Origin of the sequence: Bradyrhizobium sp. 604_D8_N2_3 (genome assembly GCF_051810765.1) — a bacterium.
Classification (GTDB): Bacteria; Pseudomonadota; Alphaproteobacteria; order Rhizobiales; family Xanthobacteraceae; genus Bradyrhizobium; species Bradyrhizobium barranii.
The window spans coordinates 5,587,478-5,642,502 of the sequence record NZ_JBPWPM010000001.1 but is presented as its reverse complement, the minus strand read 5'-3'; the positions used below and the strand labels follow the sequence as shown (position 1 = coordinate 5,642,502).

The following is a 55,025-nucleotide window of genomic DNA, read 5'->3' as shown; positions in this document are numbered from 1 at the left end:
GCTCTACGCCTACGGGATCGGCCTCGGCGCCGATCCGATGGACGAGAAGGAGCTCGCCTTCGTCAATGAGGGCACGCTGACGCCGCGGCCGCTCAAGGTGGTGCCGACGTTTGCGTCCGTCGCGGCGTGGGGCTCTGGGCCGGGCGAAATGAATCTCAACCGTGTCATGGTGGTCGATGGCGAGCGCGACATCACCTTCCACCAGCCGCTGCCGGTCGCCGCGAACATCACCGCCGATTCCTCCGTGGTCGAGGTCTACGACAAGGGCAAGGACAAGGGCGTCGTCATCAGCCACCAGACCGTGCTCAAGAACGAGAAGGGCGAGAAGCTTGCTACTCTCGTTGCCTCGCGCTTCGCCCGCGGTGACGGCGGCTTTGGCGGGCCGAACCTGACCCAGCCCGATCCGCACAAGATACCCACGCGGAGCCCCGACAGGACCATCGACATCGTCACGCGCCCCGACCAGGCGCTGGTCTATCGCCTCTGCGGCGACCGCAACCCGCTGCACAGCGATCCCGAGTTCGCCAAGAAGGCCGGCTTCCCGCGCCCGATCCTGCACGGCATGTGCACCTACGGCATCACCTGCCGCGGCGTGCTCCAAACCTATGCCGATTACGACGCCTCTGCTTTCCGCCAGCACGTCGCGCGGTTCTCATCGCCGGTCTATCCCGGCGAGACCGTGACGATGGATCTCTGGAAGGACGGCAACGTGATCTCGTTCGAGGCCAAGGTGAAGTCGCGCGGCGTCACGGTGATCAAGAACGGCAAGACGGTGCTGGGTTAGGGCGGTCTCGTGCCCCGGACGCAGCGCAGCGCTCCTTAGCGGTGCGCTGCAGAGCCGGGGCCCAGAGAATGTCGAACGAAGAATGGGTCCCGGCTCTGCGACGCAGCGTTTCACGCTGCATCGCGTCCGGGGCACGAAAAACAAAAACAGGGAGAGGCCACCATGGGACTACTCGACGGCAAGGTTGCGCTGATCACCGGCGCGGGCGGAGGGCTCGGTGAGGCCTACGCAAAACTGTTCGCGCGGGAAGGGGCGTCCGTCGTCGTCAACGATCTCGGCGGCCCCCGTGACGGCTCCGGCGCCGACAAGTCGATGGCGCAGCTCGTGGTGGACGCGATCATGGCCGAGGGCGGCAAGGCGGTCGCCAACGGCGCCGACATCTCCACCATGGAAGGCGGCCAGTCGGTGTTCGACGACGCCATCAAGCACTTTGGCCGCGCCGATATCCTGGTGAACAACGCCGGCATCCTGCGTGACCAGACCTTTTCCAAGGCGTCCGAATCCGACTGGGACAAGGTGATCAAGGTGCATCTGAAGGGCACCTTTTGTTGCACCATGCCGGTGTTTCGCTGGATGCGGGAAAACGGCGGCGGCGTCATCGTCAACACCTCCTCGACATCAGGGCTGATCGGCAATTTCGGTCAGACCAATTACGGCGCGGCCAAGGGCGGCATCTGGGGCCTGTCCAACGTGCTGGCGATCGAGGGCCGGAAGTACAACATCCGGATCTGGACGCTGGCGCCGGGCGCTTTGACCCGCATGACCGCAGACCTGCCCCGCTATAAGGAGAACCCCGGTGCGGCGCTGGGGCCGGACGGCATCGCGCCGGCCGTGCTATACATGGTCAGCGACTTGTCGGGCGACCAGACCGGCAAGGTGCTGGGCGTGTCCGGGCCCCGCGGTGTGCGCGAAATGCGGATGATGGAAATGGACGGCTGGAAGCCGCCGCACACGGGCTGGAAGGCCCAGGACATCGCCGATCACGCCAAGGAGATCTTCTTCTCCGAGGAGCAGATCAAGATGGGGGCGCGGCGGTTTTAGCTACACTGTCATTCCGGGGCACGACGAAGTCGCGAGCCCGGAATCCATACCCCCGGCTTGTGGTTATGGATTCCGGGCCTGTCCCTTCGGGCCATCCCGGAATGACGAATAGAGAGAGACAAGGAAAGACGATGAAACTGACCGCCGACGCCAAGGGCACCTTCGCAATCGCGCCGACACCGTTCCACGATGACGGCCGGATCGACGAGCGCTCGATCGACCGCCTGACCGATTTCTACGAGGAGGTCGGCTGCGACGGCGTCACGGTGCTGGGCATCCTCGGTGAGGCGCCGAAGCTCGATGCCGCCGAGGCCGAGCAGGTGGCGGTGCGCTTCGTCAAGCGCGCCAAGAAGATGCAGGTGATCGTCGGCGTCTCCGCGCCGGGCTTTGCCACGATGCGCTCGCTGGCGAAGGCCTCGATGGATGCCGGCGCGGCCGGCGTGATGATCGCGCCGCCGCCGTCGCTCCGGACCGACGACCAGATCGTCGGCTACTATAAGCAGGCGGCGGAGGCGATCGGGCCCGATGTGCCCTGGGTATTGCAGGACTATCCGCTGACGCTCTCGGTGATCTTCACGCCTGCGGTGATCCGCAAGATCGTCACTGACAATCCGAATTGCGTGATGCTCAAGCACGAGGACTGGCCGGGTCTGGAAAAGATCTCGACGCTGCGCAACTTCCAGAAGGACGGCTCGCTCCGTCCGCTCTCGATCCTCTGCGGCAATGGCGGACTCTTTTTGGACTTCGAGATGGAGCGCGGCGCCGACGGCGCCATGACCGGCTACGCATTCCCTGAGCTCCTGATCGATGTCGTGCGCCTCTCGAAGGAGGGCAAGCGCGACGCTGCGCATGATCTGTTCGACGCGCATCTGCCGCTGATCCGCTACGAGCAGCAGCCGGGCGCAGGTCTGGCGGTGCGCAAGCACGTACTGCAGAAGCGCGGCATCATCGCCTCCAGCGCCCAGCGCAAGCCGGGCGCGACCATCACGCCGGCGGCGAAGGCGGAGGTCGATTACCTCCTGTCGCGCGTCGCCCGCGTCGACAAGCGCGCCAATCTTGGCCCGCAATCCAGCGCCGCAGGTTAGTTGAATGCCAGAGACATCAGCATCACGCCCGGCTTCGACCATCCTTCTGCTCCGTGACGGCGCAAAGGTCGACGGCAAGAGCCGCGACGAAATCGAAGTCTTCATGATGGTCCGCCATCATCAGATCGAGTTCAACTCGGGCGCGCTGGTGTTTCCCGGCGGCAGTGTCGATGCCGGCGACAACGAGATCGTCGCCCGTGCCGACCTCTATTCGGGCGGCGAGGGCCTGAGTGAATCGGATCGCGGTTTTCGGATCGCCGCGATCCGCGAGACCTTTGAGGAGAGCGGCATCCTGCTGGCACGGGCGAAGGACTCGGGTACGCCGATCGATGCCAAGCGCGCCGGCGAGATCGCCGACAAGCATCGCGTCGCCCTCAACGAGCACAAAATCAGCTTCCTGAGCATCTTGGCCGACAACGGCCTCCAGCTCGCGCTCGACACGCTCGTGCCCTATGCGCACTGGATCACGCCGGAGGGCATGCCGAAGCGGTTCGACACCTGGTTCTTCCTCGCGGCCGCACCGCCCGATCAGCTCGGCGCCCATGACGGCCGGGAGTCGACCGACTCGATCTGGGTGTCGCCGCGCGAAGCGGTGGAGGGCGGCGAGAGCGGCCGCTTCAAGCTGCCGTTCCCGACCACGCGCAACCTGATCCGGCTCGCCAAGCAGGGCAGCGTGGGCGCCGCGCTGGAGCACGCCCGCGGCATGTCGATCGTCACGGTGATGCCTGTCATGACCAAGACCGAACGCGGCCGCCAGCTCCGCATTCCCCGTGAAGCCGGCTATGACGGCGAGGTGTTCGAGGTCGGGGCGGTCGGCTAGGATACTTCGATACTAAACGAAGTATTGACGGCCGCGGACGCGCTAGGTTCCGTCCATCGCGAATGGACGGGACGAGCAAAATGGATCAGGGACGGGACCCCAACATCGCCGTCGAGCTGGCGCTGCTGGTCGCGCTCGCAACGCTCTGGGGCGGCTCCTACACCTTCATCAAGCTCGGCGTCGCCACCATTCCGCCGATCACGCTGATCGCGGCGCGCACCACGATCGCCGGTCTGCTGCTGCTCGTCGTCATGTGGGCGCGCGGCATCAGGATGCCCACGGATGCCGCGACCTGGCAGCGCTTCGCGTTCCAGGCCGTGCTCAACAGCGTCATCCCCTGGACGCTGATCGCCTGGGGCGAGCGTCATGTCGACGCGTCGCTCGCGACCATCCTCAACTCGGCCGGGCCGATCTTCACCTTCCTGCTCACGGCCGTCGTAACGCGCCACGAGGTGACGACGCCGCGAAAACTGTTCGGCGTAGTCGCCGGCATGGCGGGCATCCTGCTGATCGTCGGCGTCGACGCTTTCCACGACGTCGGCAGTGGCCTCGTCGCGGAGGCCGCCATCGTCGCCGCCACCATCTGCTACGCCTGCGCCGCGATCTTCGGCCGCAGTTTCAAAGGCCTCGATCCGATGGCACCGGCCGCGGGCTCGCTGCTGGCGGGCGCGGCGGCGCTGATCCCGGCCTCGCTGATCGTCGAACAGCCCTGGACGCTGTCGCCCTCGCTGAGTTCCGTGCTGGCGCTGCTCGCGCTGGCGACCTTCTCGACCGCGGCGGCGTTCGCGATCTACTTCCGCCTGATCCAGACGCTGGGCTCGGTCGGCACCACCGCGCAGGCCTATCTGCGCGTGCCCATCGGGGTCGCCATCAGCGTCGCCTTCCTCGGCGAAATCCTGAGCCGGACCGCCTGGATCGGGCTTGCCTGCGTCGTCCTCGGCGTCGCCGCCATGACGATCCCGGCCCGGCGGCCGGTCAGCGTCAAAACGTCATAATCAGGTGGGGAGAAGGGCGGCGGACTCGCGATATTAAGGATATTCGGCAGCGCGAGGCATGTTCCCCCGGGGCCGCAAACCATCGTATATTGGGCCTCCAATAGCCCGGTCCTCAAAAGCCCCAATGTCCGCCGAATTGACGCCGACCCCTGAGAAAAAGCGAACATTCTCGCTCTCCATCGGCCAGCTCACCTTCGGCAGCTTCCTCCTGGTGCTGGCCGTGATCATCGTCACCTCGACCGCGAGCGTGATCGCGATCCGGCACATCGATACGACCTTCGCTGAGTTGCAGCGGCTCCAGAGCGTCGGCGACCTCGCCGAGGACATCGACCGCCGCATGAACGAGCTGCGGCTTGCGGCGCGCGATTTCGTCACCGACCCTGGCGCCGGCACCCAGTTCAAGCAGGTCGGCGAGGCGGCCTCGACGCTGAATGACATCCTGAGGAAGACCCGCATCGAGCTCGCGCCCGAGCAGCAGGACATGATCGACGGGGTCACCGAGCGCCTCGCGACCTATCGCAATGGCCTCGAGCGGATCTCGACCCTGATCGACCGCCGCGCCCAGCTGCTCGCCGGGCTGCCGCCGCTGCGCGACCGGTTCGACGTGGCCGTCGGAGCCGCGGCGGACCGCGAGCTCGCCTCCCGCCTGTCGGAGTCACAGAGCCGGATCGCACTCGGGCTGCTCGCGCGCAACCCGTCCGCCGCCGAGCAGGCCGCACAGGGGATGCGGGCGATGGACATCGCGGACGCCAGGCTGAAGACGGCCGTGAACGACTATGCCGAGGCCATCATCGCGGTGGCGGTCCGGGAGCGGCAGATCGCCGATATCGACCGCGAGGTGCTGGGCACCGAGGGCCGCCTGATCGGCCGCGTCACGGAACTCCTGCGCGAGGTCAGCGCCCGGCGCGGCCACGTGCTGTCGCGCGATTTCGCCCGCACGCTGACGGAGGCGCGGTGGCAGAGCATCGTGTTCGGCACCATCGGCGTCTTGATCGGCATTCTCGCGGCCGGCTTCGTGGTGCGGCGGACCGTCCGGCCGCTTGCGAAGATCGCGAGATCCATCCGCGCGCTCGCAGCGGGCGAGAAGGACACTTCGATCCCGTCGGCCGACCTCGACAACGAGATCGGCGACATCGCGCGCGCGGCCGAAGTGTTCCGCCGCGCGCTGGAGGAGGCCGACACGGCGCGCGAGGCGGCGGTGCGGGCGCTCACCGAGCAGCGCCTTGCCGAAGAGAGCTACCGCAAACTGTTCGAGGGCTCGGTCGACGGCATCTACGTCACGACGCCGGCCGGCGATCTCCTCAACGCCAATCCGGCGCTGGCGCGGATGATGGGCTATGACAGCCCGCAGCAGCTCATCGACAGCATCAACGACATCGCCCACACCATCTACGTCCACCCCGAGGCGCGCGCCGAATACCAGCGGCTGATGGCGCGCGACGGCATCGTCCGCGAGTTCGAGTACCAGGTGCGCCAGCGCAGCGGCAACATCCTGTGGCTTTCCGACAGCGCCACGGGCGTGCGGGACGAGGCGGGCAACATCGTCCGCTACGAGGGCACGCTGCGCGACATCACCGACCAGAAGCGGGCGGAAGACGCCATCGCCGAAGGACGGCGCCTGCTCCAGCAGGTCATCGACACCGTGCCCGCGGTCATCAACGTCAAGGACCGCGAGCTGCGCTACGTGCTGATGAACCGCTATATGGCCGGCATCTTCGGCATCGAGCCCGCCGATGCGCTCGGCCGCACCACCGCGGATCTGATGTCGCGCTACGGCGCAGCCAAGACCGACGAGAACGACAAGCGGGTGCTCAGGCTTCGAAAAGGTCTCGGCTTCTACGAGGAGGAGTACAAGGATGCCTCCGGCAATATGCGGCAATGGCTGGTCAACAAGCTGCCGCTGCTCGATGCCGACGGCGAGATCGAGCGGATCGTCACCGTGGCGCTCGACATCGGCGAGCGCAAGCGCGGCGAGCAGGAGATGCGCAAAGCCAAGGAATCGGCTGAGACCGCGTTGCGAAACCTGCGCGAGACCCAGGCCTCGCTGATCGAGGCGGAGAAGCTCGCCGCGCTCGGACGGCTCGTCGCCGGCGTCGCCCACGAGGTCAACAATCCCGTCGGTATCAGCCTCACGGTCGCATCCGCGCTGGAGCGCAAGACCGCGATGTTCACCTCCGAAGTCGAGCGCGGCGAGCTCCGTCGCTCCACGCTCAACGACTTCCTCAACACCAGCCGCGATGCGTCCTCGCAGCTCGTCTCCAACCTGAACCGCGCGGCCGAGCTGATCCAGTCGTTCAAGCAGGTTGCGGCCGACCGCAACTACTCGGACCAGCGCAGCTTCGATCTCGGCGACCTCACCGAGCAGGTGGTGATGAGCCTGCGGCCGGGCTTGCGCAAACACAATCTGACGCTCAACGTCGAGTGCCAGCCGAGCCTGACCATGAACAGCTATCCCGGCCCGTATGGCCAGGTGCTGACCAATCTGTTTCTCAATTCGGTGGCGCACGCCTTCCCGGACGGCCGGCCGGGGATCATCGACATCCAGGTGCGCGAGTCCGGCAAGGACAATGTCGAGATCATCTTCTCGGACAATGGCTGCGGCATGTCGCTCGACGTCCGCCGCCGCGCCTTCGATCCGTTCTTCACGACGCGGCGCGACCAGGGCGGCACCGGCCTCGGACTGCACATCGTCTACAGCATCGTGACGAACCGCCTCGGCGGGCGGCTCGATCTCGATTCCGAGCCGGGCGAGGGCACGCGCATCCAGATCATCCTGCCGCGTACCGCGCCGCTCGAGCAGGCTGCGGAATAGTTCCGCGCCTAATCAGCTTCCGCGAGCTTGTGCAGCGTGGCGCCGAAAATCAGGCTGGCCTTGCCGACGAGCGCTGTGCCCGTCATCTCCGCGCGGGTGTCCGTGTAGGTCCCGCTGACGCCGATGCCGACCGGGGCAGGGCCGCCGAACAGCGGATTGTCATCGCCCCGCGGCGAGGTGTGCCGTTGCACCAGCACCTCGCCCTTGAAGGTGTGGTCGTCCTTCACGACGTAGCTGCCGGTGTAATAGAGGTACGCATCGCCGCCAAGGATCTTGCCGTCGCGAAAAAGAATCACGCCGCTGCCCTTGCCGACTCGACCATCGAGCAGGTTCACGTGAATCGAATAGAGGCCGTTCTTCATCACGTCCCACAGGCCGGCCGCCATCGCCCAACGGCGTAACCGGTAGAGCTTTTATGCCAAAGCGCGTTCCCGCGCGCAACGCGGCAGTTTGCCGGGCGGCGGTGTGATCTTGCCGCCGCCAGCCGTAGTTGTCCCGGCTTGTCTATGACACCGCCATGACGGTCTGATCATGACGCGAGGCCAGTCGTTGCGAATCAAGTTGGCCCGCGAAATGCATAACCATTGTTGCACTGGCCGCGGGGTGCTGGAGCAAGACAAACGTGAGCAACTGGATCGATTCCGGCGGCGATGAGCCGCGTCTGTACAGTGTGCGTCCCACGATTTGCGAAACACAACGGCCGACTGGCGGCGCGCCACGCTGGCGAAGCATGGTGAGCCTCACTTGCGCCTTGGCTCTGATCGCGCTCGCAGCCCCCTCGGGGCATGCGCGCGACCGCGGCCAGTTCGTCAACACCAATGCCGAATTGAAGGCGTGGTTCGACGGCCTGCGCAGCGGCAAGGGGCCTTGCTGTTCCGATGCCGACGGCTCGGCGCTCTCGGACACTGACTGGGAGAGCAAGGACGGACATTATCGTGTCCGCATCCCGCGCCTGGGCCACGTGCTCGACGGCCAGCAGCAGGAGCTCGTCTGGGTTGATGTGCCCGAAGAGGCCGTCATCTCGGAGCCGAACCGGGTCGGGCGCACCATGGTGTGGCCGATCTACGGCTACATGGGCGTCGCCATCCGCTGCTTTATGCCCGGCAGCATGAGCTAGCCGGGCGACAGCACGCCCGGCCTCTCGTCGACCTCAGATGCGGCGCCGCGTTAGGTGTATTTCTTGTCGCGCTCGAGCAGCTCGATGGAGATGCCTTCCGGGCCGCGGATGAAGCAGATGCGCACGCCGGGCCGGATCGTGGTCGGCTCGCGCGTGAAGGTGACCCCCTTGGCCTTGATCTCGGCCGCGACGGCGTCGATGTCCTTCACGGTGAGACCGAGATGGTCGAGGCCCTGATGCGGGTGCGGCGGCGGCGGGTTGACGGCGTTGTCGCCCTCGAGCGATGCGATGAAGATTTTTGCGCCGCCGAGATTCACGTCGATCCGTCCCGGTGCGCGCACGATCTCGCCGCCGAGGATGTCCCGCAGCCAGGCCGCTGTGGCCTCCGGATCGGGACTGCGCAGATGGACGTGATCCCAAGTGACGACGACTGGCATTTCATGTTCTCCCAACGGGGTCTTCGATGTTGCAGCGCATGTTAGCGGCCCCGGCTGGTGATCGCCACCGTCCTTGCCGACTCGCCACGAGCGCGGGAACCTTAGTTCGTCTCCCGGATTAAGGTAAACAGTGGCCGAGTCCGTCATCGAACGAACTCCGGCCGCGGTTGGTGATACAGCCATGAACGCCAGGTTTGACCGGATCGGGTGGGGACGTTTCGCCGGGAGCGGCGAGCGCCTGGCGCGAGCCGTGACGATCGCGAGCGTCTCGTTCGGGCGAAGCCTGCTCTGGCTACTGGCGGCGATCATCGTCGGCTGCGGGGTGTGGATGCTGCTGCCGCTCTCCAGGGGCAACAGCACCGAGCCGGTGAAGTCTGACGTGGCAACGGTCGAACCGGCACCTCCGGGCAGTACGGCGGCGGCGGTCTCGCCGATTGTCGAAGCTCAGGCGCCAGCTGCGGCAGAACTCGATCGCCTCAAAATCTCATCGCAAACCTGGCGCCGTGGCGGGCTCGGCTCGAAGGCGCTGGTGACGTTCACGCTGCGAAACGACAATGACTATGCCGTTAAGGATCTGGAGATCGTCTGCGCGTTCACGCGGCGCGATGGCAGTCATCTCACCGACCGCAGCCGCGTGCTTGCCGACACGGTAACGATGAAGAGCCGCAAGACCTTTGCGCGTATCCCTGTCGGCTTCATCAACGTTAACGCCGATCAGGCGAAGTGTTCGCTGGTTGCAGCACGGCGCGCGTAACGCCCGGCAGTTCCCGGTAGCGGAAAAGTTACTGTCCGCAGGCCTTGGCCGAAAAACTTGGCGTTGCCATTTGAACCAAGGGCCGGGTGCAGGAACCAATTAGAGTATCGCCGGTTTAAGGCGAAGAGCCCACGCGGGGATGCGGGGGGCGGAGCGTGGCCGATGCCCATTTTCAGGTACTTCGTTTTCGTCGGTGGAGCCTTGCTCGCACTGTTGTTCGTGGCGGATTACGTTCTGCCGTCGCAACCGGTCGCACGGGCTATCGTCACCGCAAGCAACGATCAGCCGCTGATCCGGATCCGGTCGGATCGCCATTTGCCTGAGCGCGTCGTGCTCGACACCAGCCAGCCGACCATTGCCGCACCCGCAGTGAAGACCGCCGCGGTCGTTGCGCCTCAGCCGCCGGCGCAGGAGGCTGCTTCGCCGGAGCTGGCCGAGATGTCGGCCAAGGCGCGGGTGCGCGAGACCTTCGCCCAGTTTACGCCGGCCCCGAAGGCCAACGCCACTGCGGCCAGGAAGGCGGAGGCCAAGCCGCAAGTTCAGGCGCAGGCTCAGCTTCCTCAGGGGCAGACGCCTCAGATCCAGGCTCAGCCCAAGCGCAAGGTCGCCAGGGCGCACCCGGCGCCGCAACAGGGCCGGCCGATGCTGTTCGCGCAGCAGCCCCATTTCGGTCTCTTCAACACGACCTGGTAAGGGTGCCTCCGACCCGTCTCGAATCGAGACGGGGAGGGCTTTTTATTGGTCAATCTCTCTGCTAATTCGAACCGATCCGAACGCCGTCCGGTGCGCTGGCTTGCCAGCAGCGGTCCGGCGCTTCTCGGTTGCGGCCCCATACCCGGGCCGGGGCGCTCGTAGCTCAGCTGGATAGAGCATCGGATTTCGATTCCGAGGGTCGGAGGTTCGAATCCTTCCGAGCGCGCCAACACAATCAACAACTTAGACCTCATTTGCGCCAGACCGGTTTTTGCGGTTTGCAATTGGTTTGCAGACTTAATGCAAAGTCATATATTTGCAATCTATAGTTGTTGGTTTGCAGGCTGCCGAATAGTTGAGCAAAATCAATACCCCGAAAGGGGTTCAGTTTGCAATTAAGTTATTGATATTGCTATATAAATTTAGGATTTCGATTCCGAGGGTCGGAGGTTCGAATCCTTCCGAGCGCGCCACTTGTCAGGCCGGAGCCTCGAGGCTCGGCCGGCTCAATCCGCGGGTCCCCTTACTTGCCCTGGATCTTCAGCCCATTGGGGCCGACATTGATCTGCAGGCCGTCGGGCTGTTTCTTCGCCTGGTAGAGGTTGTAGCCGAGCACGGCTGCCGTGACGACCAGAGCGCCGATGATCAGAAACAGGACGTTGCGGTTGATAGACATTCTCTTCCCTGAACCACTTGATTGACGGCGAGAAAAACCCCGCGCGTAGGCGCGCGGGGTTTCTCAGCGCGCCCCCGGGGCTGGCTGGCGGCGCACTGCTCGGACCTGACAACCTCGTTCGAGGGAACCTGTTCCATAGCACCCCGACGCGTGGTCAAGGCAAGCCATCGGCGTCGCGCCTGTGATGTCAGCTTGCGGAACGGCAGGTGTGGCGGGCCCGTGCCAGCGTGTCGGAGGGCGCCTCGTGGAAGGTCGCGCGGTAGGCCGCGGCAAACTCGCCGAGGTGATGAAATCCCTGGGCGCGTGCGCATGTGGCGACCGTCGCGCCGCCGCCCTTGAGCAGCCGCGAGCGTGTGGCCCACAGCCGCTTCAGGCGGATGTATTGATGCAGGCTCATGCCGCGCACCTTGCTCACCGCGCCGCCGAGCGTTCGGACCGAAACGCCCAACTCACCGGCGAGATTGGCCGTATAGATCGGAGCGGTCGGATAGGCCGAGACGTAATCGTCGATCTGCTGCACGAGCCTGGCCGATCGCGCGCCGGCATTCGGGGCGGTGCGATCAGACGACGGGTCGATTTGAAACAAATCGTCGAAGGCGAGCAGGAGGCCCTCCTGGAGATGCGCGGCGACCTCGGTGGTTTCGAACATGTGCGGCTCTACGGACGCGGTCCGCAGGATGTCGAGAACAAGCTGACGCGCGTAGAGATGCGCCACGGGGTCCGCGATGCGAACCCACAATGCATCGGCGCGATCGAACCAGCCGCGATCTCTGAGCCCGGGGGAGAACATGATCAGCGCGTGGTAATTGGTCTGATGCTCGACGAAATGACAATGATGATTGCCGCGCAAGGCGATGAAAACGCGCGAGTCGAGCTCGATCCCGCTCGAGCTGGCCCGCAGATCGTCGGTCATCGGCAGGATCACCATGCCGCCCGGTGCGCGATAGGCGGTATCGAGAATCCGCGCAAACGACCTCGCCACGATGATCCGGCACCCCGGCAGGTTCACGATCGCACGCGCCGCAGCGAAGTTGGCGACGTCGAGCGGAATGCTGCGGGCGTCTTCCATCGACTCGGCCGGTCGAAACGCGTCGACATCGGCAAACCGGATCAACTGGAGGGCGGAGGAGGGGGCGAGAGCGTCGAAGAACATGCTTCTGGCCGGATGCTGCAATGTGACAATTAAATGAAAATCAATACATCGCAATCAATGGCGAAACAGGATGATTCAGTAAACCGGATTCCAGGCCGTAGTATTGCGGACATCATGCCACGCGGCGCGGCGGGTCGATGTCACCGTCAACGGTCCCGGTTCATCGGTTGGCCTGAGGCGAGGTCGATGAAATGGAGACGCGTGCAGGCGGGACAGGCGAAGGACTCGAAGCTCCGCCCCTCGAGCCGCCGCCCCTCGAGCCTCCGCCCCTCAAGCCTCCGCTCGTCAAGGCTCCGCTCGTCAGGCCTTGGCTGCCTCTCGAGATGCGTCTGCACATTCATGCCCGTCTGGGGGCATCGGAAAACAATGAAATCCGCCATCGACGCAGAATGACGGCACATCGAATTTCATCTTTGATCTAGATCAGTTTTGGAATCGCTCCACGCAAGCCGCGCGCACGCGAATGGACGCAAGGCGCGATCTCGCAAAAGCGAAGGGGCCCGAGAGGGCCCCTTTGGAGATCACCAGCGGCGATAGCGTGGTCCGTAATAGCGAGGCCCATAGGCGCGTGGCCCATACCCATAATATCGGGGCCCGTAATACGGCCGCGGGCCGTAATACCCATCATAGTTCGGGCGCCAGAAACAGCGTCCCCAGGCGTCGCAGACCATGCGGACCTGCTCGACGTCGGAGACCTGCGGCGTCGCAGGTGCGGGCGCGATGGGCATGGCGGACGCCGCCGGCGATGCCATGATGGCACCGAACAGGGATGCGGCGACGAGGCCAGTCTTGAGATTCATGATGTCTTCCTCTGCTTACGCAAAACAGGATATCGAAGTTGTTCTGATCAAATTGTGGCGGAACCGAAATGTAATGCTGATGAACAAATCTTCAGCAAAGCTCGCCGCAGACCTGACCTTTCGCTCCGCAAGATTATCCCAGGTTCGCGCGCGTGACCAATGCTGCGCTTGCACTGGCGCTGCCTGGCAGGACATTGCGTTCATCTTTGATCCTGCGCAATTCGCCGGCACGACTTCATCCCTAGTCTTGCCGTAGCCAGCGCTTCGAGGAATTCGAAGAGCAGGCTCGCGAGATTGCCTGGAGCTGTGCAATGGACAAGATGAGAATAGACAAGGGTGACTGGCTGATCGTGTGCGACGGGCGCAAGGCGCTCATTCTGGAAAACCTCGGCGACGAGATGTTTCCGAACCTCCACACCCGGGAGGTGCACGAGCAGCCCAATCCTTCGACGAGTGCGCAAGGGACCGATGCGCCGGGCCGGCTGAATGCCGCCGTCGGCGGCGCGCGCAGCTCGGTCGAGCAGACCGATTGGCACGATGAGGCCGAGCGTGCCTTCCTGCGGAACCTGGCCGGCCGGCTCGATGCCGCCGTCAGCGCGGGCGAGACCTCGGCCCTGACCATGGTGGCCTCACCACGCGCGCTCGGGATGATCCGCGCCGATTATTCGGTCGTGGTGCGCAAGGCGCTTCAGGGCGAGGTCGGCAAGGACCTCGTCAAGCTGCCGGTCTACGAGATCGAGAAGCAATTGCTGCTGTCGGGCGCCGCCAAATAGCGGCACCCGCAGAGGACGCGCCAGCGCGCCTCAGAAGCAGGGGTGCCGGCGGCCGTCCTGGCCGATATAGGTGGCCGAGCTCTGGTAGCAGCGGTTGTTCGACGGGCCGTCGTAGAAGGCGAAGGTGCCGGGGGTAACGCCGGGCCCGTAATTGTGCAGATAGCTGATCGGGTAGGGCAGCGGGTTGGTGTAGTGGCGGTGGTACCGGTGGTGTCCCCGCGCCTCCGCAAGGCTGGGGGCGAGGATTGCGGCCGACAGGGCAGCAACCGCGGCTACAAGCTTCAACGTGCTCATCTCGATTCTCCGGAACCCGCGCGAATAGGTCAGGTGTTTATAGCCATTTCGGGCCGCCGGGACACCCGTCCGGGGCCCGGAAATCGGGGCCAATCCCGCCGATTCCCGGGTGGGTGTGACAGAATTGCCCGGAGCAGGGTCGAAGGCTGCCCATTTTTGGCCTTTTCGGGATGCTTAACGAATTCCCCACACAAGTATGGCCAAAGAGAATTCGCTTAAGAATCCTGTCGCCGGCCCTTTGGGGGTCCTTCGAGGCCGGTTCATTCCTGAAGGCTTTCGCCGTCACGCACCATGCGCATCACGCTTTTGAGCCTGCTGTTGCTCTCCGCCGCCGCCACGCCGGCGCGCGCCGAGCTGCACATCACACGTGACCACGGCGGCTACGTCGAGGAGTACAAGGCCAAGTACAAGCGCGTCCGCGAGAAGGGCGAGCGCGTCATCATCGACGGCATCTGCAACTCGGCCTGCACCCTGGTGCTCGGCATGGTGCCGATGAACAAGATCTGCGTGACGCCGCGCGCCAGCCTCGGCTTCCATCAGGCCTATTACGACAAGGCCTTCACCTTCGGCATCAAGGTCACCAGCGCGGAGGGGACGTCCGACCTGATGTCCTATTACCCCAACACCGTGAAGGACTGGATCCGCCGCAATGGCGGGCTCACCACCGACATGAAGAAGATCAAGAACGGTGTCGAGCTCTGGAAGATCATCGACCCCTGTCCGGAAGAATGGTGAGCGGCTGAGCTGCGCTCCCGCTGTCCGTCGCAGCGCAGCATCGCTCGTTTTGGAAATTCGCATTGCCGCATAGGCCCCGGTCGGGCAATGAGGGCGGCAATGAACCATAATCAAGAAGCCCTGACCGCCCGCGCCGCACCGATCCTGTTCGTCGTGCTCTGGAGCACCGGATTCATCGGCACCAAATACATCATCAACAACGCCGATCCCTTGACCTATCTCGCCATTCGCATGGCGATCGTGGTCGGCCTGATGGCGATCATCGTGGCGATCGCGCGACCGAAATGGCCGGACCGTGTCGACGTCGCGCATAGCGCTGTTGCCGGCATTCTCGTCCACGGCTTCTATCTCGGCGGCACGGCCATTGCGATCGCGCATTCGATCCCGGCCGGGCTCTCGGCGCTGATTCCGGGCCTTCAGCCGATCCTGACCTCGACCATCGCCAACCGCTGGCTCGGCGAACGCGTGACGCCGGTGCAATGGGCGGGGCTGGTGCTTGGCCTCGGCGGTGTAGCGCTGATCCTGCACGGCCGTCCGATGACCGGCGAGGCGGGGCTCGGCTGGCTCGCCTCGGTGGTGTCGTTGATCAGCATCACGCTCGGCACGCTCTATCAGCGCCGCTACTGCAACCACATCGACTGGCGCGCCGGCAATCTCGTGCAATATATCGCCGTCACCGTCTTCTTCACGGTCGGCGCCTTCCTGTTCGAGGACCGCGTGGTGCACTGGACGCGGGAGTTCGTGCTCGCACTTGCCTGGCTTGCCGTGGCGCTCTCGATCGGATCGATCGGGCTGTTGTACTGGCTGATCCGCCACGCTGCCGCGACCTCGGTTGCGAGCCTGTTCTACCTGGTGCCCGCCGTCACGGCGCTGATGGCCTATCTGCTGTTCGGGGAGAAGCTCGATGCGCTGGCGATTGCCGGCATGGCGATGTGCGCGGCGGCGGTGTTCGTCGTCAATCGGCGTTTCTAGGCAGGCAGGCCAGTACGTCGGAATACATCCCTGACGTGCGGCGCGCGCTCGTGCTAGGCTGGACTGATTTCAGCTTCCCTTTGGCAAGGTGATTTCCATGAAAAAAGCACGGCGTGCACTGCTCGGCAGGTCCTTGAGGCCGGTCCGGATTGCCTGCATCAACTACGCCGAGGAGATGATGAGCGAGCGGATGATGGGGAGGCTCACGGCGGCGCTCCAGAAATGCTACGACGAGCATTTCCTGCCTGTCTGGGGCTATCCCATCGATCTCGACGTCACCCGCAACCCGAAGCCGACGGACTGGCAGCTGCTCTATTTTGACGACGCCACCCACAAGAACTTCCTCGGGCGGCACGAGCTGACGCACCGCGGCCAGCCGATCTCAAAGATCTTTCTGAAGGCACTCAGCGAGGACGATCCGGTCAGCCTGGCGGCCTCGCACGAACTGTTCGAGATGGTGCTCGATCCCATGGCCAATCTGTGGGCCGACAAGACCCGGCACACCCAATATGCCTACGAGGTCTGCGACGCCGTGGAAGAGGAGTCTTTTCTCGTCAACGGCTTTCCGATGTCGAACTTCGTCTATCCGTCCTGGTTCGAACCGTTCGAGCATCCCCGCGGCACCAAGTTCGACCATATGGGGTCGCTCAAGGCGCCGTTCTCGATGACGGAAGGCGGCTATGTCATCAAGAAGGTCAATGGCCGGAAGGTGATCAAGCAGTTCGGCTCATCCGAGAAGCGGAGGCGCTTCGCCAAGGAGGACCGGCGCGGCCATCGCAGCGAATTCCGCGATCCGCAAGGCGAGCATCACCCGGGCCGGCGCGCAGCCAAACGGCGAGGCTAGGGGCGGGAGAAGTCTCCGGGCGCGCCCGTACCCGGAGACCTGCTCGAGCGCTGCGATCAGCGCTTGGCCTTCTTTTTCGACTTGGCTGCCTTCTTCGCGGACTTCCTGGTGGCCTTCTTTGCAGCCTTCTTGGCCGCTTTCTTCGACGACTTCTTTGCAGCCTTCTTCGAAGCTTTCTTCGCAGATTTCTTGGATGCCTTCTTGGTCGCCTTCTTGGCTTTCTTCTTGGAAGCCTTCTTCGGCGCTACTTTCTTCGCGACCTTCTTGGCGGCTTTCCTGACCTTCTTGACGGCGGTGACTGCGGCTTCGCTGGTCGCTTCCACGGCGGTGGTGATCGTGTCCATCGCCTGTTCGGTGATCGGCTTCTCGTCGTCCATATCGTCCCCCACGGTTTGTATGGAGCGATGACGATAGCGGGTTTCAAAATCGTGTCAAAGCAGCGCTCAACCTTTGCGGATCTTTGCGTAGGCGGCGAGCGCGCGCTCGCGCCCCTTCGCGTGATCGACGATCGGCTGCGGATAGGTCTTGCCGAGCGTGACGCCCGCGCTCGCAAGCTCGATCGGTGATGCCTGCCAGGGCTGGTGGATCAGCTTGGCCGGCACGTCTTTCAGCTCGGGCACCCAGCGCCGGACATAGACTCCATCAGGATCGAACTTCTCGCCCTGGAGAGTTGGATTGAACACGCGGAAATAGGGCGCGGCGTCGGCGCCGCAGCCGGCGACCCATTGCCAGTTGGCGGGATTGCTGCCGGCATCCGCATCGACCAGCGTGTCCCAGAACCAGCTCTCGCCGTCGCGCCAGTCGATCAGGAGATGCTTGACCAGGAAGGACGCCACCACCATCCGCACCCGGTTGTGCATCACGCCGGTGTGCCAGAGCTCGCGCAGGCCGGCATCGACGATGGGATAGCCGGTGCGTCCGCGCTGCCAGGCGGCGAGCGCTTTCTTGTCTCCGTTCCAGGGAAAGCCATCGAAATTCGTTTGCAGGTTTTCGGTGGCAAGGCTCGGGTGATCGTGGAGGAGGTGGCGGCAGAATTCGCGCCAGCCGAGCTCGCTCAGGAACTTTTCGACGCCGGGCCCGATCGCGGGATTCTCCGCTGCTGCAAAGCGCGCGGCGTGCCAGATCTGCCGCGGGCTGAGCTCGCCGAACCTCAAATGAGGCGACAGGCTTGAAGTCCCCTCGCGATCCGGGCGGTCGCGATCGCCGACATAGACGCGCGCGGTGTGCTTGAGGAAGTCGCGCAGGCGCACGCGGGCCGAGGCTTCACCCGGCGTCCAGGTCTGGCGCAGGCCGCCAGCCCAGTCGGGCTTTGTCGGCTCGAGCGTCCAGCTCTCCAGCGCGTCGCTGGTGAGCTGCGGCGCAGGGCGTAGCTCCCGCGGTGCGGGCAGAGGTTTGGGCGGATCGCCCAGCGACAGCACCCGTCGCCAGAACGGCGTGAAGACGCGAAGGCCGCGGCCCTCCTTGTTGCGGATCGCCGAGGGTGGCACCAGCAGGTCGCCAGGGAAGCTCTGCGAGTCCACGCCGAGCTTTGCCAGCGCCGCTTCAAGCTGTTTCTCGACGGCCTGATGTGGCGCCTGCGCGACCCCGTTCCAGTAGACCGCTCCTGCTCCGCTCTCGCGCGCCACTTCGGGGATCACCTTGGCCGCCGGCCCCTTGCGCAGGATCAGCGATCCGCCGCGCGTGGCGATCTCGGCGCCGAGCGCCCGCAGCGACTGCGCCAGCCACCAGCGCGTCGCACCGCCCGGCGCCCGTCCGGCCACCTCATCCATCACATAGAGGCAGATCACCGGCGCGCCTGTCTTCGCGGCAGCATGGAGGGCGGGATGGTCGGACAGGCGGAGGTCATCGCGGAACCAGACGATGACAGGCGGCGCGCTTGGCGTGGTCAGGGCAGGCCTCGTTTGCAATTTGGCAAGCATGCCGCGTGCGGCGGTGTGAACCGTCGTTAATTCGGTCGTAAGCCGATTGCATGAATATGCAGGAATTCCGGGGGTAGTTCCATTCATGTCCAACCGTGCGACGGCAAAGTTCTTGCCGCAATTCAAGCTGGGTACCAAGGCCGTCCTGTGCGCCGTGCTGCTGATCGCCGTGAACACGGCGCTCGTGGTCGGCGCCGGCTACTGGTCGCTGACCTCCGCCTTCAACGATCGTGCGCTGCGCGACATCGAGGTCAATTTGCGCACGCTGGCCCTGGCTTTTGCCGAGGTCGTTCCCGACGCGAAGATCACGATGCGGGATGGCGGGGTGGCGCGCGCCGAGATTCCCAAAATGCCGGAGTTCAGGGATCACGCCATCGTCGATCGCGCGGTGTCCTATGTCGGCGGCAACGCGACCCTGTTCGTGTTCGATGATGCGAGCGGGCAGTTCGTCCGCCGCTCGACCAACGTGAAGAAGGAGAACGGCGACCGCGCTGTCGGGACCCAGCTTGCCGCCGATCATCCCGGGCAGGCCGCCCTGCGACGCGGCGAGGCGTACAAGGGCCCGGCCACACTGTTCGGAAAAACCTTCATGACCGCCTATTTCCCGGTCGCGGATGCCACCGGCAAGGTCGTGGGCATTCTCTATGTCGGCATCCCCATGGCGCAGTTCGAGAGCATGCTGACCCAGGCCATCGAGAGCATGGCGATTGCGGCCGGCGTTGCCGCGCTCCTAGTCCTGGTCCTCACCTTGCTGGTCGTCCGCCGTATCACCAAGCCGCTCACCTCGGTCACGCGCTCGCTGACGGCGCTCGCCGAAGGCAAAAGCGACGTCGAGATCGATTGCGAGGATCGCGCCGACGAGATCGGCGAGATCGCCCGCACAGTCGCGGTGTTCAAGAGCAACTCGCTGGAGCGGGCGCGCCTGCGCAGCGAGCAGGCCGCGGCCACGGCTGCCGCGGCTGAGCAGCGCAAGGCGGAGCTGCGCAATTTCGTCGAGCAGTTCCGCGGCAGCGTCGGCGGCATCCTCGACAAGGTGCTGAGCTCCTCCGGTGAGTTCGAGCGGGTGGCGCGGCAACTCACCGACACCGCACGCTCCACCGCCGACCTGTCGGCGCAGTCGGCCGGCGCATCCGAGAACGCCTCCGAGCACGTGCGCACGGCGGCCTCGGCCTCCGACGAACTGTCTCAGTCGATCTCCGAGATCACCCGCCGGGTGCAGGAATCGAACGAGATCTCCGCCGAGGCGGTACGGCAGGCCGAAGCCACCGATCAGCGCATGGCGCAGCTCTCGGAGGCGGGGGCGCGCATCGGCGACGTCGTCAAGCTGATCACCTCGATCGCCGAGCAGACCAACCTTCTGGCGCTGAACGCCACCATCGAGGCCGCGCGTGCCGGGGACGCCGGTCGCGGCTTCGCGGTGGTGGCCCAAGAGGTCAAGACGCTCGCCGGCCAGACCGCCAAGGCGACGGATGAGATCTCGAACCAGATCGCCAGCATGCAGCTTGCAACGGAGGAATCGGTCACCGCCATCAAGGCGATCGGCCAGACCATCGAGCGCATCAGCGGCATCGCGGGCTCGATCTCGGCCGCGGTCGAGCAGCAGAGGAGCGCCACCCACAACATCGCGGCCAACGTTCGCGCTGCGGCCTCCGGCACTGCCGATGTCGCGGTCAATGTCCGTCACGCCGCCAAGGGCGCGAGCGAGACGGGAGAGACCTCGAGCCGGATGTTTGCCTCTGCCCAGGCGCTGTCAGGCGAGAGCCTGCATCTGAAGGCCGAGGTCGACAGCTTCCTCGACCGCGTGCACGCGGCCTAATCCAACTCAGTCATTTCCGGGGGCGATCCTCAGGACCGAACCCTGGTGCGCAATGGCGCACCAGGGAATCTCGAGATCCTCAGGTGCGCAATTGCGCACCAGAGTTCGATGCTGGGATGACTTTTTGCGGTCGCTATCCGCGATCGCCAGAAGTCACTTCGGCTGCGGCACGATGCGGATGTAGGGCTTCGGTTCCTTCCAGCCCTGCGGATAGATCGTCTTCGCCTCGTCGTTGGAAACCGAGCCGGCGATGATGACGTCCTCGCCCTGCGTCCAGTCGGCCGGCGTGGCGACGCGATGCTTGGCGGTGAGCTGAAGCGAGTCGATGACGCGCAGGATCTCCTGAAAATTCCGGCCTGTCGTCATCGGATAGACCAGCACCAGCTTGATCTTCTTGTCCGGCCCGATGATGAAGACGTTGCGGACGGTCTGGTTGTCGGCCGGCGTGCGGGTGAGGGGATCGCCCGAGGTCGAGGCCGGCAGCATCTCGTAGAGTTTCGAGACGTTGAAGTCGGTGTCGCCGATCATCGGGTAGTTGGGGGCGGTGCCTTGGGTCTCCTTGATGTCCTCCGACCATTTGGAATGGCGGTCGACCGGGTCGACCGAAAGGCCCATCAGCTTGACGCCGCGCTTGTCGAATTCCGGCTTCAGCTTGGCAAGCGCGCCGAGCTCGGTCGTACAAACCGGCGTGAAGTCCTTGGGGTGGGAGAACAGGAGAGCCCAGCTATTGCCGATCCAGTCGTGGAACTTGATCTTCCCTTCGGTGGTCTCGGCTTCGAAGTCGGGCGCGGTGGTGCCGATCGGGAGTGTCATGGTTCTACCTCATCTCATTGAATTTACTTGGTAATTGATCTTTGGCCGTCGTGGCCAGTATAGGGTCTCCGCGACCCTAAGTGAACCGCTTCAAGTAAAATGTGAATTTCTTCTCTGAAGGGCCGATTTCCTAGCACCTTTCTGTTACAGCCGCGCCTGCGACGAAACATCTCGACCGGAGCCGTACGGTCTCGATTGCCCCCATAAAGCCTTTTATGACCCGCATCACGCTCGCCCCGACGCCTCCGGAACCGAAATGGTCCTCGTAGCGACTAATCGGCAACCATTGAGAAAAGTCGCGATCCCCATATCGAATCATTAACCACCCCTTTACGCCCGCATGAAAATGCTGGTCGATCAGAAGAAATCTGGAAGTGAACTATGTCTGCCGCTGCGCATAAGTCTGTTGAGTCGCCGTCCCTCGAACCGTCCTGCCGCGATACCGCGGCTCATGCATTGACCGTCGTGCGCGACGGCGTGATCACGGGCGAAGGCCCGACCACCAAGGGCCGGGTCCACTTTTCCCGCTCGCTCGATGCCGATGACACCGCCTGGTGCGCGCGCATCCTGACCGCCACGGCCGTCAACGACCAGCCGGTCAGCCGCGCCGAAGCCGAGGCGCTGTTCGAGATCAATGAAGCCGCAACCGAGCGCACCGATGGCGGCCGGTTCGACGACCTGCTCGCCAAGGCCGTTGCCCATTACGCCGCGAGCGCCTCGGGCCTGAAGGTGCCGCCGCGCAGCGTCGCGCTGTCGGCAGAGTCCGAGATCGAGAGCTGGGCGCCGTCCTACGCCGCCAAGGTCAACAGCGAGATGCTGGAGTGGATCGCCGGACAGATGCGCGGCAAGCGCCAGAACAACCGTCGCCTGATGGCGATGGTGGCGACCTTCCTGGGCGCCACTGCGCTGCCTTTGGCGGGCCAATTGCCGAACGTGTTCGACATCGGCATGTAAAAGATCTGGGCATGTAAAAGATCTGGGAATGTAAGAGTTAGACGAGACTGTCGCGCCCCTTGCGAGGCGCGACAGACAACGGCGGGGTTATTTCCCCGCCGTTTTTTGTTTGCCAGCGTCCGGCTCGAGCCCGAGCGTGCGGCCTGGGAAACCGGCGGCGTCGAAATAGCGCTGGCTGCCGACGCGCTGGAAGTTCAGCACGGTCACCAGGCCGCCCTCGGCGGGCTTGGACTTCAGCGTGCCGGTATAGGCCTTCGGCACGATGCCGTTGGGCAGGGCTTCCGACATCACGCGGCCGACAAGGCCGCCGTTCTGCGGGCCGCGCAGGCCCATGAGCTGGGCGGCCGTCATGCCGACGTCGGCATTGCTGACCGGGATCTGGCTGACATAGCCGGCTTTGAAGTCCGGACCGATCGCGGCCATGAAGTTCATGGTGTCGCCGCGGCTGAAGCTGCCATGCATGCCCTGGCCCTGGCGCAGCACGGTGTCGGCGACCTGCACCGAGCAGTTGGTCGGCGCCTCACCGCAATCGCTGGCATAGGAGCGGAAATTGACGACGATCGCCGGCGTCGGCGTCGCCGACTTGCCGCGCAGATTGATGCTCGACAGCGGCAGGGTACCGGGGATGCGGCCGAGCGAGTCGTCCACGAACAGGCCGGAGACGTAATCCTGCTCGAGCAGCGCCTTGACGGTCTTGACCGCCAGCTTCTTGTCCTTGTTCGGCAGGTAGATCAGGTCCGAGCCGCCATTGGTGGCGATGACGAGGTCAGGCTTGGTCGGATCCTTGCCGAGCACGCCGTTGCCGGCCTTCGGATGGGCGTTGCCGGTGACGGCGCCGTTCTTGTCGTTGGGGTCGAACAGCGGTAGGTCGAGCGCCTTGGCTAGGTCGATCGCCAAAAAGCCCATCGGCAAAAAGTCCTTCGGCGTGTCGTCATAGCTGACCTTGGCCGAGGGGCTGGTCTTGCTCTCCTTGGAGATGGTCGAGAAGCCGTGGTCGGCCTGGATCATGATGTTGGTATTCGCGGCCAGCCCGAGCTCGTCGAGCGCCTTGCGGAGCTGGGCGAGGTTGTTGTCGGCGTTCTTGATGCTCGCCATCGTGCTCGGGCCGTTGATGCCCGGCTTGATCTGGTTGAGGCTGTCGCCCTGGTTGTGCTGGGTGCCGTCAGGGTCGCGCGACCAGAACACCAGCACGAACGGCTTGTTGCGCGCCTTGAACATCGGCAGCACGGCCTTGGCGGCGACGTCGGCGAAATAAGCCTGCTGCGCGACGTTGGCGACAACGGTGCCGGGCGTCTTGGCATCGCCCGCCTTGGAATTGTCGCCGCGCGGCGGCGTGGCGAGGGGCAGGCCGGCCTTGGTCAGCGCGTCCTTCACCTCGTCAGACAGCGCCACGCCGTTCTTGCCGCCGGTGGAGTCGTCGAACACGACCGAATGCAGGCCGGCCTTTTCGGGCTTGTCAGTGTGGTCGAACTGGTAGGTCGGACCGACCTTGCCGATCGCCGCGGTGCTGAAGCCCTTGTCGCGGGCCATCTTCAGAATCGTCTCTTCGTTGAGATAGTCGCCCTTGAAATGCTCGTCGATGTCGCCGAGCACGGCGTCGTTCTCGATGAAGGGGACCACGGTGTCGCCGGCGGGGACGGACGTATAGTTGGTCCAGATCGTGTTGGAGAACACGCCGGTGTCGCCGAGATAGTGGCCGGTCGACATCGCCGAGCCGTTGGCCATGGTGAAGGTCGGGAAGAGGGAGTGCGGGTTCTTGAAGTTGACGCCCTTGTCACGGACCTCGGCCATCGCCGGCGCGGTCTCCGGCGTCACCTTCAGCGCGCGCAGACCATCGGGGATGAAGAGGATCAGGTTGCGGGGTGTGTTGTTCTGGGCGGAGGCAAGTCCGGTGGACAAGACTGTCAGTCCGGCGGACAGCAACACCAGTGAACGGCGCATCAAAATCTCCTGCGGTGAGGCGGCAATGGCCGCGACCGCGGCCCCCGGCCATCGTTTAGTTTTGCTGCATGACAGTTTTGTTACAAGACCCAAGGAGCAAGCAGAAGTGACGGGGAGGTGACCAGGCACCCACGGATGGGGCGTTGTCGGGCACGAGATCACAATTATTGCACTCAACTGCCTCAACGCCGTCATTGCGAGCGCCGCGAAGCAATCCAGAATTCCTCCGTGGCAAAACCCTGGATTGCTTCGCTGCGTTCGCAATGACGGAGGAGGCGACTTCAAGCAAAATTGCCGCCGCCAATTCGACGAGCGCGATCAACTCCGATCAACGGGTCATGAGGACTACCCCGGAACGAAGTGTCTGAAATCAGCACAGAATCCCGGGCGACTTGCCGCACCAGGTACCCCGTTAATTCGTGCCTTAACCAACAATTAATTATACGTTTGCGGGTGGGCGACGGCCCGGCCTAGCGTGCGGTGGGGAGCCGCCGAAGCCAAACGAGTTGGTGCGTATCATGATGTCCAGATCATATGGGGCGCTCTTCGCCTCGCTCAGCGCAGCCGCGCTGCTCCTTTCTGCCAATGACGGTTTTGCCAGGCCCGGCGCCACCGCCGCGCACGGGATGGCCGCCGCGCCTTCCGGCGCGATCGCGCGTCCGCAGATCGGTCCTGGCGCCCGGTTCCGCGGCCGCAACACGCCTTGGGTCTATTGGCCGGGCGGCGGCGGGTTCTACGACAACGCAGGCTATAACCAGCCTTTCGTCGATGCCGGGCAGCCGGCCTCCACCGACGTGCGTTACACCTATACGTACGACGTTCCCTGGGACTGGACCCATCGCTTCCCGCCGAATGTGGTGCCGTCCGACCGGCCCTATGTGCCGAGCTGCCCGACGGAGCAAGTGACGGTGCCCGGCCGCGGCGGCGCCGAGCACACGGTCAACATCATGCGCTGCTACTGAGCGGCGTCGTCCGCCCAGCTAGCCCAGCTCAAAACTGGTCACGCCGAAGATGCGGTCGATCCGCAGCGGCGGGATCGGCCCTGTGTACATCCGTGCCGTCTCGAACACCGGCTTGAGCCCGAGCGATTCCGCGAGCGCAATGGCCTCGCGATTGATCGCGGGGACGTCGAGGAAGACTTCGCCGCCGCCTGCGCTCGCCAGCAGCGCCTGCACGATCGCTTCCGCCGCTCCGCGGTCGTCGGCGACGAGCGGGCCGATCTTGTGGCCGGTGCGGCAGGGCCGGATCACCCCCCATGCCGCGAGCTTGCCGTCGCGCAGCAGCGCGCCGCCGAGATGGCCTGATGTGTTGATCCAGGCGCGCAGGAAGGCGCTGCGCGCGGCCGGGAAGACGGTCGCGTCGTCGGCTTCAACGAGCGCGAACGGGAAATTGTCGAGCGCGACGATTTCGGCGGGTGGATTCGGCGGCGCGGCGACGATGCCGCCATACCGGATATTGGCGTAGGCAAGCTGGAAGCCGGACTTCTTGTAATTGTCCTGCTGCGCGACGACGCCATCGAGCCCGATCACGCGGGCGCCTGCATGTGCGATCGCCGCGTTCCAGATGCGCAGTCCGTGGCCGGCGCCGCGAAAGCCTGAGCGCACGATGTAGAAGCCGAGGAAGGCGAAGCGATCATCGTAATTGACGCAGGAGATTGTTGCGACCGGCTGGCCGTCGATCTCGCCGACGAAGAAGCCCTTCGCGTCCGGGATCGCGAAACAGGCGGCGTCGCCGAGGCCCGGATTCCAGCCCTCGGCCGCGGCCCAGTCGACGGCGATGGCGATCTCCTCGGGGCGCAAATTGCGGATCTGCAGATCGCTCATGACGGATGCCTTCGGCGGTGGACCTGCCGGCAGGTCCGGCGGTAGAAGGCCTCATGATAGGCCGGGCCCGGGGCTCGCCTCAACACAGGGATGATCGGTCATGGCAGCAGAGAAGGTCGCACTTGTCACGGCTGGCGGCAGCGGCATGGGGGCAGGGGCTGCGCGGCGGCTCGCGGCCGACGGCTTTCGCGTCGCGATCCTGTCGTCCTCCGGCAAGGGCGAGGCGCTGGCAGTCGAGCTCGGTGGCCTCGGCGTCACCGGCTCCAACAAGTCGAACGATGATCTGAAGCGGCTCGTCGACGGGGCGATGGCCAAATGGGGACGCATCGACGTGCTCGTCAACAGCGCCGGCCACGGGCCGCGCGCGGCGATCACGGAGATCACCGACGAGCAGTGGCACACCGGCCTCGACACCTATCTCCTCAACGTGATCCGGCCGACCCGGCTGGTGACGCCGGTGATGCAGGCACAGAAGAGCGGCGCCATCATCAACATCTCGACCGCCTGGGCATTCGAGCCGAGCGCGATGTTTCCGACCTCTGCGGTGTTCCGCGCAGGCCTTGCCGCCTTCACGAAGATCTTCACCGACACCCATGCCGCCGACAACATCCGCATGAACAACGTGCTGCCGGGCTGGATCGACAGCCTGCCGCAGCTGGACGCGCGCCGCGACAGCGTGCCGATGAAGCGCTACGGCAAGGTCGAGGAGGTCGCGGCGACGGTGTCGTTCCTGGCGTCCGAGGGTGCCGCCTACATCACCGGCCAGAATATCCGCGTCGACGGCGGACTGACGCGCTCGGTGTGAGTTGGGGCGCTGCTTCGCTCCGCCATTCTTGTGCACTTGTCGTAACGCGACGTGCGGCTTGCGTGGTGCGCCGCTGCGGCGGGGCGACGCGTGGCGTTCGGGTCACACTCCTCGCTCGTCTTGCGCGATAAGTCACTGACTACGTCACAGTCCATACGAACTGCGCCGCAGACCGAGACGGCGAGCGATCCACTCCCTATCCCCAATCTGCGCCGGATGGCTCCCACCGGTGCGCAATTGAAACGCGAGCGTCGATCGCGTGGGGCATGGAGACTCGGAATGAACAAGTTTTTGCTGGCGGTCGCTTCAATTGTGCTCGGCACCGCATCCGCGCATGCGGCCGACCTCGCGGCGCAATACACCAAGGCGCCGGTGATGGCGCCGGCCTACAACTGGACCGGCTTTTACGTCGGCGGCAATGTCGGCGGGCAGTGGGGCAACGCCGATCTGAACACCTCGACCATCTGGACGCCGGCCGGCTATTTCGCCGCCAGCAGCGTCCCCGCCATCAACACGGTCGGCGCCCAAGGCGTCAATAGCTCCAGCGTGACCGGCGGCTTCACCGCGGGCTATAATTGGCAGGTGAACCACGCCGTGCTCGGCCTCGAAGGCGACATCAACTATTTCGGTTTCAAGGGCAGCGCGACGGGCTCTGCGCTCTATCCCTGCTGCGCGCCGACAGGCTTTACCGTGTCGTCGCAGGTCTCGGCCGATTGGCTCGCCACCATCCGCGGTCGCATCGGCTTCCTCGCGGCTCCGACCTGGCTGCTGTACGCGACGGGCGGCGCGGCGATCTCCGAGGTGAAGGGCAATTTCAATTTCACCGACACGTTCTCAGCCGCGACCGAGTCGGCCGCGATCCGCGACACGCGCCTCGGCTGGACCGCGGGCGTCGGCACCGAATATGCCTTCGGCGGCGGCTGGTCGCTCAAGGCCGAATATCTCTACGTCGATCTCGGCCGCGCCAGCGCGACCAGTACCAATCTGGTCGGCGGCGTAACGCAATATCCGAGCAACGTTTATACCCACTCGGTCGATCTCAAGTCGAACATCGTGCGCGTCGGCGTGAACTACAAGTTCGGCGGACCGGTCGTCGCCAGGTACTGAGCATCCCGTTCCTGATCTGGCGCAGAAAGCCCCGGCTCTGCCGGGGCTTTCTGTTGCGAGGGACGGTTCAGTGCGAGGCGACGAGCTTCGCCAGCGCGGGCAGGATCTTGTAGCGAACGATCTCGTGCGGGTATTCGCCGCGATTGGCGAGCAGGACGAAGCCGATCTGCCTGATAGGGACGAGGCCGAGATAGCCGGAGGCATTGTTGAGGCCGCCGGGCTTATCGACGATGGTGGCGTCGGGGAGGTGGACCGTCTCCCAGGCCATGCCTTGTCCGAATTTGTCGTCGACGCGGAAGGTCTCGCGCTGCGTCATCCGCAGCGCCTCGCGCAAATGCGGATCGACCGAGCGGCCGTCGACGCAGGCCGCGACGAAGGTCGCGAGATCCCGCGGTGACGAAAACATCTGGCCGGCGCCGGGAAAGTCGAAATAGCTCTGCTGATTCCCGGGTGGGCCGATCGCCATGCCCTGATCCGAATAGCCTTGCACGACGCGCTGCATCCACGCCGCGTCCATGACGGCGCGGTTGTCCTCGCCGCGCTCCGGCAGAGAGGTCGCATTCATGCCGATCGGCCCAAGGATGCGCTCTTCGAACAGGGTTGCGATCGGAGCGCCGTAGCAGCCCTCGAGCACGAGCTGAAGCAGCACGTAACAGGCATGGCTGTAGATGCGCTGCTTGCCGGGCGCTTCGCCGGCCTGCGGCTCCCAGGCATTGAACATGTCGATGAACTGCGCCCGCGAGAACGAGTCGTTCGGCCAGGGTGGATGGTCGGTCGACAGCAGCATGCCCGATGTGTGCGTGGCGAGCTGGCCGACGGTGACGCGGCGGACATAGTCTCCGGTGAGCTCGGGCAGATATTTCGGCAGGCGGTCGTCGAGCCGCAATTCACTCCGGAGCGAGCCCAGGGCCACCAGCGTCGCCTCGAACGGTTTGCGCAGCGAACCAAGGTTGAACAGCGTGTCCGGCGTGACCGGTCGTCGCGTGGCGTCGTCGGCGAAGCCGTAGTTGAAGAACTCGACATGGCGGCCGGCATAGAGCGCGGCGGCGAGGCCGCCCGGCTGGTCCGGCGTCATGGTCGGCGCCAGCTCGTTGGCGACGATGTCGCGCATCTGCGCGATCATGTCGGAATCCGCGGATGCGCGGCGCGGCCAGGCCAACACGAGGGGAACCAACGCGGCCCGCGCGAGGGCCCGCCGGGTGAGGTGTGACGAGGTGACAACAGACAGCACGGCTCTGACGCTTGATGCGATGCGCCCCCTCTCTCTTCTAACGGCGAGGGCCGGGTGCCCCAATTCACGATTGCGCGTTGTGGGTTCCGCCGGCGGGGGCTTGCGGAAAAATACTTAGCTTGTGAGCTAACAATTATTGACGTCCGGCGGTGGCGGGTCTATAGTTAGCTTCATGGCTAACCAATTATCCCAGCTCGACCAGATCTTCGCAGCCCTCGCCGATCCCACAAGGCGGGCGATCGTGATGCGGCTCTGTGCCGGCGAGGCGTCGGTCGGCGAGCTCGCCGATCCGTTCGAGATGGCGCTGCCGAGCTTCATGAAACACATCCATGTGCTGGAGACGAGCGGGCTCGTTCAGTCGGAGAAATCCGGCCGCGTGCGCACCTGCCGTCTCAGCCCGGACGCGCTCGTCGGCGCGGAGGACTGGTTCCAGCAGCAGCGCGCGATCTGGGAGGCGCGGCTCGACAGGTTCGAGGCTTACGTCTTGCAACTGAAGAAAGAGAAGGAGAGGGCGGCCGCCAAGCGGCCGTCCCGCACAACCAAACGGAAAGGTTCTGAGTGATGACGAATTCTGCCAATCCTGCTCTGTCGCAATGGTCGATCGACCGCGAGATCGTGATGTCGCGCGTGATCGACGCGCCGCGCGATCTGGTGTTCGAGGCGTGGTCCGATCCAAAACATCTCCCGCAATGGTTCGGGCCGAAGGGCTTCAAGATCGAGACCTTCGAGATCGACGTGCGCGTCGGCGGCGTCTGGCGCTTCAACATGATCGGCCCTGACGGCACCGTCTATCCGAACCGCATGCGCTTCCGCCGCATCGAGCGGCCGTCGCTGATGGAGATGGATCACGGCGTCGACCAGGACGACGATCCCGGCATGTTCCGCTTCACACTCACCTTTGCCGAGCAGAGCAACGGCAAGACCGTGCTGATGATGCGGCAACTGGCCTCGAGCACCGAGCAGCGCGACGGCATGATCAGCTTCGGTGCCGTCGAGTATGGCTACCAGACGATGGACAAGCTCGCGGCGTATGTTGCCGGGATGAAGAAATAGAGTCCCGCGTTATTCCGGGGGCCTCGGAAAGGCGCCCCGGAATAAGCTCGGAAAACGCATGGGGAGAGCAGTCGCCTTCGCGAATATGACAGCGCGCAGGTCAATTATGACAGCGCCATAACGTAGATTTTTGTCGCGTCGTGCCGCCGATTTATGACAGAATTGCTACCACTAAATGTCATATCGGTTACGGCGGAGCGATTCATGTTGCAGTGGCAGGCGCGGTCAAATCCCCTCGCGTGGTGGTGGGGGTCCCTGACGCTTGTCAGTGCTGCCAACATTCTCGTCTGGTTCATGCTGTACCGCGAGTTCTATCCGACGGTTGCCCGCAGCGCCGGCGGCGGTTCGGATATCGGGCTGATGTTCCTGCTCTGCGCCGGCTATGTGTTCGGCTGCGCGTTCCGATCGTTCCTGCCGCGCGCCGACGTGCAGCGCATCTGCCTGTTCGACACCTGGCTCTCCAGCGTCTTCGTCGGCCGCACCGTCGCGACCGTGGCCGAGCTGTGCTTCGTCGCGCAATGGGCGATCATCCTGCATCAGCTGGGTCACATGACGGGCGCGGAGACCGCGGTGAACATCGCGCTGGTGATCGTGCCCATCATCATCGTCGCGGAGTGCTTCTCCTGGTACGCGGTCGTCACCACGAACTTCCTCTACAACGCGATCGAGAACTCGCTGTGGGCGGTGACGTTTTTCCTCGCCGGCATCGCGCTGTGCCGCCTCATGCCGGAATTCCAGGGACCGGTGCGATGGGCGCTGATCGCCGGCATCGTCGGCATCGCCTGCTTCCTCGCCTTCCTCGTCACCGTCGACGTGCCGATGTATCTCAGCCGCTGGCGGGCAGGGCATCAAGAGGGCAACAAGCTCCTCGGCTTCCTCGAAGGTCTGCATGACGTCGCGACGCGCTGGGTGGTGACCCACGACATCGCGCATTGGAAGGGCGAGCTGACCTGGATGTTCCTGTATTTCACCGCTGCGGTGTGGTCGAGCCTCGCGCTCTGCGCGCTCTACGCCATGGAAGGCTATCTCACGCGTTATCTGGCCTGAGCGACCGGGCTTCGCCGAGATCGGCCTGCGTTAGCAGGCCTTGCCGCAGCGCCAGCCGGACCAGCTCGATGTCGGAGCCGACGCCGAGCTTGTCCTTGATCAGCGAATGCAGGTTCGCCACCGTCTTCGGGCTGACGTGGAGCGTTTCGGCGATCTCCTCCGTCGTGTTCTCGGCGAGTAGCAGCCGCAGCACCTCGAACTCGCGCGGCGTGAGCACGTCGGCGGCCGAGCTCTCGCCGCTGATGCGGCTGAGCGCGAGCTCGTGGTCGATGTCGGGGCTGATGGCGATCTTGCCGGCGAGCACGTCCATAACGGCGCGCACCAGCGTCTCGGGCGGGCTGGTCTTGGTGACATAGCCCCGCGCGCCGGCGCGGATCGCCTGCACGGCGAAGCCGGCATTCTCGTGCATGGTGAAAACGAGGATCCGTGCCGCCTTGTCCCATTGCCTGATGCGCCTGACGGCTTCGATGCCGCCGATGCCGGGCATGCTCAGATCCATGATGACGAGGTCGGGCGCCTCGGATTTGAAGAGACGGTAGGCCTCGGCGCCGTCGGCGGCTTCGGCGACGACGCGAAGCCCGGGCTGCTTCTGGAGCACGGAGCGATAGCCTTCGCGGACGACGGAATGGTCGTCGACCAGCAGAATGGTCGCATCGGCCGCGCTCATGCCGCGCGCTCCAGTGGCTGCCGATCGAGGCCTGCAAGCGGAATGACCACGCGCAGCGCAGAGCCGCCGTTCGGCGCGGCCTCGAAGCTCAACTGGCCGCGCAAGGCCGCAACGCGCTCGCGCATGCCGAGCAGGCCCATTCCGGACTTTGCGACGGGATCGTTCGACCGTCCGTCGTCGTCGATCGCAAGTGCGATCTCGTCGGCACGCATCGCAAGCTCCAGGCTTACCCGCGTGGCGCCGGCATGCTTGGCGGCGTTGGTGAGCGCCTCCTGCACGATGCGGTAGAGGCTCGCGCTGATCGTGGCGGGCAGGGTCGCGAACGCACCGTCGAACCGGATCGAAAACCGCGTCTGGCCGCGGCTACGCCCGTTCCAGCCCGCAACCAGGCCTTCGAGGCTCGCCACGAGCCCAAGCTCCTCGACATCAGGCGGGCGCAGCCGGAACAGCGCGCCGCGCAGCGTCTCCATCATGCCGGTTGCGGTCCGCGCGATGCCGTCGCACTCGCCAAGCAGGGAGGGGCAGTCCTGTACGGCGGTCTGGCGGGCAGAGGAGGCGAGCGCACGGATGGCGGCCAGCGACTGGCCGAACTCGTCATGCAGCTCGCGCGCGAGATGGCGGCGCTCCTCGTCCTGGAGTGCGATCAGTTTCCGCGTCAGCTCGCTGCGCTCGGCCAGCGCGGTGTCGAGGCTTTCGGCGAGATGGTTGAAGACGTCGCGGATCGCCGACAGCTCGGCGAGATCGAACGGCGGCAGCCGCGTCGACAGGTCATTGGCGGCGATCCGTTCGAGGCCGGAGCGGATCATGCGGGTGGGGCGCAGCGCACGCGCCAGCGCAGCGTAGACCAGGACGCACAACAGCGGCAGTGCGATCGCAAGTGCGAGCATCAGGCGGCCGGCCTCGTGCCAGGCGTCGGCCGTCTGCACGGCCGGGTCGACCGAGACCACGGTCTCGCCGAGTTTCGTTCCGCGCACGATCACGGGCCGTGCCGCCTCGCGGCCGGGGTCGAACAGGCTGCGATAGAAAGCCACGAAGACTTGCGGCGGCGGGTTCGCCGGGATCGGCGCGCCACTGCAGAATCGCTGGATGATGTCGCCGCTCACGCCGCGGAACGCCAGGCACAGGCCGGGCGTCATCACATAGGCCGAAACGGGGTCGAGGTTGGGAAAGTCCGAGCGGGGGCTGGCCACCCACTGGATCTTGCCCTGTTGCAGCTCCAGCGTCTTGGCCACGATGGCGGCGATGTCGTCGAGGCGCGCATGGGCCGCGCGGTCGGCGGTGATGAGGAAATAGGCGGAGATCGCGGCGAAGCACGCGGCCGATATGGCGGCCACGCGCAACGTCAGACGGACCTTGAGATCGAACCTCGGGCGGTTCCACATCGGCGGGCACCTGGCGCGAACGGAATTGTCGCCCCAGCATTAAACGGCAGAACGCGAGCGGCGCAAAGCGCCGCGCTTACCGCGGTGCAACGTCGTGAAATTTTCCCGGCACGCGCCGGGACGGGGACGGCTGCATGGCATGAGGTTGCCGTCCAGATTGCGCCGCCGCTCCATCACACGAGGCCCGCATGCGCCGTATCAGCTTGATCCTCTCTGCTTTCCTCCTCTTCGTCCTCCCGGCGGTCTCTTCGCCTGCCGGTGCCGAGGATGCCATCGGCGTTGCCATGGACGATTTCAGCTACACCGATACGTCGGCCGAGCCGGCCAACCAGACCGCCGCCCACGAGCGGCGGCTGTCGGCGTTCATGGCCGCGCTCAGGCGGGATATCAGTGCGGACGGCCGTTACCGGCCGGTGCCGTCTGCCCAGGACGGCGCGGCATTCAAGGTCATCGGCGGCATCCAGAAGACCAGCACGCTGGTGCAATGGGCCAAGGTCGCCGTCATCGACGTCGGCGCCAAGAAGCTCGTGATGGACAAGCTCTACACCTTCCGCGGCGACAATGATGAATCATGGGAGCGTGCCGAGATCTTCGTGTCTCGCGAGGTCGTGGCCGCGCTCGCCACGCCCGCGCCGGTCGCGCTGGCCGTGTTCGATTTCGAGCTCGAGGATACGACCGCCGCCTCGGCGGGCACTTCGGCCGCGTCGGATGCGTCATATCTGGCCGAGGTCACCGGCAGCGTGCGCGAGGCGCTGGGCCAATCCGGCCGTTACCGCATCGTTGATGCCGGCGGCGAGGCGGTCAAGGCGCGCGCCTTGCGGGATTGCGGTGGCTGCGAGGCGGCGATCGCGCAAAAGCTCGGCGCGGATCAGTCGCTGATCGGCGTGGTCCGGCGGGTCAGCCGCACCGAATACACACTGGGCTTCCAGGTCCGCGACGCCAGGACCGGTGCGGTACTGTCGCGTGGCGACAGCGGCCTGCGCATGGGCGCGGACTATTCGTGGAAACGGGGCGCGGTCAGGCTGGTCAGCGATAAGCTGATCGAGAGCCAGTAACCGCGATACTCGCCCTAGAACGTCAGCTGCACCTTCATCGACCGCGAGCGGTCGCTGGCGAGCTCGAACGCGGCGACCGCGTTCTCGAACGGCATGGTGGCCGTGATCAGCGGTTTCACGTCGATCAGCCCTTCGCCCATCAGCCGCACCGCGAGCTCGAATTCGGGGTCGAAGCGGAAGGTGCCGCGGAGCTGCAATTCCTTGGCGACGATGGAGTTGATCGGCAGCGTCATCTCGCCGCCGAGACCGAGCTGCACCAGCGTCGCGCCGGGCCGAAGCACGTCGAGCGCGGTGCGAAGCGCGGCCTGGTTGCCGGAGGCCTCGAACAGGGTGTCGAACACGCCCTTGCCGGCGCGCCAGGGATCGAGCGCTGTGGCATCGGCCGCGACATTGATGGCGTGGGTGGCGCCGAGCTTTCTCGCGACCGCGAGCGGTGCGTCGGCGACATCGGTCACCACGATCTCGGACGCGCCGCCGAAGCGCGAGACGAGGATCATCAGCGCACCGATCGGCCCGCAACCCGTGATCAGCACGCGCTTGCCGAGGAGGGGGCCGGCCTGCTTGCCGGCATGCAGGCACACTGCGAGCGGCTCGGCCACCGCAGCTTCCGCCAGCGACAGCTTGTCAGCAATCGGCACGGCTTGCGTGGCATCGACCGTGATGAACTCGCGAAAGCCGCCTTGCACGTGGGGGAAGCGCATCGCGCTGCCGAGGAAGCGCATGTCGAGGCACTGGTTGCGCATGCCTTCCTGGCAATGCAGGCACTGGCCGCACGGTCTGCTCGGATTGACGGCGACGCGCGTGCCCGGCTTCACATTGGTGACGCCGTCACCGACGGCCGCGACCACGCCCGCGATCTCGTGGCCCAGCGCCATCGGCTGCTGGATGCGCACGACGCCGAAACCGCCGTGATGGTAGTAGTGCAGATCGGAGCCGCAGATGCCGCCGTTCGCAATCTTGACGCGGACTTCGCCCGGGGCGGGGGCTGGATCGGGATAGCTGTCGATCCGCAGGTCTTTCGGGGCGTGGATGACGACGGCGCGCATGGTCTCGTTCCCTTGGCTTTCGCGATTACATCGCGGCGATCATGCCGCCATCGACATAGATGATCTGTCCGTTGACGTAGGTCGAAGCGTCCGACGCCAGGAAGATCGCCGCGCCCACCAACTCGTCCGGCCTGCCCCAGCGCTTGGAGGGGATGCGACCCATCAGCCAGTTGTTGAAGTCGGTGTTGTTGACCAGCGCCTCGTTCATGTCGGTGAGCATGTAGCCGGGGCCGATCGCATTGGCCTGGATGCCGTGCTGGGCCCATTCCACCGCCATCGAGCGGGTCAGGTTCTTGATGCCGCCCTTGGCCGCGGTGTAGGGCGCGATGGTGGGACGCGCGAGCTCGCTGCCGAGCGAGCCGATATTGATGATCTTGCCGTGCTTGCGCGGGATCATGCGCTTGCCGGCCTCGCGGCCGATCACGAAGGCGCTGGTGAGGTCAGTCTCGATCACCTTGCGCCATTCGTCGGTGGTGAACTCGACCAGCGGCTTGCGGTGCTGGATGCCGGCATTGTTCACGAGAATGTCGACCGCGAGCCCTTCGCGGTCGAAGCGCTCGAAGGCCGCGACGATCGCGGGCTCATCGGTGACGTTGAACGCGGCGCCCTCGGCCTGATGACCGGCGGCGCGAAACTCGGCGACGGCCTGCTCGACGCGCTTGGGGTCGACGCCGTTGATGATGATCTTGGCGCCGGCCTTGGCCATGCCCTCGGCAATGGCGCGGCCGAGCCCGCGGGAGGAGCCGGTCACGAGCGCGGTGCGGCCGGAAAGGTCGAAGAGGGCGGTGCTCATCTCAAGAAATCCTCAGACGTTGGAGCGACGCACGGTCAGATCGGAGCGGTCAAATACGGCGGGCAGAAGGTCGACGCCGAGGCCGGGTCCTTCCATCGGATAGACAAAGCCGTCCTTGATCGTGGGCATCGTGGTGACGAGCTCATTGTACCAGCCGTTGTAGAAGGCGCGCACCGATTCCTGGATCAGCGTGTTGGGCTGGCTGAACGACATGTGGATGGCGGCGATGAAGCCGATCGGGCCGATGCAGTCATGCGGCGCAAACGGGCGGTGATAGGTCTCGGCCATCGCCGCGATCTTGCGACCCTCGGTGAGGCCACCGGTCCAGCACAGGTCTGCCATCACCACATGCATGGCGTCGCGGTCGAGCATGTCCTTGTAGGGAAAGCGCGAGCCCAGCGTCTCGCTGGCGCAGACCCAGACATCGGTCGAGCGGGCATATTCGGCCAGCGCCTGCGGTGAGTTCATCCGGATCGGGTCTTCGTACCAGGTCGGCTTGTAGGGCTCGAGCGCACGTGCGATCTGCTTGGCGGTCGGCAGGTTCCAGAGTGAGTGGAGTTCGACCATGATCTCCATCTTGTCGCCGACGGCCTTGCGGATCTTCTCGAACGGTTCGATCGCCCGCTTCATCTGGGCTGCGGTGATGTAGAGGCCCTTGTTCTCCTGTGCGGCCGGGTCGAACGGCCAGATCTTCATGGCGGAGATGCCGCTCTCCAGCAGGCTTTCGGCCAGTGCATCGGCGTGGTGCATGAAGCCGTCGAGGTCTTCGTAGGGGCCTTTGGAGGCGCCGAGATTCCAGTTGGCGACGGGGCTGATATTGGTGGAGCGGACATATTGGGTGCCGGCGCAGGTGTTGTAGATGCGCTGCTTGTCGCGGCAGAGGCCGCCGAGCATCTGGTGTACAGGCTGATTGCAGACCTTGCCGAACAGATCCCATAGCGCGATGTCGATTGCGGAGGCCGCGCGGTATTCGACGCCGGTCGAGGATTGCGCCATCGGCAGGTTCAGCATGTCGCGATGGATCGCCTCGATATGCAGCGGATTGCGGCCAAGCAGGCGGCCGGCAAAGGTGTCGTGGATCTGCGCTTCGACCGCGCCCGCGCCATAGAAGGTTTCGCCGAGACCGATCATGCCCGTGTCGGTGTGAACGCGTACCCAGATGACGTTCGAAAATTCCTCGGTGCGCAGCGTCTCGATTGACGTGATCTTCACGGCAACAATCCTCCCATCACAGGCGCCTCGCACCTGACGTCTCATTTCGCGCTGCAACATGTTGCAGATCGCGCGAACGTCTTACGCCTGCTTGTAATATATCACAACATGTTTTAAGGGTCCCACAACTAAGGCGCCACCCAGCAATGAGAGCGCGGCTGACAGGAGGACGACATGGCACGGCGCAAGCGCGCGCTCGAGGTGGTGAGAAACGAGGACGACGGCGAGGGCAAGCCCTCCCGCCGCAACCGGCTCAACTTCTTCGAGCTGGCTTACCAGAGGATCGAAGAGCTGCTCGTCCACTGCGAGCTTAAGCCCGGACAATTCATGACGATGCTGGAATTGCAGCACATCACCGGCTTCGGGCGCACACCGGTGCATCACGCCGTGAATCGCCTCTCCGCTGACACGCTCATCATCATCCGTCCGCGCCACGGCCTGCACATCGCGCCGATCGATCTTGCGCGCGAGCGGATGCTGCTGGCCTTGCGCCGCGACATGGAGCGCTTCGTCGTGCGGCTCGCGGCGGATCGCGCCAGCCTGTCGCATCGCAATCAGGCGCTGCACATCGAGCGTCTGCTGCGCGAACGCCGCGCCACCCTGACCCTCGACGAATTCAACAGCATCGATCGCCGCATCGACGCGCTGGTGCTGGAAGCCGCCGGCGAGCCCTTCCTGGTGCACACGCTGCGGCCGTTGCACACGCTGTACCGCCGCATCGGCTACATCCACCATCGCTTCATGCCGGGGCAGGCCGAACTGTCAGGCACGATCGATCGCCACCTCGCCATTCTCGTTGCGGTCGCCGGCCGCCACGTCGAGGACGCGGTGAAGGCGAGCGATGCGTTGATCGACTACATGGACCACATGTTCACGGGCATGGAGGCGGGGATCGATCCGCGCCTGCTCGATTGCAGCATCGAGCCGCTGCTCGGCACGTAAGAAAGTTTTGAAGAGAGGACCAAAGATGTTAACGACGGCGATGCCACAACCGACCGCGAGCGAAGCCGCGGTCCGTTACCTCATCACGAACTACAGTCCCAAGGGCAACAAGGTCGGCTGGCTGATGATGGCCTCGATCCTGGTCGAAGCCTGGGATCTCTATTCGATCGCCTTCGTGCTGATCTTCATCAAGGAACAGTACAATCCCGATCCGCTGATGCTGGGTCTTGCCGCCGCCGGCACGCAGGGCGGCGCCCTGATCGGCGCGCTGCTCGGCGGCTGGCTCTCCGACAAGATCGGCCGCCGCGTCATGTTCCTGGTGACGATGGTGCTGTTCATCGTGCTCGCGCTGGCGCAGGCCTTCGTGCCGAACGTGACCTGGCTCATCGTGATCCGCTTCCTGCTCGGCATTCCGCTTGGCTCGGATATTTCGACCGGCTACACCTACATCATGGAATCCATGGCCAAGGGTGAGCGCGAGGTCATGGGCAATCGCTGGCAATTCATGTTCGCCGTCGGTGAAGTTCTCACCATCGGTGTTATCGTGATCTTCCTGCTGATCGACATGCAGCACGAGATGCTGTGGCGCGTGACGCTCGGTCTCGGCGCGGTGCCGGCGCTGATCATCCTGATCATGCGTCACGACGTGCCGGAGACGGCGGTGTGGCTGGTGCAGAAGGGACGTTACCGCGAGGCCAAGAAGGTCGCGCGCGAGATGTTCAACGACAATCTCGACATGTTGCCGGACCAGGACGTGAAGGTGCCGAAGGTCAGCACACGTGCCTTCATCGCCGACCTCAGGAAGGACCCGATCCGCTGGCGCGCCACGATCTACGGCTGGATCGCCTGTTTCGCGCAAGGCAGCGAGTTCTCGACCTTCGCATTCTATCTGCCGGTGCTGTTCGTGATGGTTGGCGTGTCGAGCGTGCTCGGCATCAATCTGGTGACGATGGCGCTGTTTTCCTTCGCGGCTCTGTCCGGCTGGGTCGGTCCGCTGCTGACGCCGAAGATCGGCCACCGCGGCATCTCGATCGCCGGCTTCAGCATCGTGCTGGCTTCGCTGCTGGTCGCTGCCTTCGCGCTCTACACCGACAACAAGATACTGCTGCCGTTCGCGGCGGCCGCCATGTTGTGGGGCCACTACTGGGACGCGTCGAACTGCATGACGATCCCGACCATGGTTGCGAAGCCCAAGTATCGCGGCACGGCCAGCGGCTTCGCCTACATGTTCGTGAAGTTGCCGTCGTTCCTGGCGATCTTCCTGTTCCCGACGGTGTTCGCGGCGATCGGCCAGGCGAATGCCACGCTGATGGTCGCGATCTTCCCGCTGATCGGATTGCTCGCCGCAATCTTCATCCTGCCGGAAGTCTACGGCTACGAGAACGACTAACGCGTTGCCCGGTCGCGGCCTTGTGGCCGCGATCGGGCTTTTCCCGCTACGGGCTCAGGAAGACGGGATTGATCCCGGACCCATGGCCGAGCAGGCCGATCGCCTGAAGCTGGGCGCTGTGGAGGTCGATCTCCACGATCGCGAACAGGGTCAGCAGCACCACGACCGAGACGACGAGCAGGGGGTGATATGTCCCGCCACCTTGTTCCGGCGCGGTGAAGCTCCGAAACGACCGACGCAGGGAAAAACTCTGCGGCAATGCCTTTGACTGAATCTGCATGATGGACCTCCGTGCCGCGCCGTATGAGACTGCGCGACGCGAAGAAGCATAGGTCCGGCTTTGGCGGCGACATTGATGCGCCGCAAATTGCGCGCGATTACCAGATCGCAGCCGCAAGCGCTGCGATCAAGGCGGGTGGCGTCACCAGCAGGCCCAGCTTGAGGAACGGCCAGGCGCCGACCTCGATTTTTTCGCGGCGGAGCGCAACCAGCCACAGGATGGTCGCGAGCGAACCGGTGATCGAGAAATTCGGTCCCAGGTCGACGCCGATCAGGATGGCGCTGACGACCGAGGTGGGCAGGTGATCGGCGGCCACGATCGACCCGGCGACGAGGCCGACCGGCAGGTTATTGGCAATATTGGTGGCGATGGCGGTGGCGATCCCAACGCGCCAGCCGGCCCCGGGTACGGACTGCGCGACGGCCTCGTGCAGAAGTGCGCTGAGATGGCCGATCACGCCAGTCTTCACCAGTGTTTCCACCATCACGAAAAGCCCGCCGACCAGCGGCAGCACGCTCCAGGACACGTGCCTCAGCACCGGCATGGGCGACTGACGGCTGAGCAGCAGGACGAGGCCGGTCGTCACGGCGCCGCAGATGAAGGTCGGCAGGCCAAGCTGCTTGTCGAGCGCGGAGGCCGTGATCAGCATCACGCCGATCGCAGCAATGCCGATCGCGGTCAGCTTGCCGCCACGGCTGAGCACCTTGTGCGGCACGCGGCGCTCGATGATCTCCTGTTTCAGCGCGCGATGCTGGGTGATGCGCAGTACGACATAGGTCAGCACGATCGAGGCGAGCGAGGGCAGGGCGAACTGACGCAGCCATTCGGTCAGATGCGGCATGTGCGAGCCGAACACCACGAGATTGGCGGGGTTCGAGATCGGCAGCACGAAACTTGCGGCGTTCGCGATGAAGGCGCACACGAAGAGATAGGGCAGCGGCTTGGCGCCGGCCGCGCGCGTCGCAGCGTAGACGGCGGGTGTCAGCACGATCGCGGTGGCGTCGTTGGAGAGCAGCACGGTGACGACGGTGCCGACGAGATAGATCAGCAGAAACAGCCGCTGAGGTGAGCCGGCTGCATATTCGACCGCGAGGGCGGCGAGATAGTCGAACAGGCCTTCGAGCCGGGCGAGCTCGGCGATCAGCATCATGCCGATCAGGAAGAGATAGACGTCGACGCCTTTCTCGATGCCCGTGAGCGCGTCCTGCCACGGCAGGAGGCCGAGCAGCACCAGGGCGCCGGCGCCGATCACGGCCCAGATCGCCTCGGGCAGGCGGAAAGGCCGGATGATGACGCCTGCGGTCGCGGCGACGATAATGCTCCAAGCCCAGATGGCGTCAGACGGCACGTTCAGTCCTTGAGGTTGGGTCGGTTCATTCGGCAGCGATAACCGATGCTGGAGCCGCTGTCTTCCCCTGTGCCTGCAAGGTGCCACGCCGGGTCTCGGGCAAAGCGAGGAGGCAGACGATGGCGCCGATCGCGGCGACCGCGCCAAGCGTGATGAACGCCGCGCTGTAGCCGGCACCGACCACGACGAGGCCCGCAAGCGTCGTCGACAGCGCCGCGCCGATGCTCTGGGCGGTGATGATGGCGCCCTGCGCGACGTTGAAGCGGCCGGTGTTGCGCATGAGGTCGGCGACGATGACGGGGAAGATCGCGCCAAAGATGCCGGCGCCGATGCCGTCCAGAAGCTGCACGCCGACCAGCCAGAACGGATTGTCGGAGAGCGTATAGAGTGCGCCGCGAATGGGCAGGATCAACAATGCGGCGAGGAAGAAGCGCTTGTGGCCCCAGCGGTCGGCCTTCGCGCCAACCAGCATCGCGAACGGCACCATCACTATTTGCGCTGCGACGATGCAGGCCGACATCAGGCTGGTGCCCATGTTCTTGTCCTGCAGCGCGAGTTTCTGCCCGACCAGCGGCAGCATGGCCGCATTGGACAGGTGAAACAGCACGACGCAGACCGCGAAGACGAGGAGGGGGCGGCAGGTCAGGAGCACCGCGAAACCCGAGGGCTGTTCCGACCGGTCACTGGTATCGGCGTCGTGCAGCCCGCGGGCGAGGTCGTGGTCAATGGCGCGAGCGGGGATCGCGAGAATGCTCACGAGGCTTGCGACCGCCATGGCAGCGAGAAGGTAGAACACGACGGTCGGACCGAACCAATAGGCGGAAAGTCCCGCCAGCCCGGCGGCGACTGCATTGCCGGCGTGATTAAAGGTCTCGTTGCGGCCGATCCGCCGGGTGAAGGCGGCGTGGCCAAAGATGCCGAGCGAGACGGCGGCGATCGCCGGCGGAAAGATCACTGCGGCGGCCTGTGCGATGCCCTGCGAGACCGCGACCGGCAGGAAGGCGGGAAACAGCGGCAGCGACAGCGATGCCAGCGTCACCATGATGGCGGCGATGACCATCGCCAGCCGCTTCGCCCGCGTCGCATCGACCAGCGCGCCAGCCGGCGTCTGCGCCACGATGCCGGCAATGGTTGCGATCGACATCACGAGGCCGATGCGCGCCTCGTCCCAGTGCTGCTCGGTGAGGAGATAGACGGCGAGATAGGGCCCAAGCCCGTCGCGGACGTCGGCGAGGAAGAAGTTGGCCGCATCCAGCGCGCGGCCGGCGCGTCTCGTCTGGTCGGTGGGGTGATGGGAGGCTTGGCTCGACATCGGTCTCTCGATCGAGGCTGGGAAGCGACCAGCCAGAAACCGATCTCACGCCACCTTTGTTCCGCCCTTCAAAACTTCACGGCCAGCAGCACCGCGCCGGCGCCGATCATGGCGATGCCGAGCCAGCCCTGTCCAGTTGGCCGCTCGCCGAGAAAGGCGAAGGCGAAAAGGGCCACCAGCACGACGCTGAGCTTGTCGATCGGCGCCACCAGCGTCGCCGGGCCAAGCTTCAGCGCACGGAAATAGCACAGCCAGGACGCGCCGGTCGCAAGCCCGGACAACACCAGGAACAACCAGGTCTTCGACGAGACCGCCGACGGCACCGCGAATTGTCCGGTGAAGAACAGCAGCACCGAGAAGGCGAGCAGCACCACGATCGTGCGGATGAACGTCGCCAGATCCGGATTGATGTTCTCGACGCCGACCTTGGCGAAGATCGCGGTGAGCGCCGCAAAGCAGGCCGAGAGCAGCGCCCAGGTCTGCCAGGCTGAGAAGAGGGCGGGTTTCATCGATTATTACTCACCTTGCCGCCGCCAACTTCTCCGTGATCGCCTTGCGCAAAATGCGCGACAGCGATTCCACCGAATACGGCTTCTGGATCAACTCGAACCCGCGATGCGCGTTCTCGGCGAGGACGTTGCTGTAGCCGCTGGTGAGCACGACGGGCAGGCCCGGATAGCGCTCGCGGATGACGCCGGCGAGCTCGACCCCGTTCATGCCGGGCATGATGACGTCGGAAAAGACGAGGTCGACGGCGAATTCGTTCTCGCCGAGAATGCCGAGCGCCGCATTGGCGTTGGCGACCCGGCGGACGACATAGCCGAGATCTTCCAGCAGCTCGGTCGAGAACTGGCCGACGTCGTCATTGTCCTCGACAACGAGCACGCGATAGCCGCGCCCGGTGGTGGCGGCTTCGCTGGTCAGTGCCGCAGCGTCCTTCTCCGCGGCTGGACTGTGCGCCTGCGGCAGGTAGATGGTGAAGGTCGCGCCTTCGCCGTGCGTGCTCGTCACCGCGATGTCGCCCTCGGACTGCTTTGCGAAGCCGAAGGCCTGGCTGAGGCCGAGGCCGGTGCCCTTGCCGACCTCCTTGGTGGTGAAGAACGGCTCGAAGATGGCGTCGATGTTTTCAGGCGCGATGCCGCTGCCGGTGTCCGCGACCGAGATCGCGACATAGTCGCCGCCGCGCGCCGACTGCGCACGCAGGCTCGGGATGCCCGCGACCTTGCGCACGGCGATGGTGAGGCGGCCTTCGCCATCCATGGCGTCGCGGGCGTTGATGGCGAGGTTGATCAGCGCGGTCTCGAACTGCGCGATGTCGGCCACCGTGAAGCAGTCGGCATCGTTCACCTCGACGGCGATCGCGATGCGGCCGCCGACCAGTGGCCGGACCAGTTGCGCCACGGCCTCGACCTGGCTGCCGACGTTGAAGATCTGCGGCTTCAGCGGCTGCCTGCGCGCAAAGGCCAAAAGCTGCGCGGTGAGCTTGGAGGCGCGCTCCACCGTGTCGGAGATGGCGTCGACATAGCGGCGGCGGCGTTCTTCCGGCAGCTCGCGGCGGCGCAGGAAGTCGGTCGCGGAGCGGATGATGGTGAGGAGGTTGTTGAAGTCGTGGGCGACGCCGCCGGTGAGCTGGCCGATCGCCTCCATCTTCTGCGACTGCCGCAGCGCTTCCTCGCCGCGGCGGCGCTCGGTGATGTCGACGGCCTCGGGCACCGCACCGGTGATGTTGCCGTGGCGGTCGAGCACGGGACGCATGCCGAAGTCGAAATCGCGCTCCCCGATGGGCAGGCGCAGGCGCATCTCCAGCCGCACCGCTTCGCCTTTGAGCACAGTATCGAAGGCCTCGCGCACGACGGCGCTCATGCCCTGGGTCTGGTTGAACCAGGGCGTGTCCCAGAACGGTTTGCCGATGACGTCGCGGGCCTCCACGCGAATGCCATCGAGCGCAGTCCGGTTCGCGTAGAGCAGCTCGCCCCTGAGATTGACCAGCCCCTGATACTGGTTGCTTGTCTCCAGGATCGCGCGCAGCCGCGCCTCGTTGGATTCGAGCTCGGCGGTGCGCTCGGTGATGCGCTCCTCCAGGGTCTCGTTGAGTCGCCTCAGCTCAATCTCGGCCTGCTTGGCGGCGGTGATGTCGTGGGCGACGCCGATGAAGCCGATGTGCTTGCCGGTCGGGTCCCAGCGCGGCTGCGATTCCGAGCGCAGCCACCGCCATTCACCGCTGGCGTTCTTGTAGCGCGCTTCCAGCACGAACGGCTTCAGCGACGCTTCGCCCTGGACCGATTGCTGCAGCACATGCGGCAGGTCGTCCGGATGCAATATCTTGCGCCAGTCGAAATCGATGGCTTGGTCGTAAGGCAGGCCGACGAAGTCGACATAGGCCTGGTTGGCGAAGGAGCGCGTGCGGTCGAGCTTCGTGACCCAGATCGGCACCGGCGCGCTGTCGGCGATCAGCCGGAAGCGCTCCTCGCTCTCGCGCAGCGTCTCGCGCGCGAGTGCCTGGGCGGTGATGTCGATATGGGCGCCGACGAGGCGAATGGCGCGGCCGTCGCTGTCGCGCTCGAACTTGGCGACGACGCGGATCCAGCGGGTCTCGCCGTCGTTGGGGCGGATGATGCGGTATTCGGCGGTGTAGTCTTCGTTCGTCCCGGCCAGCGCATCGAGGAAGTGCTTGACCGCGGCGTCGCGATCCTCGGGATGGATGCGGTTGACCCAATCCTCATGCGACTCGTCGGTGGCATCCGCCGGCAGCCCGTGGAGCATCAGATATTCCGGCGAGCGGCGGTTCTTGAAGCCTTCGCGGAAGTCGACCTCGAGGCCACCGACCTTGCCGATGCGCTGGATACGCGCCAGCTCTGCCTCGCGCTCCTGGAGCGCGTGATAGGCGTTGTCGCGCTCGCGCGCGATCTCTTCGAGGTGCTGGCGCAGCCTTTCGGCGGCGGTGGTATCGGGCAAGGGATCGTTCAAGGTGTCGGCCGTTGTGATGCAAGAGCGCACGTGCCGGGCCGATATTCCCACAGACAAAGCGTGATAGCCATTACTCAAAAGGGGATAAGGACGGAAAGGCGCCACCGATCGCAGGGGCGGGTATGAACGAACGCCCGGTCTGGCTATTTGTTCCCGAATGTTGGAACCATGAGCCCCCGTGCGCGTATTTGCGAGGCGTCGCAACTCTTAATCATAAAACTCCCTTCCCGAAGAGGCTAAACCTTGAAGCTCTTTGTCTGCCAGGACTGCGGCAACGTCCTCTATTTCGAGAACCGCGCCTGCGAACGCTGCGGCCACCGCGTCGCGTTCCTGCCGGAGAAGGAGACGATGTCGGCGATCGAGCCCGACGGCGGGGCCTGGATGACGCTCGCCGGCAAGGGCAAGGGGCGGATGCTCTGCCGCAACGCCGAGTACGACGCGTGCAACTGGCTGACGGATGCGGGCGACACCACCGGCTATTGCCGCGCCTGCCGCCACAACGGCATCGTGCCCGATCTGTCCGATCCGGTTCAGCTCGCCGGCTGGCGCGAATTGGAGGTGGCGAAGCACCGGCTGTTCTATTCCCTGATCCGCTGGAAGCTGCCGCTCCAGATGCGGCAGGAAAATCCCGAACATGGGCTGATCTTCAATTTCCTCGCGGACGATCCGAACAGCGGGCAGAGGATCATGACCGGCCACGATAACGGCCTGATCACGATCGCTCTGACAGAGACCGACGAGATCGAGCGCGAGCGGCGCAGGCTCGAGATGGGCGAGCCCTACCGCACGCTGCTCGGGCATTTCCGCCACGAGGTCGGCCATTACTTCTGGGACGTGCTGGTGCGCGTGGGCGGCAGACTGGAGGAATGCCGCGCCGTGTTCGGCGACGATTCCGCCGATTACGGCCAGGCCTTGCAGCTCCATTATGCCGAAGGTGCGCCGCCGGACTGGCAGCAGACCTACGTCTCGGCCTACGCCACCACGCATCCCTGGGAGGATTTCGCCGAGACCTGGGCGCACTACCTCCACATCGTCGATACCCTGGAGATGGCCTCCGAGTTCGGCATGGAGGTGCGCCCCAGGGTCGATCGCGACGGGGAGTTGACGGCGCGCATCCGTTTCAACCCCTATGAGACGAGGGACGTCGAGGCGCTCGTCAATGCATGGCTGCCCTTCACCTTCGCCATCAACAGCGTCAACCGCGCCATGGGGCTGCGCGATCTCTATCCGTTCATCCTGTCGCCGGCGGTGGTCGGCAAGCTGGGCTTCATTCACGGCTTGGTCAGGGACGTGGCCAAGGCCGCGAAGCCGTAGGTGAGCTCAGGGGCTCACCAAGCCCATTTCGGTCTTGCGCTGGTACGCCAGAGGGCGCGGATTTAGACCGTTGCCTCCGGCCGATTTTGATGTACCACGGGGGTCACACGGCCCGTCCCCGCAGGCCCCAACGGCCAGGGAAGGGTCCCGCCCAAGGTCGAGACTCAAGAAAAGCATGTTCAAACGCATTCTGATCGCCAATCGCGGCGAAATCGCCTGCCGGGTCATCAAGACCGCTCGCCGCATGGGAATTCAGACGGTTGCGGTCTATTCCGAGGCCGACCGCGATGCCCTCCATGTCGAGATGGCCGACGAGGCCGTGCTGATCGGCCCGCCCGCAGCCGCCGAGAGCTATCTGGTGATCGAGAAGATCGTGGAGGCCTGCCGCAAGACGGGCGCCGAGGCCGTGCATCCCGGCTACGGCTTCCTGTCCGAGCGCGAGGCGTTTCCGCGCGCGCTGGAGGCCGCCGGCATCGTCTTCATCGGCCCGAACCCGGGCGCGATCGCCGCGATGGGCGACAAGATCGAATCCAAGAAGGCCGCCGCGAAGGCCAAGGTCTCGACCGTGCCGGGCTATCTCGGCGTCATCGAGGACGACAAGCACGCGGTGAAGATCGCCGACGAGATCGGCTATCCCGTGATGATCAAGGCCTCCGCCGGCGGTGGCGGCAAGGGCATGCGCATCGCGCATTCGAAGAGCGAGGTTGCCGAGGGCTTCAACCTTGCCAAGGCCGAGGCGAAAGCCTCGTTCGGCGACGACCGCGTCTTCGTCGAAAAATTCATCGTCGATCCCCGCCACATCGAGATCCAGGTGCTGGGCGACAAGCACGGCAACGTCATCTATCTCGGCGAGCGCGAATGCTCGATCCAGCGCCGCAACCAGAAGGTCATCGAGGAGGCGCCGTCGCCGCTGCTCGATGAGGCCACCCGCCGCAAGATGGGCGAGCAGGCCGTCGCGCTGGCCAAAGCGGTGAATTACGACTCCGCCGGCACCGTCGAATTCGTCGCAGGGCAGGACAAGAGCTTTTTCTTCCTGGAGATGAACACGCGCCTTCAGGTCGAGCATCCCGTCACCGAGCTCGTCACCGGCATCGACCTCGTCGAGCAGATGCTCCGCGTCGCCGCCGGCGAGAAGCTCGCGATCAGCCAGAAGGACGTTACGCTCACCGGCTGGGCGGTGGAATCCCGCCTCTACGCCGAGGACCCGTTCCGCAACTTCCTGCCCTCGATCGGGCGCCTCGTGAAGTATCGCCCGCCGGCCGAAGCCAGCCAGGACGGCATCACGGTGCGCAACGACACCGGCGTGCAGGAGGGCGGTGAGATATCGATCTATTACGATCCGATGATCGCCAAGCTCGTCACGCATGCGCCGTCGCGCGCGGCCGCGATCGAGGCGCAGGCCACCGCGCTGGATTCGTTCTATGTCGAGGGGATCAGGCACAACATCCCGTTCCTGTCGGCGCTGATGCACCATCCGCGCTGGCGTGAGGGACGGCTCTCGACCGGTTTCATCGCCGAGGAATTCCCCAAGGGCTTTGCCGTGCGCGTGCCCGAAGGCGAGGTCGCGCGGCGGATCGCGGCGGTCGGCGCCGCCATCGACCACGTGCTCGGCGAGCGCAAGCGGCAGATCTCGGGCCAGATGGGCGGCCGCATCGTGCAGCGCGAGCGTCGCCGCGCGGTCTGGCTCGACCGCCAGGAGATTCTGCTCGAGGTCGGACGCGAGGGCGATGCGATCGCGATCCGGTTCGTCGATGCTGAAGGCAGGGCCGGCAACGCGCATCTGCTGCAGTCGCCCTGGAAGCCGGGCGATCCGGTCTGGCAGGGCACCATCGACGGCCATTTCGTCGCGGTGCAGGCGCGCCCGATCGCCAACGGCATCCGCCTTGCGCATCAGGGCGTCGAGGTGCCGGTCTATGTCTGGACCGAGGCGGAAGCAGCCTCGGCACGGCTGATGCCGGTGACCACGGCCTCCGACACCGGCAAGAAGCTGCTCTGTCCGATGCCCGGCCTTGTGGTCTCGATCGCGGTGACCGAAGGGCAGGAGATCAAGGCCGGCGAGACGCTCGCGGTGATCGAAGCCATGAAGATGCAGAATGTGCTCCGCGCCGAGCAGGACGGCACGGTGAAGAAGATCCACGCCAGCGCGGGCGCGACGCTCGCGGTGGACGCGCTGATTCTGGAGTTTGCGTAAAGCAAGTGAGTGGGGCCCTCACTGGCCCCACCAACACCGTCATTGCGAGCGCAGCGAAGCAATCCAGACTGCCTCTGCGGAAAGATTCTGGATTGCTTCGCTGCGCTCGCAATGACGGAGTATGTTGCGGCTGCGTCGCAACAGTTGAGAGGGCACCATGGCCTTTCGTTCCCGCCGCGACAAACTGCGTTCGATCCTGACCGGCTCGGCCTGCGTTCATCCGGGCTCGGTCTATGACGCGATCTCCATCCGCATCGCCGAGGATCTCGGCTTTCCACTCGGTATGTTCGGTGGCTCGGTGGCTTCGCTCGCGGTGCTCGGCGACCCCGATGTCACGCTGATCACACTCACCGAGCTTGCCGAGCAGATGCGGCGGATGTCGCGCGCGGCGACGCTGCCGGTGCTGGTCGATGCCGATCACGGCTATGGCAATGCGCTCAACGTGCGCCGCACGGTGCAGGAGCTGGAGACCGCGGGCGCCGCCGGCCTCACCATCGAGGACACGCTATTGCCGGCCGCCTTTGGCGAGGCCAAGACACAGCTGATCTCGCTGGAAGAAGGCGTCGGCAAGATGAAGGCGGCGCTGGATGGCCGCAGCGATCCCTCGCTCGTCATCATGGGCCGCACGGGAGCTGCCTCGGTCACCTCGATCGAGGATGCGATCCGCCGCGCCAGGGCCTATGAGGCGACCGGCGTCGACGCGCTGTTCTTCACCGGCGTCAAGTCGCGCGCTGAGCTCGAAGCCATCGTAGCCGCGACGCATCTCCCCATCGTGCTCGGCGGCGCGCCGGACGAGTTGAACGCGATTGACTATCTCGCCAGCCAGCGCGTCCGCATCGCGCTTCAGGGCCACGCGCCGATCGCGGCTGCCATGCAGGCCGTCTACGAGACGCAGAAAGCGTTGCGCGAGGGCACGCCGCCGAAGAACCTCAAGGGCCTCCCATCGCCGGACCTGACCAGCCGCGTCATGCGCGAGGCCGACGTCAAGGCGCGCAGCGCCGATCTTCTCGGGCTGAAGAAATGAGCCGGGCGATCCTCCAGGTCATGATCCGCGGCCGCGTGCAGGGCGTCGGCTACAGGGCCTGGGTCGAGTACCAGGCGACAACAAGTGGCCTCGAAGGCTGGGTTCGCAACCGCCGCGACGGCAGCGTGGAAGCACTGTTCGCAGGCACACCGAAGCATGTCGCCGACATGGTCGCGCTGTGCCGCCACGGCCCGCCGTCATCGCGTGTGGATAGCGTGACGAGCGAGACGGCCGGTGCCGATGAGTTGAACCTGCGGAGGGCAGGGGAAGCGTTTTCGGTATTGCCGACGGTGTAGGTCTTCTCCCTCTCCCCGGTTGCAGGGAGCGGCGAAGAAGAGCCTCACCTTGGCAGCTTCGAGATCGCCTCGCTCAGCTCGTGAATCTCGTAGGGCTTGCGTAGGATCGGGAAGTCGCCGCGGACATCGGCGGCGGCTTCGCTGTAGCCGGTGGCGAGCAGGATCGGCAGGCCAGGGTGGATCTGGCGCAGATGATGGGCGAGGCCGAGCCCGTCCATCTTGCCGGGCATCACGATGTCGGTGAACACGAAGTCGACGCCGTTCTTCTCGAGCTCGCGCAAGGCGGACTCGGCGTCGGCAACCCGGTGCACGCGATAGCCGAGCTGCTCCAGCAATCCGATGCTGACGAGCGCGACGTCGGGATTGTCCTCGACCAGCAGCACGGTGCCGCTACCGGGAACCGGCACTGCTTCAGGGATATCGATTGGTGCGGTCGCGGTTTCGCGCGGCAGCAGGATGGTGAAGGTCGTGCCCTTGCCGAGCTCGCTTGCGACCCTGACCGTGCCGCCCGCCTGATGAGCGAAGCCGTGCACCTGCGACAGGCCGAGGCCGGTGCCTTTTCCGACGGGTTTGGTCGTGAAGAAAGGCTCGAAGATCTTGTCGACGACGTCGGAGGGGATGCCAAGCCCGGTATCGGCGACGGTGATGGCGACGTACTCGCCGCTGTGGAGCGGATCGTTCAGGACGACGTTGCGTGCGCCGACCGTCACCGTACCGCCGTCGGGCATGGCATCGCGAGCGTTGATGACGAGGTTGAGCAGCCCTGTCTCGAGCTCGGCAACATCAGCCTTGACCGACCAGACCTCGCGGTCGATGTCGAAGGCGAGACGAACGGCGCTCCCGACGCCGGCGTGAAGCACTTCGCGGATCGCCTCGATGCGGTCGCCGAAGCGGATCGCCTGGGGATTGACGCTCTGCCGCCGCGCGAAGGTCAGGAGCTGGCCGGTCAGCGCGGCGCCGCGCTTGGTCGCGGTCTCGATCGCGGACATCGCACGCTGAATCTTGGCCTCGTCCTCATCGCGCTTCTTGAGGATGTGAAGGCTGCCGCTGATGATCATCAGGAGGTTGTTGAAGTCGTGCGCGACGCCGCCGGTGAGCTGTCCGAGCGCATCGAACTTCTGCGACTCGGCAAGCTGCCTCTGCATCGCTTCGAGCTTGAGCTGCGAATTGCGCCGCTCGGTGATGTCGCGGGTGATCTTGGCGAAGCCGACCAGGCTGCCGTGCTCGTAGATCGGATCGATGATGACGCTCGCCCAGAAGAAGGTGCCATCCTTACGAACGCGCCAGCCTTCCTCCTCGTAGCGGCCATGGTCCCGCGCGATGCCGAGGGCACGCGCGGGCTTGCCGTTGGCGCGGTCGGTCTCGGTGTAGAAGCGCGAGAAATGCTGGCCGACGATCTCTTCGGGCGAATAGCCCTTGATCCGCTCGCCGCCGATGTTCCAGCTCGTGATGATCCCGGTGGGATCGAGCATGTAGAGCGCGTAGTCCGCGACTCCTTCCACCAACAGCCGAAAACTGCGCTCGCTTTCGAACAAGTCTCTCTGTTGACTGGACTTTGTCGTCATTCTCAACCCGCCTGGAACCGGGGCAAACGCCCCGAAGGGCGTTTGGTTCCCGTTCTCTGGGCCGTTTTTAGGCAAATACGACGGACGGTATACAGGACGCAAGCCGCCGAGCGCTCTTGACAATCAGTCGCGCTCGTCAGATATTTCTGTCATGACAGAAATAACCGGAAAGAAGAAACTGCCCACCGCCGTCGAGCGCTTCATCCTGCATTGGGGCGACATGGGGGACGGGTGGGGCGTCAACCGCTCGGTCAGCCAGATCCACGGGCTGCTTTATCTCGCCGAGGCGCCGATGACGGCCGAGGACATCGCCGACACGCTCGGCATGGCGCGCTCCAACGTCTCCAACTCGCTGAAGGAGCTGCTCGCCTGGAATCTGATCCGGCGGGTGCCGATCCTCGGCGACCGCCGCGACCATTACGAGGCCGAGACGGACATCTGGGAGGTCGCCGCGAGAATCGCGGCGCGGCGCAAGGAGCGGGAGCTCGATCCGGCGATCACGGCGCTCCGGGCCTGCGTGTCCGATGCGGCCGACGATCCCACCATCAATCCGGTCGCAGCCAAACGGCTGAAGGAGATGCTCGCCTTCACCGAGCTCGCCGACCACTGGTTCATGCAGATGCTGAAGGTGCCGCGACCGCGGCTGGTCGCCTTGATGCGGCTTGGCGAGAAGATCGCCAACCTGCTGCCGCTGGGCAAGGCCAAATAGCGTTGAGGAGGGTGCGATGACGTCGGCTCGATTATCAGGCTCCAGCGCATCTCCCTCAGCTCACGTCAAACTACTCGACGACCGCCGCTTCCGCGCGTTGCTGTCGGACGAGGATTGGGGCCGCCTGCCGCTCGCGACCTGGCGGCGCTTCTCCAAGCGCGTCGCGGACGGCGACAGCGTCGTCTATGTCGGCGTGGTCGACGAGGTCTCCTTCAGCGAGATCGGCTGGTGGTTCGCGCAAGCCGCCCGCCTGATCGGCGGACCGCTGCCAACCGGCCGCGACACCGGCGTCCCCATGATCGTCACCGTCACCGAGGACGGCGCGACCGGCGGCCAGACCTGGACCCGCATCTGCGCGCGCAAGCGCGGCTTTCCGCAGGTGATCCATTCCGCCAAGCGTTTCGCCGGTCCGACCGGGCTCGAGGAATATGTCGGCTTCGGCGTCTCGATGGCGCTCCGCATCGCGGTCGAGGGACAGGCGCTGACCTTCCGTAGTGCCGGTTACGGACTCCAGCTCGGACGCTTGTGGATCCCGCTGCCGCAATGGCTCACGCCCGGCGATCTCACGGTGACGCACAGCGATCTCGGCGAGGGCGCCTTTCGTTTCACCCTCGATGTCACTCACCCGCGTTACGGCGCGCTGATCCACCAGTCCGCCGTGTTCAGGGAGGCCGTATCATGACGCCGCTGTTGTGGACCCTCATCGCCATCCAGATCGTGATGGGCGTGTTCGACACCTTCTATCACCACGAATTCACCGAGCGCCTGGCGTGGCGCCCGTCGCAGCGTTTCGAGCTGAAGCTGCACGGCATCCGCAACATGCTCTATGCGCTGCTGTTCCTGCTGCTCGGCTGGTTGGAGGTTTACGGCGTGCTGGCGATCCTGATCGTGGCAGTCCTGGTCGCCGAGATCGTCATTACGCTGATGGATTTCGTCGAGGAGGATCTGAGCCGCAAACTGCCGCCGAGCGAGCGGATTAACCACACGCTGCTCGCGATCAACTATGGCGCCATCCTGGTGCTGCTGCTGCCGGTGCTGATCGAATGGGCGATGCAGCCGTTCGGCGTGATTGTCGTGTATCAGGGCCTGCTCAGCATCGCCGCCACTGCCTGCGCAGTCGGTGCAGCGCTCTGCGGCGTCAGGGATTTTGCGGCGATGCGCCGGCTCGGCCGCATGCGAAGCGTGCCCGCGCACGGGCTCGTCGAGAAGCTCCCCGGCCGCAAGACCGTGCTGATCACTGGCGCCACCGGCTTTATCGGCAGTCGCCTTGCCGCGAGCCTCAGCGGGGCTGGGCACGACGTCATCGCGCTGATCCGCAACCCCGCGAAGGCCGAGATGCTGCCGCCGCCGGTCACGCTGATCACCAGCCTTGATCAGCTCGCCGCGGACACGCCAATCGACGCCATCGTCAACCTTGCCGGCGAGCCGATCGGCAATGGCCTCTGGACCGAGGCCAAGCGCGCGAAGATTCTTGGCTCCCGCATCGACATGACCGGCGAGGTCGTAAGGCTGATCGCGCGGCTCGAGCGTAAGCCCGATGTGCTCGTCAGCGGCTCCGCGATCGGCTGGTACGGCCTGTGGGCCGATCAGGTGCTGACGGAATCGGCGAAGTCACATGCGTGCTTCAGCCACGAGCTGTGCGCGGCCTGGGAGAAGGCGGCGCGGCCGGCCGAGGAGCTCGGCGTCCGCGTGGTCTGTTTGCGCATCGGCCTCGTGCTGGGCACCGAAGGCGGCTTCATCACGCGCATGCTGACGCCGTTCGAGTTCGGCCTCGGCGGTCCGCTCGGCACCGGGCGGCAGTGGATGTCCTGGATCGAGCGCGACGATCTGATCCGGCTGATTGCCTATGTGATGGCGACGCCTGATCTCACTGGGCCCGTCAACGCCACCGCGCCGATCCCGGTCACCAACGCAAAGTTCACCGAAGAGCTCGGCCGCCGTCTGCACCGGCCCGCGGTGTTTCGTATCCCCGGCGGCCTGTTGCGCCGGATCGGCGGCGGCTTTGCCGACGAGCTTCTGCTCGGCGGCCAGCGCGTGCTGCCGAACAAGGCGCTGAGCCGCGGCTTTGTCTTTCGGCACGAAACGCTGCGCAGCGCGTTCGAGGCGATCCTGTGAGGTGATGTCATGGCTTGCGAGACCTGCGCCCGGACGACGCGAGGCTGGTTGGGCGGATGCCTGACGGCGACGGCCGTTATCGAGCTGTTCTCCCTGTTCCTCCTGGCGTTGGCTGGCGTCAAT

General features: G+C 65.1%; 56 protein-coding genes and 1 tRNA gene (2 of these 57 running past the window's edge). 33 read left to right on the top strand and 24 right to left on the bottom strand.

The window, feature by feature from the left end; all coding sequences use genetic code 11:
* The 6 genes from AB7245_RS26925 to AB7245_RS26900 all read left to right on the top strand — a co-directional run.
* Window positions 1–784 carry the 3' portion of a MaoC family dehydratase gene (locus AB7245_RS26925; protein ID WP_085405482.1) on the top strand. 77 nt of this gene lie to the left of the window's left edge, so the window shows 784 of its 861 coding nt (coding positions 78–861); its start codon lies beyond the left edge, outside the window; its stop codon occupies window positions 782–784.
* Window positions 785–946: 162 nt separating this feature from the next.
* The gene (locus tag AB7245_RS26920; RefSeq protein WP_085405483.1) at window positions 947–1,825 is read left to right on the top strand and encodes an SDR family oxidoreductase; all 879 of its coding nucleotides are present in this window, start codon (window positions 947–949) and stop codon (window positions 1,823–1,825) included.
* 131 nt (window positions 1,826–1,956) lie between these two features.
* Window positions 1,957–2,910, top strand: coding sequence for a dihydrodipicolinate synthase family protein (locus AB7245_RS26915; RefSeq protein WP_085405484.1), 954 nt, complete (start codon window positions 1,957–1,959; stop codon window positions 2,908–2,910).
* Between the two features lie 4 nt (window positions 2,911–2,914).
* Complete coding sequence (locus tag AB7245_RS26910; RefSeq protein WP_085405485.1) at window positions 2,915–3,730, top strand: NUDIX hydrolase; 816 nt, start codon at window positions 2,915–2,917, stop codon at window positions 3,728–3,730.
* Window positions 3,731–3,810: 80 nt separating this feature from the next.
* Window positions 3,811–4,725: a DMT family transporter gene (locus AB7245_RS26905; RefSeq protein ID WP_085405486.1), complete on the top strand. Its 915-nt coding sequence runs from the start codon at window positions 3,811–3,813 to the stop codon at window positions 4,723–4,725.
* A gap of 124 nt (window positions 4,726–4,849) precedes the next feature.
* Window positions 4,850–7,537, top strand: coding sequence for a PAS domain S-box protein (locus tag AB7245_RS26900; protein WP_085405487.1), 2,688 nt, complete (start codon window positions 4,850–4,852; stop codon window positions 7,535–7,537).
* Between the two features lie 8 nt (window positions 7,538–7,545).
* On the opposite strand, the gene AB7245_RS26895 is transcribed toward AB7245_RS26900, so the two are convergent.
* The gene (locus tag AB7245_RS26895; protein ID WP_063986297.1) at window positions 7,546–7,899 is read right to left on the bottom strand and encodes a GrlR family regulatory protein; all 354 of its coding nucleotides are present in this window, start codon (window positions 7,897–7,899) and stop codon (window positions 7,546–7,548) included.
* 260 nt (window positions 7,900–8,159) lie between these two features.
* On the opposite strand from AB7245_RS26895, the gene AB7245_RS26890 reads away from it, so the two are divergent.
* Window positions 8,160–8,654: a hypothetical protein gene (locus AB7245_RS26890; RefSeq protein WP_085405488.1), complete on the top strand. Its 495-nt coding sequence runs from the start codon at window positions 8,160–8,162 to the stop codon at window positions 8,652–8,654.
* Between the two features lie 50 nt (window positions 8,655–8,704).
* Here the strand turns inward: AB7245_RS26890 and AB7245_RS26885 are convergent, their stop codons facing one another.
* Window positions 8,705–9,091, bottom strand: coding sequence for a VOC family protein (locus tag AB7245_RS26885; RefSeq protein ID WP_085405489.1), 387 nt, complete (start codon window positions 9,089–9,091; stop codon window positions 8,705–8,707).
* A 181-nt stretch (window positions 9,092–9,272) separates the two neighbouring features.
* Here AB7245_RS26885 and AB7245_RS26880 point away from each other — a divergent pair, with 181 nt between their 5' ends.
* From AB7245_RS26880 to AB7245_RS26870, 3 genes are all read left to right on the top strand, one after another.
* Window positions 9,273–9,845 carry a hypothetical protein gene (locus tag AB7245_RS26880; RefSeq protein WP_166097179.1) on the top strand — a complete coding sequence of 191 codons (573 nt, stop codon included), beginning with the start codon at window positions 9,273–9,275 and terminating at the stop codon, window positions 9,843–9,845.
* A 162-nt stretch (window positions 9,846–10,007) separates the two neighbouring features.
* The gene (locus tag AB7245_RS26875; protein ID WP_085405491.1) at window positions 10,008–10,538 is read left to right on the top strand and encodes a hypothetical protein; all 531 of its coding nucleotides are present in this window, start codon (window positions 10,008–10,010) and stop codon (window positions 10,536–10,538) included.
* Between the two features lie 152 nt (window positions 10,539–10,690).
* Window positions 10,691–10,767: transfer RNA gene (locus AB7245_RS26870), tRNA-Arg, on the top strand.
* Between the two features lie 294 nt (window positions 10,768–11,061).
* Here AB7245_RS26870 and AB7245_RS26865 read toward each other — a convergent pair.
* From AB7245_RS26865 to AB7245_RS26850, 4 genes are all read right to left on the bottom strand, one after another.
* On the bottom strand, window positions 11,062–11,214 hold the full coding sequence (locus AB7245_RS26865) for a hypothetical protein (protein ID WP_014494567.1): 153 nt from the start codon (window positions 11,212–11,214) through the stop codon (window positions 11,062–11,064).
* A 187-nt stretch (window positions 11,215–11,401) separates the two neighbouring features.
* A complete protein-coding gene (locus tag AB7245_RS26860) occupies window positions 11,402–12,367 on the bottom strand; it encodes an AraC family transcriptional regulator (protein WP_085405492.1) in 966 nt (321 codons plus the stop codon).
* A gap of 146 nt (window positions 12,368–12,513) precedes the next feature.
* Entirely contained in the window at window positions 12,514–12,747 is a 234-nt protein-coding gene (locus AB7245_RS26855; RefSeq protein WP_085405493.1) for a hypothetical protein, read from the bottom strand.
* A gap of 141 nt (window positions 12,748–12,888) precedes the next feature.
* On the bottom strand, window positions 12,889–13,167 hold the full coding sequence (locus AB7245_RS26850) for a hypothetical protein (RefSeq protein WP_071912916.1): 279 nt from the start codon (window positions 13,165–13,167) through the stop codon (window positions 12,889–12,891).
* Between the two features lie 311 nt (window positions 13,168–13,478).
* Here AB7245_RS26850 and AB7245_RS26845 point away from each other — a divergent pair, with 311 nt between their 5' ends.
* Complete coding sequence (locus AB7245_RS26845) at window positions 13,479–13,940, top strand: host attachment protein (protein ID WP_071912919.1); 462 nt, start codon at window positions 13,479–13,481, stop codon at window positions 13,938–13,940.
* Between the two features lie 30 nt (window positions 13,941–13,970).
* Here the strand turns inward: AB7245_RS26845 and AB7245_RS26840 are convergent, their stop codons facing one another.
* Window positions 13,971–14,234 (bottom strand): hypothetical protein, encoded by a 264-nt coding sequence (locus AB7245_RS26840; RefSeq protein ID WP_063982649.1) that lies wholly within the window; start codon window positions 14,232–14,234, stop codon window positions 13,971–13,973.
* Between the two features lie 291 nt (window positions 14,235–14,525).
* Here AB7245_RS26840 and AB7245_RS26835 point away from each other — a divergent pair, with 291 nt between their 5' ends.
* From AB7245_RS26835 to AB7245_RS26825, 3 genes are all read left to right on the top strand, one after another.
* On the top strand, window positions 14,526–14,969 hold the full coding sequence (locus tag AB7245_RS26835; protein WP_085405494.1) for a hypothetical protein: 444 nt from the start codon (window positions 14,526–14,528) through the stop codon (window positions 14,967–14,969).
* Between the two features lie 99 nt (window positions 14,970–15,068).
* A complete protein-coding gene (locus AB7245_RS26830; RefSeq protein WP_085405495.1) occupies window positions 15,069–15,941 on the top strand; it encodes a DMT family transporter in 873 nt (290 codons plus the stop codon).
* A gap of 97 nt (window positions 15,942–16,038) precedes the next feature.
* Window positions 16,039–16,785 carry a hypothetical protein gene (locus AB7245_RS26825; RefSeq protein ID WP_085405496.1) on the top strand — a complete coding sequence of 249 codons (747 nt, stop codon included), beginning with the start codon at window positions 16,039–16,041 and terminating at the stop codon, window positions 16,783–16,785.
* Between the two features lie 56 nt (window positions 16,786–16,841).
* On the opposite strand, the gene AB7245_RS26820 is transcribed toward AB7245_RS26825, so the two are convergent.
* Complete coding sequence (locus AB7245_RS26820) at window positions 16,842–17,162, bottom strand: histone (protein WP_085405497.1); 321 nt, start codon at window positions 17,160–17,162, stop codon at window positions 16,842–16,844.
* Between the two features lie 66 nt (window positions 17,163–17,228).
* A complete protein-coding gene (locus AB7245_RS26815; RefSeq protein ID WP_439035074.1) occupies window positions 17,229–18,704 on the bottom strand; it encodes a cryptochrome/photolyase family protein in 1,476 nt (491 codons plus the stop codon).
* Window positions 18,705–18,789: 85 nt separating this feature from the next.
* On the opposite strand from AB7245_RS26815, the gene AB7245_RS26810 reads away from it, so the two are divergent.
* Entirely contained in the window at window positions 18,790–20,520 is a 1,731-nt protein-coding gene (locus tag AB7245_RS26810; protein WP_085405499.1) for a methyl-accepting chemotaxis protein, read from the top strand.
* Between the two features lie 153 nt (window positions 20,521–20,673).
* Here AB7245_RS26810 and AB7245_RS26805 read toward each other — a convergent pair whose 3' ends face one another.
* Window positions 20,674–21,333, bottom strand: coding sequence for a peroxiredoxin (locus AB7245_RS26805; RefSeq protein ID WP_085405500.1), 660 nt, complete (start codon window positions 21,331–21,333; stop codon window positions 20,674–20,676).
* A gap of 381 nt (window positions 21,334–21,714) precedes the next feature.
* Here AB7245_RS26805 and AB7245_RS26800 point away from each other — a divergent pair, with 381 nt between their 5' ends.
* The gene (locus tag AB7245_RS26800; RefSeq protein WP_028154483.1) at window positions 21,715–22,287 is read left to right on the top strand and encodes a hypothetical protein; all 573 of its coding nucleotides are present in this window, start codon (window positions 21,715–21,717) and stop codon (window positions 22,285–22,287) included.
* An 87-nt stretch (window positions 22,288–22,374) separates the two neighbouring features.
* Here the strand turns inward: AB7245_RS26800 and AB7245_RS26795 are convergent, their stop codons facing one another.
* Window positions 22,375–24,228 carry an alkaline phosphatase family protein gene (locus AB7245_RS26795; protein ID WP_085405501.1) on the bottom strand — a complete coding sequence of 618 codons (1,854 nt, stop codon included), beginning with the start codon at window positions 24,226–24,228 and terminating at the stop codon, window positions 22,375–22,377.
* A 518-nt stretch (window positions 24,229–24,746) separates the two neighbouring features.
* Between AB7245_RS26795 and AB7245_RS26790 the strand changes: the two genes are divergently transcribed.
* The gene (locus tag AB7245_RS26790) at window positions 24,747–25,190 is read left to right on the top strand and encodes a hypothetical protein (RefSeq protein ID WP_085405502.1); all 444 of its coding nucleotides are present in this window, start codon (window positions 24,747–24,749) and stop codon (window positions 25,188–25,190) included.
* A gap of 18 nt (window positions 25,191–25,208) precedes the next feature.
* Here AB7245_RS26790 and AB7245_RS26785 read toward each other — a convergent pair whose 3' ends face one another.
* Window positions 25,209–26,051 (bottom strand): GNAT family N-acetyltransferase, encoded by an 843-nt coding sequence (locus tag AB7245_RS26785; RefSeq protein ID WP_085405503.1) that lies wholly within the window; start codon window positions 26,049–26,051, stop codon window positions 25,209–25,211.
* A gap of 100 nt (window positions 26,052–26,151) precedes the next feature.
* Between AB7245_RS26785 and AB7245_RS26780 the strand changes: the two genes are divergently transcribed.
* Complete coding sequence (locus AB7245_RS26780; protein ID WP_014494589.1) at window positions 26,152–26,856, top strand: SDR family oxidoreductase; 705 nt, start codon at window positions 26,152–26,154, stop codon at window positions 26,854–26,856.
* A 279-nt stretch (window positions 26,857–27,135) separates the two neighbouring features.
* Window positions 27,136–27,963: an outer membrane protein gene (locus tag AB7245_RS26775; protein ID WP_063982659.1), complete on the top strand. Its 828-nt coding sequence runs from the start codon at window positions 27,136–27,138 to the stop codon at window positions 27,961–27,963.
* A 67-nt stretch (window positions 27,964–28,030) separates the two neighbouring features.
* Here AB7245_RS26775 and AB7245_RS26770 read toward each other — a convergent pair whose 3' ends face one another.
* A complete protein-coding gene (locus AB7245_RS26770; RefSeq protein ID WP_354115486.1) occupies window positions 28,031–29,086 on the bottom strand; it encodes a serine hydrolase in 1,056 nt (351 codons plus the stop codon).
* A 280-nt stretch (window positions 29,087–29,366) separates the two neighbouring features.
* Here AB7245_RS26770 and AB7245_RS26765 point away from each other — a divergent pair, with 280 nt between their 5' ends.
* From AB7245_RS26765 to AB7245_RS26755, 3 genes are all read left to right on the top strand, one after another.
* Window positions 29,367–29,756 (top strand): ArsR/SmtB family transcription factor, encoded by a 390-nt coding sequence (locus AB7245_RS26765; RefSeq protein WP_028152276.1) that lies wholly within the window; start codon window positions 29,367–29,369, stop codon window positions 29,754–29,756.
* Window positions 29,756–30,247 (top strand): SRPBCC family protein, encoded by a 492-nt coding sequence (locus AB7245_RS26760; protein WP_085405504.1) that lies wholly within the window; start codon window positions 29,756–29,758, stop codon window positions 30,245–30,247. Before AB7245_RS26765 ends, AB7245_RS26760 begins: the two co-directional genes overlap by 1 nt.
* Before the next feature lie 204 nt (window positions 30,248–30,451).
* Window positions 30,452–31,294, top strand: coding sequence for a hypothetical protein (locus AB7245_RS26755; RefSeq protein ID WP_085405505.1), 843 nt, complete (start codon window positions 30,452–30,454; stop codon window positions 31,292–31,294).
* On the opposite strand, the gene AB7245_RS26750 is transcribed toward AB7245_RS26755, so the two are convergent.
* Window positions 31,275–31,961, bottom strand: a complete 687-nt coding sequence (locus AB7245_RS26750; protein ID WP_063982664.1) for a response regulator — start codon at window positions 31,959–31,961, stop codon at window positions 31,275–31,277. The two genes, AB7245_RS26755 and AB7245_RS26750, sit on opposite strands and share 20 nt — an antisense overlap.
* On the bottom strand, window positions 31,958–33,343 hold the full coding sequence (locus tag AB7245_RS26745; RefSeq protein ID WP_063982665.1) for a HAMP domain-containing sensor histidine kinase: 1,386 nt from the start codon (window positions 33,341–33,343) through the stop codon (window positions 31,958–31,960). The genes AB7245_RS26750 and AB7245_RS26745 overlap by 4 nt, the downstream gene beginning before the upstream one ends.
* Window positions 33,344–33,531: 188 nt before the next feature.
* Between AB7245_RS26745 and AB7245_RS26740 the strand changes: the two genes are divergently transcribed.
* Window positions 33,532–34,398 (top strand): DUF3280 domain-containing protein, encoded by an 867-nt coding sequence (locus AB7245_RS26740; RefSeq protein WP_085405506.1) that lies wholly within the window; start codon window positions 33,532–33,534, stop codon window positions 34,396–34,398.
* Window positions 34,399–34,412: 14 nt separating this feature from the next.
* Here AB7245_RS26740 and AB7245_RS26735 read toward each other — a convergent pair whose 3' ends face one another.
* Genes AB7245_RS26735 through AB7245_RS26725 form a run of 3 tightly spaced genes read right to left on the bottom strand, consistent with a single transcriptional unit; the run spans window position 34,413 to window position 37,449 of the window.
* Entirely contained in the window at window positions 34,413–35,444 is a 1,032-nt protein-coding gene (locus tag AB7245_RS26735; protein WP_085405507.1) for an L-idonate 5-dehydrogenase, read from the bottom strand.
* A gap of 25 nt (window positions 35,445–35,469) precedes the next feature.
* The gene (locus AB7245_RS26730) at window positions 35,470–36,237 is read right to left on the bottom strand and encodes an SDR family oxidoreductase (RefSeq protein WP_063982668.1); all 768 of its coding nucleotides are present in this window, start codon (window positions 36,235–36,237) and stop codon (window positions 35,470–35,472) included.
* A gap of 12 nt (window positions 36,238–36,249) precedes the next feature.
* Entirely contained in the window at window positions 36,250–37,449 is a 1,200-nt protein-coding gene (locus AB7245_RS26725; RefSeq protein WP_085405508.1) for a mandelate racemase/muconate lactonizing enzyme family protein, read from the bottom strand.
* Between the two features lie 174 nt (window positions 37,450–37,623).
* Between AB7245_RS26725 and AB7245_RS26720 the strand changes: the two genes are divergently transcribed.
* Window positions 37,624–38,391, top strand: coding sequence for a GntR family transcriptional regulator (locus AB7245_RS26720; RefSeq protein WP_028152288.1), 768 nt, complete (start codon window positions 37,624–37,626; stop codon window positions 38,389–38,391).
* 25 nt (window positions 38,392–38,416) lie between these two features.
* The gene (locus AB7245_RS26715) at window positions 38,417–39,781 is read left to right on the top strand and encodes an MFS transporter (RefSeq protein WP_063982669.1); all 1,365 of its coding nucleotides are present in this window, start codon (window positions 38,417–38,419) and stop codon (window positions 39,779–39,781) included.
* A gap of 46 nt (window positions 39,782–39,827) precedes the next feature.
* On the opposite strand, the gene AB7245_RS26710 is transcribed toward AB7245_RS26715, so the two are convergent.
* From AB7245_RS26710 to AB7245_RS26690, 5 genes are all read right to left on the bottom strand, one after another.
* On the bottom strand, window positions 39,828–40,061 hold the full coding sequence (locus tag AB7245_RS26710) for a hypothetical protein (protein WP_063982670.1): 234 nt from the start codon (window positions 40,059–40,061) through the stop codon (window positions 39,828–39,830).
* Window positions 40,062–40,158: 97 nt separating this feature from the next.
* Window positions 40,159–41,409 (bottom strand): arsenic transporter, encoded by a 1,251-nt coding sequence (locus tag AB7245_RS26705; RefSeq protein ID WP_439035073.1) that lies wholly within the window; start codon window positions 41,407–41,409, stop codon window positions 40,159–40,161.
* Window positions 41,410–41,434: 25 nt separating this feature from the next.
* Window positions 41,435–42,721 carry an MFS transporter gene (locus tag AB7245_RS26700; protein ID WP_085405511.1) on the bottom strand — a complete coding sequence of 429 codons (1,287 nt, stop codon included), beginning with the start codon at window positions 42,719–42,721 and terminating at the stop codon, window positions 41,435–41,437.
* A 68-nt stretch (window positions 42,722–42,789) separates the two neighbouring features.
* The gene (locus AB7245_RS26695; protein ID WP_085405512.1) at window positions 42,790–43,230 is read right to left on the bottom strand and encodes an EamA family transporter; all 441 of its coding nucleotides are present in this window, start codon (window positions 43,228–43,230) and stop codon (window positions 42,790–42,792) included.
* 10 nt (window positions 43,231–43,240) lie between these two features.
* Entirely contained in the window at window positions 43,241–45,718 is a 2,478-nt protein-coding gene (locus AB7245_RS26690; protein ID WP_085405513.1) for a hybrid sensor histidine kinase/response regulator, read from the bottom strand.
* A 213-nt stretch (window positions 45,719–45,931) separates the two neighbouring features.
* On the opposite strand from AB7245_RS26690, the gene AB7245_RS26685 reads away from it, so the two are divergent.
* From AB7245_RS26685 to AB7245_RS26670, 4 genes are all read left to right on the top strand, one after another.
* Entirely contained in the window at window positions 45,932–47,002 is a 1,071-nt protein-coding gene (locus AB7245_RS26685; RefSeq protein ID WP_085405514.1) for a zinc-binding metallopeptidase family protein, read from the top strand.
* A gap of 175 nt (window positions 47,003–47,177) precedes the next feature.
* The gene (locus tag AB7245_RS26680; protein ID WP_085405515.1) at window positions 47,178–49,193 is read left to right on the top strand and encodes an acetyl-CoA carboxylase biotin carboxylase subunit; all 2,016 of its coding nucleotides are present in this window, start codon (window positions 47,178–47,180) and stop codon (window positions 49,191–49,193) included.
* 157 nt (window positions 49,194–49,350) lie between these two features.
* Window positions 49,351–50,217, top strand: a complete 867-nt coding sequence (locus tag AB7245_RS26675) for an isocitrate lyase/PEP mutase family protein (protein WP_085405516.1) — start codon at window positions 49,351–49,353, stop codon at window positions 50,215–50,217.
* The gene (locus AB7245_RS26670; RefSeq protein WP_014494616.1) at window positions 50,214–50,513 is read left to right on the top strand and encodes an acylphosphatase; all 300 of its coding nucleotides are present in this window, start codon (window positions 50,214–50,216) and stop codon (window positions 50,511–50,513) included. Before AB7245_RS26675 ends, AB7245_RS26670 begins: the two co-directional genes overlap by 4 nt.
* Window positions 50,514–50,557: 44 nt before the next feature.
* On the opposite strand, the gene AB7245_RS26665 is transcribed toward AB7245_RS26670, so the two are convergent.
* The gene (locus AB7245_RS26665) at window positions 50,558–52,078 is read right to left on the bottom strand and encodes a PAS domain-containing sensor histidine kinase (protein WP_085405517.1); all 1,521 of its coding nucleotides are present in this window, start codon (window positions 52,076–52,078) and stop codon (window positions 50,558–50,560) included.
* Window positions 52,079–52,229: 151 nt separating this feature from the next.
* On the opposite strand from AB7245_RS26665, the gene AB7245_RS26660 reads away from it, so the two are divergent.
* The 4 genes in view from AB7245_RS26660 to AB7245_RS26645 are tightly spaced (at most 16 nt apart) and all read left to right on the top strand, a layout consistent with a single transcriptional unit that may run on beyond the window.
* Window positions 52,230–52,787: a GbsR/MarR family transcriptional regulator gene (locus AB7245_RS26660; RefSeq protein WP_071912979.1), complete on the top strand. Its 558-nt coding sequence runs from the start codon at window positions 52,230–52,232 to the stop codon at window positions 52,785–52,787.
* A gap of 16 nt (window positions 52,788–52,803) precedes the next feature.
* A complete protein-coding gene (locus AB7245_RS26655) occupies window positions 52,804–53,469 on the top strand; it encodes a DUF4166 domain-containing protein (RefSeq protein WP_085405518.1) in 666 nt (221 codons plus the stop codon).
* On the top strand, window positions 53,466–54,902 hold the full coding sequence (locus tag AB7245_RS26650) for a TIGR01777 family oxidoreductase (RefSeq protein ID WP_085405519.1): 1,437 nt from the start codon (window positions 53,466–53,468) through the stop codon (window positions 54,900–54,902). The genes AB7245_RS26655 and AB7245_RS26650 overlap by 4 nt, the downstream gene beginning before the upstream one ends.
* A gap of 9 nt (window positions 54,903–54,911) precedes the next feature.
* Window positions 54,912–55,025: the beginning of a hypothetical protein gene (locus tag AB7245_RS26645; RefSeq protein WP_144030874.1), read on the top strand. The gene runs 315 nt beyond the window's last position; only the first 114 of its 429 coding nucleotides appear in the window; the start codon lies at window positions 54,912–54,914; its stop codon lies off the right edge, out of view.

Excerpts from the sequence above, each read along its gene's own strand:
- AB7245_RS26770 (WP_354115486.1), bottom strand. The coding sequence starts at position 29,086 with ATGATCGCGCAGATGCGCGACATCGTCGCCAACGAGCTGGCGCCGACC.
- AB7245_RS26885 (WP_085405489.1), bottom strand. The coding sequence starts at position 9,091 with ATGCCAGTCGTCGTCACTTGGGATCACGTCCATCTGCGCAGTCCCGAT.
- AB7245_RS26745 (WP_063982665.1), bottom strand. The coding sequence starts at position 33,343 with ATGTGGAACCGCCCGAGGTTCGATCTCAAGGTCCGTCTGACGTTGCGC.
- AB7245_RS26805 (WP_085405500.1), bottom strand. The coding sequence starts at position 21,333 with ATGACACTCCCGATCGGCACCACCGCGCCCGACTTCGAAGCCGAGACC.
- AB7245_RS26775 (WP_063982659.1), top strand. The coding sequence starts at position 27,136 with ATGAACAAGTTTTTGCTGGCGGTCGCTTCAATTGTGCTCGGCACCGCA.
- AB7245_RS26905 (WP_085405486.1), top strand. The coding sequence starts at position 3,811 with ATGGATCAGGGACGGGACCCCAACATCGCCGTCGAGCTGGCGCTGCTG.
- AB7245_RS26790 (WP_085405502.1), top strand. The coding sequence starts at position 24,747 with ATGATGTCCAGATCATATGGGGCGCTCTTCGCCTCGCTCAGCGCAGCC.
- AB7245_RS26650 (WP_085405519.1), top strand. The coding sequence starts at position 53,466 with ATGACGCCGCTGTTGTGGACCCTCATCGCCATCCAGATCGTGATGGGC.
- AB7245_RS26760 (WP_085405504.1), top strand. The coding sequence starts at position 29,756 with ATGACGAATTCTGCCAATCCTGCTCTGTCGCAATGGTCGATCGACCGC.
- AB7245_RS26830 (WP_085405495.1), top strand. The coding sequence starts at position 15,069 with ATGAACCATAATCAAGAAGCCCTGACCGCCCGCGCCGCACCGATCCTG.
- AB7245_RS26730 (WP_063982668.1), bottom strand. The coding sequence starts at position 36,237 with ATGAGCACCGCCCTCTTCGACCTTTCCGGCCGCACCGCGCTCGTGACC.
- AB7245_RS26865 (WP_014494567.1), bottom strand. The coding sequence starts at position 11,214 with ATGTCTATCAACCGCAACGTCCTGTTTCTGATCATCGGCGCTCTGGTC.
- AB7245_RS26785 (WP_085405503.1), bottom strand. The coding sequence starts at position 26,051 with ATGAGCGATCTGCAGATCCGCAATTTGCGCCCCGAGGAGATCGCCATC.
- AB7245_RS26800 (WP_028154483.1), top strand. The coding sequence starts at position 21,715 with ATGTCTGCCGCTGCGCATAAGTCTGTTGAGTCGCCGTCCCTCGAACCG.
- AB7245_RS26675 (WP_085405516.1), top strand. The coding sequence starts at position 49,351 with ATGGCCTTTCGTTCCCGCCGCGACAAACTGCGTTCGATCCTGACCGGC.
- AB7245_RS26735 (WP_085405507.1), bottom strand. The coding sequence starts at position 35,444 with ATGCGCGCCGTCGTCATCCACGCCCCGAAAGACCTGCGGATCGACAGC.
- AB7245_RS26820 (WP_085405497.1), bottom strand. The coding sequence starts at position 17,162 with ATGGACGACGAGAAGCCGATCACCGAACAGGCGATGGACACGATCACC.
- AB7245_RS26910 (WP_085405485.1), top strand. The coding sequence starts at position 2,915 with ATGCCAGAGACATCAGCATCACGCCCGGCTTCGACCATCCTTCTGCTC.
- AB7245_RS26665 (WP_085405517.1), bottom strand. The coding sequence starts at position 52,078 with ATGACGACAAAGTCCAGTCAACAGAGAGACTTGTTCGAAAGCGAGCGC.
- AB7245_RS26850 (WP_071912916.1), bottom strand. The coding sequence starts at position 13,167 with ATGAATCTCAAGACTGGCCTCGTCGCCGCATCCCTGTTCGGTGCCATC.
- AB7245_RS26815 (WP_439035074.1), bottom strand. The coding sequence starts at position 18,704 with ATGCTTGCCAAATTGCAAACGAGGCCTGCCCTGACCACGCCAAGCGCG.
- AB7245_RS26915 (WP_085405484.1), top strand. The coding sequence starts at position 1,957 with ATGAAACTGACCGCCGACGCCAAGGGCACCTTCGCAATCGCGCCGACA.
- AB7245_RS26670 (WP_014494616.1), top strand. The coding sequence starts at position 50,214 with ATGAGCCGGGCGATCCTCCAGGTCATGATCCGCGGCCGCGTGCAGGGC.
- AB7245_RS26860 (WP_085405492.1), bottom strand. The coding sequence starts at position 12,367 with ATGTTCTTCGACGCTCTCGCCCCCTCCTCCGCCCTCCAGTTGATCCGG.
- AB7245_RS26840 (WP_063982649.1), bottom strand. The coding sequence starts at position 14,234 with ATGAGCACGTTGAAGCTTGTAGCCGCGGTTGCTGCCCTGTCGGCCGCA.
- AB7245_RS26740 (WP_085405506.1), top strand. The coding sequence starts at position 33,532 with ATGCGCCGTATCAGCTTGATCCTCTCTGCTTTCCTCCTCTTCGTCCTC.
- AB7245_RS26755 (WP_085405505.1), top strand. The coding sequence starts at position 30,452 with ATGTTGCAGTGGCAGGCGCGGTCAAATCCCCTCGCGTGGTGGTGGGGG.
- AB7245_RS26780 (WP_014494589.1), top strand. The coding sequence starts at position 26,152 with ATGGCAGCAGAGAAGGTCGCACTTGTCACGGCTGGCGGCAGCGGCATG.
- AB7245_RS26835 (WP_085405494.1), top strand. The coding sequence starts at position 14,526 with ATGCGCATCACGCTTTTGAGCCTGCTGTTGCTCTCCGCCGCCGCCACG.
- AB7245_RS26895 (WP_063986297.1), bottom strand. The coding sequence starts at position 7,899 with ATGAAGAACGGCCTCTATTCGATTCACGTGAACCTGCTCGATGGTCGA.
- AB7245_RS26680 (WP_085405515.1), top strand. The coding sequence starts at position 47,178 with ATGTTCAAACGCATTCTGATCGCCAATCGCGGCGAAATCGCCTGCCGG.
- AB7245_RS26920 (WP_085405483.1), top strand. The coding sequence starts at position 947 with ATGGGACTACTCGACGGCAAGGTTGCGCTGATCACCGGCGCGGGCGGA.
- AB7245_RS26810 (WP_085405499.1), top strand. The coding sequence starts at position 18,790 with ATGTCCAACCGTGCGACGGCAAAGTTCTTGCCGCAATTCAAGCTGGGT.
- AB7245_RS26700 (WP_085405511.1), bottom strand. The coding sequence starts at position 42,721 with ATGTCGAGCCAAGCCTCCCATCACCCCACCGACCAGACGAGACGCGCC.
- AB7245_RS26900 (WP_085405487.1), top strand. The coding sequence starts at position 4,850 with ATGTCCGCCGAATTGACGCCGACCCCTGAGAAAAAGCGAACATTCTCG.
- AB7245_RS26795 (WP_085405501.1), bottom strand. The coding sequence starts at position 24,228 with ATGCGCCGTTCACTGGTGTTGCTGTCCGCCGGACTGACAGTCTTGTCC.
- AB7245_RS26875 (WP_085405491.1), top strand. The coding sequence starts at position 10,008 with ATGCCCATTTTCAGGTACTTCGTTTTCGTCGGTGGAGCCTTGCTCGCA.
- AB7245_RS26695 (WP_085405512.1), bottom strand. The coding sequence starts at position 43,230 with ATGAAACCCGCCCTCTTCTCAGCCTGGCAGACCTGGGCGCTGCTCTCG.
- AB7245_RS26855 (WP_085405493.1), bottom strand. The coding sequence starts at position 12,747 with ATGGCGGATTTCATTGTTTTCCGATGCCCCCAGACGGGCATGAATGTG.
- AB7245_RS26720 (WP_028152288.1), top strand. The coding sequence starts at position 37,624 with ATGGCACGGCGCAAGCGCGCGCTCGAGGTGGTGAGAAACGAGGACGAC.
- AB7245_RS26660 (WP_071912979.1), top strand. The coding sequence starts at position 52,230 with ATGACAGAAATAACCGGAAAGAAGAAACTGCCCACCGCCGTCGAGCGC.
- AB7245_RS26715 (WP_063982669.1), top strand. The coding sequence starts at position 38,417 with ATGTTAACGACGGCGATGCCACAACCGACCGCGAGCGAAGCCGCGGTC.
- AB7245_RS26880 (WP_166097179.1), top strand. The coding sequence starts at position 9,273 with ATGAACGCCAGGTTTGACCGGATCGGGTGGGGACGTTTCGCCGGGAGC.
- AB7245_RS26750 (WP_063982664.1), bottom strand. The coding sequence starts at position 31,961 with ATGAGCGCGGCCGATGCGACCATTCTGCTGGTCGACGACCATTCCGTC.
- AB7245_RS26825 (WP_085405496.1), top strand. The coding sequence starts at position 16,039 with ATGAAAAAAGCACGGCGTGCACTGCTCGGCAGGTCCTTGAGGCCGGTC.
- AB7245_RS26845 (WP_071912919.1), top strand. The coding sequence starts at position 13,479 with ATGGACAAGATGAGAATAGACAAGGGTGACTGGCTGATCGTGTGCGAC.
- AB7245_RS26655 (WP_085405518.1), top strand. The coding sequence starts at position 52,804 with ATGACGTCGGCTCGATTATCAGGCTCCAGCGCATCTCCCTCAGCTCAC.
- AB7245_RS26765 (WP_028152276.1), top strand. The coding sequence starts at position 29,367 with ATGGCTAACCAATTATCCCAGCTCGACCAGATCTTCGCAGCCCTCGCC.
- AB7245_RS26710 (WP_063982670.1), bottom strand. The coding sequence starts at position 40,061 with ATGCAGATTCAGTCAAAGGCATTGCCGCAGAGTTTTTCCCTGCGTCGG.